Genomic DNA, 57,671 nt, shown 5'->3' with positions numbered 1-57,671 from the left:
GATGGTGGTGAGGCTGTAGCCCAGCAGATCGTGCAGATCGCGGGAGAAGCGGATCCGCTCGCGGTCGACCGCCATCCGGATCAGCTCGCCGCGGGCGATCTGCACGTCGTGCATCAGGGTCGCGAGCCGGCTGAGTCCGTAGACCACCAGGGCGGTGAGCAGGGTGGCCACGGCGTTGTAACCCACCTCGTGCCGCCCGAAGCCCACGGCGAACTGGATGGCGACCACCGAGGCCACGACGGCCCCGCAGAGCAGCATCCTGGCCGGGCCGCGCAACAGCAGCAGGACCGAGCCGGCGAGGAAACCCGGTATCCCCATCCACGCGGCACCGAACACGGTGAACGGCGCGTAGGTCAGCACCGCCTGGATGCCCAGCGTCCGCCAGCCCCGGTACGGGGTGGCCCACGGCACGAGCGCCGGAAACGAATGGTTCAGCTGGAGGCCGAGCAGCGCGAGCAGCAGCACGAAGGAGCCGACCAGGTCCCACGTGGTGTGCGGAGCACGCAGAACGTAGGTGACGGCGACCACGAAGACACAGAGGATCACGACGATGGTGATGACGGCCGCGACGCGGGGTGCGAGATCCGACTCGTGGACGGGACTGCGACGGGACTGCTGCGGGATGGAGCCGGGCATACGCATACGCCACATGGGCATCACCTCACCAGCGAATTGGCCAAGTGTGCGGAGTCTACGGCCAGAACATGTCACTCAGTGGGCAGTTGGCCGTACATCGCCGTGCTGTCCGGTGTGCGCGCTCCACAGTTCCAGAATGCGACGGCAGCGTTCCTGCCAGCCGGTCCCGTTGTCCGGCGCGCTGCTCTCGTCCGCCGGCAGCGTGCCGAGCACGAACTCGCCGATGCTGGATTCGGTGGACCAGTCGAGCCCGAGCGCCCGCGCCGCCAGATCGCTGTCGCCGATGGCCAGCGCGCACGGCGCGAGCCCCATCGCCGTGCACACCAGGTACAGGGTCTGCTGCAGGACGCCGACGTCCTTGAGGAGCCCGCTGTACGCCAGGCCGCCGAACCGTCCCATGGCGCGGCGGAAGCGCGCCGTCATCACCACGAGGACGGGCGGATCGGCTGAGAGCCCGCCGGTTTCCCGCGCCTGCCCGAGCAGTTCACCGACCAACGCCGCATCGGTGTCGAGGGGCCCGAGCGCGTGTCCGACGGGATCGTAGTGATAGGCGCCCGGCGCGAGATCTTCGCAGTTGCTCACCAGAAGGTAGAGCTCAAGCGCGTAGGAACGGCCGATACTCGGATACGGGCGGCTGCTCCGCGGATCCTCCGATCCGACGGCGGCCATCGTGCGCACCCGGGCCGACCGGTAGAGAAGCTCGGCCAACTGCGCCAGCGTCACCGGCCGCGCGCCGTACGAGCGTACCGACCTGCGGGTCTCCAGGGCCGCGGTGAGCGGTGGGTCCTTCCTGAGGATCTCGTCGAGCTCCGGGTGCGGCAGGGCGATCGGCTTGTGCTCGTTCGCGGCGGACGCCGTCGCGGCGGCGGACTCCCGCGGCTGCTCGCCTGCCGCTCCCACAAGCCTGTCGTCGCGGCCGAGCCGGCTGCGCGCGTGCATCATCAGATCGACCGGCGACCACGGGGCGAGCGCGGGATCGTGATCCTCCGCGAACGTGACATCGCCCCGGGACACGTCACCCCGCACGACCGCCCCGGCCCCCTCCAGGTAGCCCAGCGCGGCGTCCACCACGTCCCAGGGCAGTTCGAGGCGCGCGGCCAGCTGCGCGACCGTCGCGGGGTGGGGCAACAAGCACAGCAGCGAGGCGGACTCGAAACGGTGCAGCACCACACGGTGCTTGCACAGCGGGGACTCGACATAGAGATCCTTGGTGTCGCTGCGCACCACGGCGTAACGGGACAGCCGCAGCACCGAGTCCGCCTGCGGGCGCGTCGGGCGGAAGTGCGCGTCCGAGGCGAGGGGCACCACGGACAGGAGAGGGCTGCTGCCGCCGGCGGACAGCGAGCGCACCGTCACGTTGTGCAGTCTCTCCAGCGTCCCGTCGAGCAGGGCGCGCTCCCTGCGCGCGTCCTCCGTGGCGGCGGCGGGCACCAGGTTCCGCAGGGCCACGGGGCCGTACGACATGCGCTCCAAGGCGGAGCACAGAACCGGTGTCGCCGCCGGCAGCGGCACCTCGCCCCATCGTGTGGTCAGCACCAGGGTGCCTTCGTCCGTGTCGGGGAGCTCGACGAGCGTGTCCTCGCGTAACGACCACAGCTCGATCACGTCCGATACGGGCTGTGCGTTCGGTACTGCGGGAGGCGTGGACACGAGGGGCCTTTCATCGGGAGTTCGCACAGCGGCCTACGCCGGAACAGCGGTTCGGTCCCAGGGGGCCGGAGCGATCGATTTCACAGAAACAGCGGAGTCTGGTTCAACTCCTCCAAGCGCCTGGGTCTTTCGAGCCGCCCGAGCCGGACGGGAACATCGTAGAGACGTCCGGGTCCGAAGCGCGTCCAGAAGGTGCGCAGGCCTGGAACGATCACCTTCACGACCGCTGCATCGATGTCCGGCCGGGTCTGGTCGAGCACCAGGAGCTCCATCCCGTGCCGGTGCACCAGCGCCTCGATGTACTTCAGGTCGTCGAGCAGATCGGGACGTCGCTCGTACGGGAAGTCCACAGGAGTGCGGGCCCGCCGGCCGCCTTCGGGCACGAGGTAGGAGTGCTCCTTCGTGGTGGCCTCGCGCCACCAGCGCAGCGTCGCCGGTTCGCCGCACCCGTAGCCCGATCCGTCGGCCCGCGCGTTCACCACGGGCGGGAGCATCTGGTTGAGCTCGGACAGGGCCCGGCGCAGCGCGGTCCGCGGGTCGAAGTGGGCGCCGAATCCGAGCGTGATGTCCTCGGCGGGCTTGTCCGTGCGCCGGGACACCGCGGCGAACACCGGGATGCCGAGATCGCTGGTGACGTCGAGGACCCAGAGCTCACGCCCGAGCCCGCGGTGCGCCGAATGCACCCCGGACACCCAGGAGTCGTCGAAGGCGTCGAGGTCGACGGCCGGCTGCCGGGTGCGGTTGTACCACCACAGGCCGACGGCGTCGCGCTCGACGAGCTCGAGGAATCCCTGCACCGTGGCGTCCTCCACGCAGGTGCCCGCGGCCGAACCGTTGGAGTGCGCGACACAGGAGCCGCCGCCGGGCGACGAGGGCGCGTTGTAGTAGAGCAGGGAGGTAGGCAGCAGCCGTTGTCTGCGCTCGCTCAGGGACCACACCGGGGTCCAGTCCAGTGGCGTGTTCTCGTCGAAGCGCTCGGGGACGTGGTGCGCGGGGGAGTGCTCGGCGTTCCAGCGCTCCCTGTCCGCGTACTGCCGCGGATGGAACAACTGGACGAGATCAGGGTGGACCGCGGTGTCCGCGACCTGCGCGAAGGTGGCCCGCACCGTCGGCTCGTCGCCCTGGAAGTACCCGCTGTGCCGTTCGATCGCCTCGCACAGCGCACTGACCCGGGCGTGCTGCTCCGTGGTGCCCTTGCCGGAGCTGTGGCTGCGCAGCCCACGGCGCACCGAGCGCAGTCCGGAGGGGTTGGTCACCGGATTGTGGCCCGCCTGGAAGCAGTTGAGGAAGCGCGGCCCCCGGGTGTCCCGGCGGATCTCCTTGACCACTCCCGTCAGCGGATCGACGAGATGTCCCAGCCGCTGCTCCATCTCCGACGGCGTCAGCCAGCGGTCGCCGTCGCTGTCCTGCGCCGCCTTGGGCCGGCTTCGGAGCTCCAGCGGCGCGCTCACCCGCCGGGCCACGAGGCCGGGGTCGCCGCAGGCGGGGCACTGAGGGCGGCGGCGCACCGCATGGTGCCGCCCGGCGAGCTGGAGGCTGTCGAGTGTCCAGATCGCTTCCTGCCCCGGATACCGGTAGCCGGCCAGCCACTTGGCGGCTTCCAGCGCGGCCAGCCGCAGGCCCGTGCTGTGGCCGGCGGTGAGGCAGGAGCGCGGGGCGGACACCGGACGGCCGAGCAGTTGCCCGACGTACGTCTCGGCCTGGCGGTTGCGGCGCAGGTGCTCCGCGAGGCACTGCCAGCACGGGCCGTCGCCCGGCTGCAGGAACGGCCCGATCCAGGGCTGGTTGCCGTGCAGCCGCACCAGCAGCCAGGGCCGTCCCGCGGCCCGGTGCTCCGCGTCGACCTCGCGCAGAGCGGGGTCGAGATAGTCCTTGCACAGGACGACGGTGAGTGCTGTCTCCTCCGCCGTGCCGCCGGGCGCGTCGCTCATCCGCAGACCGGCCTCGCACAGTGCCGTGCGCAGCCCCCGGCCGTCGGCCGAGCCGACCGCCAGGGAGGCGACCCGGCTCTCGCGGACCCGGCGTACGGCCAGGTCCCCGTCCAGACCCGCGAGTTCCCAGTAGGCACGGTCGGTCGCCTCACCCTCCGCCGGCGCGTCGGCGGTGCGCAGCAGGCCCGCGTCGCTCAGCAGCGAGACCAGCCGGCCCGCGTGTTCGCCGGGGACCGCGGGGGAGGCGTCCCGCTTCAGTTGCTCCAGGTCGCGGGTGCCGTCGAGGAGCGGTACGAGCGTGGCGACGCCCTTGCCGTGCAAGGCGGTCACCCCTTGTTCGGACACCAGGTAGGCGCCGTGGCCGGGAGCCGTCTCGGGCTTGAGATGCGGTTTGAACGCCAGTCCGTGAGCAGTGTTCCGCGAGCTGTCCAAGGGTTCGTTCCTTTGTTCATCTCTGGCGGATATCGCGTGTGCGGCGCGGAGCCGAGGCCGTGCGCGAGGGGGAGACGAGGAAGGTCGGGGCGCGGAGGTCAGGCGGCCTGTCCGTCGGCTGCCGGCGTCCAGCAGATACACGTACCGGGCTGGAACTCCTCGGCGGACAGCTGCGTGAGGTTCTCGATGACCAGATCGTCGGCAGCCGCGGCCGGAGTGGTGAGAGCGGTGGAACCGGCGGTGAGGTTCATGGCGGGATCCTGTCTGTCGTCACGTACGTGGGTGGCGCCGGACCGCCTCGGTCGGCGATGTCCGGAAGCCTTTCGCGGACGGGCCCGCCGGGCCAGTGCCTGCCGCATACGGCGGATGTGCATTTCTCACATGCTCCATGTGTGACTCGAGCGGCACTTGAGGAGGGCTGCACTGGTCCTGGAGGTCCGTCGGGTGAGAGCTTCGGTACTGCTCGGTTCCAGGGCGTGACAGCTCACCCCGCGTAGGAGGTCGTCCATGGACATCAGGATGCTCGGACAGCTGAGTGCTCGGACCGAACGGGCATCATTCGCGCCGACAGCCGGCAAGCCCCGCCAGATCCTGGCCATGCTCGCCGTGTGCCCGAACCAGGTGGTCCCCGTCGGCACGCTGATGGACGAGCTCTGGGGCACGCGGGTCACCCGCAGTTCGCAGACCACCCTGCAGACGTACATCGTGCAGCTGCGCAGGCTGCTCGCCGAGGCGCTCGCTGACGAGGCCCGGGACCCGAAGGACATCCTGGTGACCCGGCAGGGCGGCTATCTCCTCCAGGTGCCGCGCGACGCCGTGGACGTGCAGGTCTTCGAGGATCTGGCCGCGCAGGGGAGGGCCGCCTTCGGACGGGGTGACAACGTGCGCGCCGCGGAGCTGCTCGGACGTGCGGTGGGGATGTGGCGCGGACCCGCCCTGGTGGACGTGCCGCGCGGGGCGGTGCTCGAGATCGAGGAGATGCGGCTCGCGGAGAGCAGGCTGGGCACGCTGGAGCTGCGGATCGAAGCCGACCTGAGGCTGGGGCTGGAAGCCGAACTCCTCACTGAGCTGACGGCGTTGACGGCCCGGCATCCTCTGCACGAAGGGCTGCACTCGCAGGCGATGGTCGCGCTGTACCGGTGCGGTCGCCAGGCGCAGGCCATCGAGGTCTACCGCGCCCTGCGCGCCCGTCTCGTCGGTGAACTCGGCGTGGAGCCGTCGGCGCGGATGCAGCGGCTGCACCAGGCGGTGCTCTGCGCGGACCCGGCGCTCGACTCGCCCAACGGTCACGGCCCGATGTCCGTCCATCGTCTCTTCGCGGCTTGAACCTCGGAGAACGCGCCGGCCGCTCCGGCGGATGAGCGGCTGACGCCATGAACTTCAGCCGTATGGATGCGGAGGGCTTCGGCCGCATGGGCACCGGCCCCCGTGGTGCTTCGAGCCGCCTCGTGCCGCGTCGGCCGAAGACCCTCGTGGTGAGCGATGAGGAGAAGGCGTCGTAAGAGGCGGCGGGCGGGACCTCCTGTGCGCCGGGGCCGTCCGGCCCCCGGTTCAGTCCGATGACGCGGAACACCAGACTCCGGCGCGGGCCGCCAGGGCGGCGCTGCGGGCGGCCTCGTCCGCGTCCTTCCCGGTCAGCGGGCGGCCGGTGTTGAGGAGGGCGTAGTAGAGGGGGGCGGAGACGGCGGCGATGACCGCGTGGGGGTCGGTGCCGGCGGGGAGTTCGCCGCGGGCGATGGCGTCGGTGACGCAGCCGGTCCATTCGGCGATGCGGATGTCGTAGAAGCGGTGGAGCGCTTCGGCGGCCTGGCCGTCGCTGAGGGAGGCGGCGATCAGGGCTTTGAAGAGGGGGCCCTGGCGGGGATCGGTAAGGGCTTTGACGACGAGGCGGGCGTTGGCGGTGAGGTCGCCGTCGAGCGTCCCGGTGTCGGCGCGGGGCAGGGAGGTGGCGGCCATGTCGGCGAGGAGATCGGCGGCCAGCGCTCCGGGGGTGCCCCAGCGGCGGTAGACGGTGGTCCTGCCGACGTCGGCGCGGCGGGCGATCTCGGCGAGGTCGAGGGCCGCGAATCCCTCGGTGGCGAGCGCGTCGCCGGCCGCCTTGAGGACGGCTTCGCGGACGCGGGCGGTACGTCCGCCGGGCCGGATGCTGCCGACGGGGGCCGTGGGGGCGGCCTCGGCGGCGGCCGGGGCGGGGCGCCTGCCGGTGGCCGGGGAGAGGGGGGATGGGGACATCTGGGGCTCCTTCCAGGGGCTCCTCGCGGTACCGCGACCACCTTAACGGTATCAGGGTTCCCTTTACTCGGCGAGGGTGCTACCTTCATGGCCGTAACGGAACCGCGATCCCGTTAGGTGGAGGGGTTCCGGAGTGCGTCCCGACCCTCCTCGCCCGCCCCGCCGCCCCGGCGGGTGCCGGGCGTGAAAGGAATTTCTGTCATGCCCACGACTGATATGCGAGTGAAGGCCGGCTCGAAGTCCGGCACCGGCCCCAGGAACGCCCCCGCGCGGACGCACCCGCGGCGGTCCGTTCCCCCGGGCGGCCCCCAGCGGCTGACCGGCCGGCTGAAGCTCGTCCTGGCCGTGCTCCTGGTCGCCCAGTTCATGCTGGCCGTCGATTTCTCGATCCTGAACGTCGCGCTCCCCGCGATCGGCGACGGCCTCGGTTTCTCCCTGTCCGACCTGCAGTGGATCGCGACGGCCTTCGCGCTCTCGGCGGCCGGGTTCACGCTCTTCCTCGGCCGGATCGGCGACTTGATCGGCCGTAAGAAGATCTTCATCGGCAGCCTCGTGCTCCTCGGGGTCTCCTCCCTGGCCGGCGGGCTCGCCACCACCCCGGAGATCCTGCTGATCGCCCGCGTCGCGCAGGGTCTGGCCACCGCGGCCGCCACCCCGGCCGGACTCGCCCTGCTCACCACCGCCTTTCCCGAGGGCCCGCTGCGGCAGAAGGCACTCGGCATCAACGGTGCCCTGATGTCAGCCGGGTTCACCGCCGGTGCGATCCTCGGCGGCGTCCTGACCGACCTGCTCTCCTGGCGCTGGGCGTTCTTCGTCAACGTGCCCGTCGCGCTGGCCGTCGTCCTCATCGCCCCGGCCGTGATCAAGGAGTCCAGGCCCGCCGTACGCCCGAAGCTCGACCTGCCCGGGGCGCTCACCGTCACCCTCGGCCTGCTCGGCCTGGTCTACGGCCTCACCCAGGCCGGCGAGCACGGCTGGACCAGCGGCCACGCTCTCACAGGTCTGATTGCCGGCGCCGTCCTCCTGGCGGCCTTCCTCCTGATCGAGCGCAAGGTAGCCGAGCCCCTCGTCCCGCTGAAGACGCTCGGCCGCCGCAACGTGGCCTGGGGCAACGCGCTGGGCGCACTCGCCTTCATCACCGAGACGTCCCTGGTCTACCTCCTCACCCTCTATCTGCAGAAGACCCTCGGCTTCTCCCCGCTGACCGCCGGCATCTCCTTCGGCGTCCTCGGCATCGGCACCGTCGTCGGCGGACTGGTCGCCCCCAAGGTCATCGCCCGGACCTCCACCCGTACCGCCCTGATCGCGGGCGGTGTCATCCAGACCGTCTTCACCGCAGCCCTCCTCTTCCTGGGGACGACCACCGGCGCGGCCATGGCGCTGCTGCTGCCCGCGACCTTCTTCGGCGGCATCGGCAACATGATCGTCATCGTCGGCTTCATGGTCACCGCCACCAGTGGGCTCCCGGACGAGGAACAGGGCCTGGCCACCGGCCTCGCCTCGATGTCCCAGCAGATCGGCATCACCATGGGTACACCGGTCATGTCCGCCGTGGTCACCGCGAGCACGGCCGGTGCGGTGAGCGCGTCCGCCGTCCACCACGGCATCACCGTCGCCATCGCGGTCAACGCGGCCCTGGTCCTCCTCGGGGTCGTCATCGCGACCGCCTTCCTCCGCACCAAGAACACCGGCAGCGACGTAGTGGCGCAGGGGACCGGCGTACCGTCACGGGCCTGACCGGCCCCGCGACCGCCGCCGGGGCCGACACCGAAGGCGTGCCGGCCGCCGGCGGCGGCAGCGCCGGTGGCACCCTCGCCGCGGCCGTGGCTCTCGCCGTACGCGGCCAGGACCGGCGCCTTCCGGTGAGGGCGCGCCCACGGCCGCTCGGCTCCTCGCGTATCCGCCCCTCGGCCCGGTCGTCGGAGCTCAGGTGACGGTCAGCACGATCTTGCCGGTGGTGCGGCCCGTCTCGCCCAGGGCATGGGCCTCGGCCGCGTCGGCGAGGGGGAAGACGGCCTCGACACGGGCCCGCAGGGCGCCGGAGGCGACCAGGCCGGCAATGGCGTTCATGCCGGCGTGGTCGGCTTCGACGAGGAGGGTCTCGACGCGGACCCCGCGGGCCGCGGCCTTCGCGGCCTCGTCGGGGTCGGTGCCCGGCAGGAGCGAGACGAGGATGCCGCCGGGGCGCAGGACGTCGAGGGAGCGGGCGCGGGTGTCACCGGAGAGCGGGTCGAGGACCATGTCGACGTCCTGGACGGCGTCGCGGAAGTCGGTGGCGCGGTAGTCGATGACCTCGTCGGCACCGAGGGAGCGGAGGAAGTCGTGCTTGGGGGCGCTGGCGGTGCCGATGACGTACGCGCCGCGGGACTTGGCGATCTGGACGGCGAGGTGGCCGACGCCGCCGGCGGCCGCGTGGATCAGGACGCGTTGTCCGGCGCGGACCGCGGCGGTGTCGACGATCGCCTGGTAGGCGGTGAGGGCGGCGAGCGGCAGGGCGCCGGCCTGGACGTGGTCGATACCGGCGGGCTTGTGCGCGAAGGCGCGGGCGGGGCCGGTCACGTACTCGGCGTGGGAGCCGGCACCGTGCGGGTAGGGCAGCATCCCGAAGACCTCGTCGCCGGGCTTGAAGAGGGTGACGCCGAAGCCGACGGCCTCGACGACGCCGGACACGTCCCAGCCGAGGACCAGCGGCAGACGGTTCAGGAAGAGGCCGGCGGCGCGGTGCTTCCAGTCGGTCGGGTTCACCCCGGCGGCGCGCACGGCGACGAGGATCTGGCCCGGAGCGGGCACGGGCCGCGGCAGTACGGCCTCCTTCAGCACGTCGGGGGTGCCGTGGGTGTCCTGGCTGATGGCGCGCATGGTGGCGTGGTTCGTCATGGGCACCAGCCTCGCCGGAGGCGCTTCCCCGTACCATGGCATGAATGCCAACTTACAACGGGATCGTGCCATGACCGCTGTCCATCGTGTCGCCGTCCTCGCCCTGGAGGGGGTGTACCCCTTCGAACTCGGCATCCCGAGCCGGATCTTCGGCGCGCTCCAGGACCGCTACGAGGTCCGGACCTGTTCCGTCGACGGCGGGCCCGTCGCCACGAACGCGGACTTCTCGGTGACGGTGGGGCACGGCCCCGAGATTCTCGCGGCGGCGGACACGGTGCTGCTGCCGCCCTTCGACCTCTCCCGGATCTCGCGCGAGCTGCCGCCGGGGGTGGCGGAGGCCCTCGCGACGGTCCGGCCCGGGACCCGGATCGTGTCGATCTGTACGGGGGCGTTCGTGCTGGCGGCGGCCGGGCTGCTCGACGGCCGGCCCGCCACCACCCACTGGGCCGTCGCCGGCGTCTTCCGGTCCTGGTACCCGACGGTCGCGCTCGACCCCGACGTGCTGTTCGTGGACGACGGCGATGTGCTCACCTCGGCGGGCGCCGCCTCCGGGGTCGACGTCTGCCTCCACCTGGTACGGCGGGATCACGGCGCGGCCGTCGCCAACCATGTGGCGCGGGTCTGTGTCGTGCCGCCGTGGCGGGACGGGGGCCAGGCCCAGTACATCGAGCACCCCGTGCCGCCGCCGTCCGCGAACGGCACCTCGGCCACCCGCCAGTGGGTGCTGGAGAACCTGCACGAGCCGCTGACGCTGGTACGGCTCGCCGGGCACGCCCGGATGAGCCTGCGCACCTTCATCCGCCGGTTCAACGAGGAGGTCGGGACGAGCCCGGGACGCTGGCTGATCCAGCAGCGCGTGTCCCGGGCCCAGCACCTCCTGGAGACCACCGACCTGCCCGTCGACGACATCGCCGGACGGGTCGGCTTCGCCACCGGGACCTCGCTGCGCGAGCACCTGCACGCCGCGATCGGCGTCTCACCGATGGCCTACCGCCGCACCTTCCGGGGCGTCGCCGCTCCGGCGGGGTGAGCCCGCCCGGCGGTGTGGGGACGGGCCGAAGGAGAGGCCGGTGACCGTCTCGGGGCGCGGGGGCGGTGCGGACGTGGCCGCAGGCCGGGCGCCTGGGTGATGCAGGGGCCCGGCCCGGCTGTCAACGTACGCCGTATCCGTCGATGACGTGCTGCTGCACCGAGCCGCCGTTCTCGGTGGTCAGGTCCACGAGCAGGGAGACGTCCTTGCCGCTCGCTCCGGTGTGGTCGATCTCCGCGAACCAGGCGCCGTTCTCGTGGACGACCTCGGCGTTGATCCAGGCCGGAGTGAGCACGGGGCCCTCATACGAGTACTTGACGGTCGCCCCGGTGATCTCCCCAGGTGCGTAGTCGGCGTGACCGGTGGCCGAAAGGCGGATGCGGACCTTGCCCGCCTCGACCTTGTTCCGGCCGTCCACCGGTACGTCGTAGCCGGGGAAGACGAGGGGCAGCGTCTGCGAGGCCACGTCGGGCTTCTCGGCGGACCGGAAGCGGAAGCTGGTGATCGTGGCGAAGGGATAGCTGACCGTGCGGTTCCCGTAGGACCGCAGGGCGAACTGCTCCAGTACGTAGTCGGCGGGCTCGGAGGGCACCGGGAACACTCCGTAGGGCCAGGCGTGGTCGAACAGTTTCGTGCCGTTCCGGTAGAGGGACAGGCTGCCGCCGTCCTTGAAGCCCGGGCTGTACATGAAGTGCCCGTCGGCGTCGCTGAACAGCGCGCTCTGGAAACCGATCAGGTTGCCCTGTCGTTCGCCGGCGAGGAGCCGGTCGCCCGCCCTGTTCAGTGCGGCGGTGGGCCGCATGATGCCCTTGTACCAGCTCTCTTCGTCACGCTCGCCGGGCTGGAAGGCGCGGGCGGCGCCGCGCATCACCTCGTTGGTGCTGGTGCCCGACTCCGCCCAGGTGCCGGAGCCGTCGCCCGCGGAGAAGTACTGGGTCCGCGTGAAGGGGACGGTCACGGGCTGGAGGACGCTGCCGCCCACGGCCGACAGCGGGTTCCAGGGACGGAAGTTGTCGATGGTGTCGCTGAACGTGGTCGCCGTGCCGATGGAGTGCCATCGCTGTTCGACGGCGGCGAGATCGCTGTCGGACACCTCGCTGTGCCGGCCCGGAACGATCACGTCGGTGTCCACGACACCCAGGTTGTAGACGTACGGGCTGGCGCTTCCCGTGCCCGGCTTCACCGCGCGGAACCAGGCGGCCGCCTCGAAGCCGCCGCGGTGTGCCGCGCCGTGCCCCCAGGTGTTGATGTGCGTGACGCCGTTGTAGCTGACCGATCCGCTGTGCACCCAGGAGGATCCGCCGCCGTCCCACCAGCGGCCGTACGACAGGCCGGCGACGGACGTCTCGGAGGGCTGCTCGGTGGCGTAGGTGACCTCGCGCGCCTTCCGGGCGTCCAGGACCAGCACCGTGTCCTTCGTCATCTTCAGCTCGGGATAGGCGAGTTCGTTCACCGTGTCCACGACGCCGGCGGCGTTCCGGGTCGGCAGCACACCGTTGACGAAGTACGTCCCGGCCCGCAGGCGCATCTTCTGCTCACCGGTCGAGGGGTGGTAGCTGCCGCCCGAGGCGTCGTCGAGGCCGATGACGTCGAGGGTCGCGGAGGGCGTCTGCGGCTGTCCGTCCCTCCCGATCAGCTTGACCGTCAGGTCCACCGACCTCGGCTCCAGGTGGAAGCCGAAGGGAACCGTGACGGTGGTGCCGTCGGAGGCGGCGGCTTCGATCCGGCCGCCGAAGTCACCGTACTGGGCGTCCTTGATGCCGACGGCCGGGTCGATGGTCAGGGGTACGTCGGCTGTGCCGCCGGCCGGCACCGTGAGCGTGGACGTGCTCAGCCGGGCCAGGGCGGTGGGGGTGCGGGTGCCGTCGTTCCCCAGGACGTGACCGACCTTGAGCGCCAGGGTGACCGGGGCGTCCGTGGTGTTGGTGTACGTCACCGGCACGGTCTTCACGTCGGCCGCCGTCTGCGGCCAGGCGAAGGTGCCCGCGGACACGGCGCCGGGGCCGACGACCGTCTGCTTCATCGCCTTCGGCACGTCCAGCCGCCCCGCGCCGGTCTCCTGGACCGTGCCGGGGATGCCGCTGTCGGCGGCGGAGATCAGCGCCGCCTTGAGGCGGGCCGCGTCCCATTCCGGGTGACGCTGTTTCAGCAGGGCGGCGGCGCCCGCCACGTGCGGGGTGGCCATCGAGGTGCCGGACATCCGCTGGTAGGCGTTGACGCCGTTGTGGACCCCGGCGTTCGCCGCCAGGATGTTCACCCCCGGTGCGGCGATCTCCGGCTTGACGGTGTGCGCGTTCTGCACGGTGCCCCGGGAGGAGAAGGCGGCCGTCTCGTCGTCGCCGTCGACGGCGCCGACCGTCAGGGCGCCGGGGGCGCACCCGGGTGAGGTGATCGACTCCGAACGGCCGACGTTGCCGGCGGCGATGACGAACAGCGCCTTGTTCTGGGCGGCCAGGGACTCGGCGGCCTGGGAGATGGGGTCGGTGCAGTCGCTCGGGCCGGCGGTGCCGATCGACATGGAGACGATGTCGGCCCCGGAATCGACGGCCCACTGCATACCCGAAATGATCATCGACGCGGAGCCGGACCCCGCGTCGTCGAGGACCTTGCCGATGAGCAGCCGGGCGTCGGGGGCCACCCCCCGTTCCCTGCCGGCGCTCGCCGCTCCGGTGCCCGCCACGGTCGATGCGGTGTGCGTGCCGTGGCCCCGCTTGTCGTCGGTGCCGTACCTGGAACCGGTGAAGTCCTTCGAGTCGGCTATCCGTCCGGCGAAGTCCGGGTGGGCGGCGTCGATGCCGGTGTCCAGGACGGCGACCTTCACGCCCTTGCCGGTGACGCCCGCCGCCCAGGCCGACTCGGTGCCGATCTGCGCGTTCGACTCGGCCATCGTGGACTCGACCTTGGCGTCGAGCCAGACCTTGGTGACGTGGCCGGTGGCGCGCGCCTCGCGCGAGGCCAGATCCCTCCAGGTGTCCTTGGCCTTGTCCTTGGCCACCTTCAGAGCGGCCCCGCGCACCGTCGGCAGCGTGCGGACCAGCCGCGTTCCCCCGGGCAGTGTGCCCGGGGAGGCGGTGCGCGCAACGGCCGAGGCGTTCGCGTACTGGGTGATCAGAGGGAGCGATCCGGTGTGCGCGTCGTCGTAGCCCTGCTCGATCAGACCGGTGACGTTGAACAGCTCCTTGTCGAGCCAGCCGTCCTGGATGCCGGCGAGCGCGGCAGCCGGGATGACGTACCGGTTGCCGTCGTGTTCCTCGGTCACCGCGTCGACGGCGCGGCCGGCGGTGTCCGGACGCAGATGAGCACTGGTACGGCCGTCGGCGTCCGTGGTGACGACCACGGTGTCACCGGTGATCAGGGTGACGGCGGCGGCGGTCCCGGCGGCGGGGGCGGAACTCCCGGTGAGAGGTCTGCTGTCGGCAGCCGGGGTGACGGGGTTGCCGGCTGCCGGGAGCGCGACGGCGGCGGCCAGGACGGTGGCGGCCGCCGCCGTCGTAGCTGCACGGAGTGTCGAACGCATCGTGCTGAACTCCAATTCGGCCTGAAGCGATGGGAGTTCAAGGTGACAGAGGCGGTGTCGTCGGGAGGAGTCGCGTCGTGGCGAGAAGTCGACGTGTCCGGAGGTCGCCACATCTCCGCGGGGCGGCCGCGTGCGCCCTGAGCCGAAGCGTCCGCGCTCTCGGCACCGGGTCGGGGACCGGGCGCCGGAACTCGCCCCTCGCGCCGAGAAGGCGTCACACCGCCGGGCCGGTTCGGGGGACGCGGAACGCTCACCGCGCTCCGCCCTGCCGAGGTGCCCCTTGTCGTGGTCGAGCGCTGCGGACGAGGCGCCCGGGAACGGGTTGGCCGGCCATGTCCTCGCCGGCCATGTCCTCGCCGGGCCGGGCCTCGTCAGCCCCGCGCCCCCGCCCCGCGCAGAAACGTCTCCACCACCCGCGCCGCCAGCGCGTCCGGGTCGGTCAGGGTGTCGGCCGGGTCGCCGTGCAGCGTCTCGCCGAGGAGGGCGTAGTAGACGCGCTGGAGCCAGTGGAGGTCGGCCGACTCGTCGATGAGGCGGTCCGCGCGGGCGCGTTCCAGGACGGTGACGCAGCGGTGGGCCATGTCCTCGTGGAGGGTGGCCGCCTCGCTGCCGGGGGTGGCCGGGAGGCTCAGGGCGAAGGCCCAGGCGCCCTTGACCTCCAGGACGTTGGCGGTGATGCGGTGCAACGCCACCAGGGGCGGGGCGGTGGCGGGGCGGCCGTCGTCCACGGCCTGGGCGAGCTGGCGGGCGGCCGACAGGGCCAGGGCGTCGATCAGTGCCTGGCGGTGCGCGAAGCGGCGGTGGATCGTCGTCCGGGACACCCCCGCCTCGGCCGCGATCTGCTCCATCGAGGCGCCGGGGTCCTGGGAGAGCAGGCGTTCGGCCGCCTCCAGGATCATGCGCACGCTGCGCTCCGCGTCCGCCCGCAACGGCCTCGCCGCCGTCTCTCCCATGGTGCCTCCCGCTTCGGCCCTTGACTCCTCGAAACGATACATGGGTGCGTCATCTCTGGGTTAAATGAAACTACTCTGTTGCAGATAGCCAAAGAACCTGTACGGTGTTGTCTCAGTTGCTCTGTCGGTCACACGCAGTGAAGGGACCTCTCATGCAGACCACCGCCCTCGTCACCGGTGCCTCGTCCGGGCTCGGCGCGGAGTTCGCCGCCCAGCTCGCCGCCCGCGGCCACGACCTCGTCCTGGTCGCCCGCTCCGGGGACCGGCTCACCGCCCTCGCCGAGCGCCTGGAGGCCGCGCACGGAGTGCGGGCCCACGTCCTGGTCCAGGACCTCGCCGAGCCGGGTGCGGCCCGCGCGGTCGCCGGCCGGCTCGACGCGCTCGGCCTGCGGATCGGGCTGCTGGTCAACAACGCCGGGTTCGGGACCTGCGGCCGCTTCGAGGACATCGACGCCGGCCGGGACCACGACCAGCTGATGGTCAACGTCGTCGCGCTCGTCGGCCTCACCCACGCGCTGCTCCCCGGCATGCTGGAGCGCGGGGCGGGCGCGGTCGTGAACGTCGCCTCCACCGCCGCCTTCCAGCCCGCCCCGTACTTCGCGGTCTACGGCTCGGCCAAGGCCTTCGTGCTGAACTTCGGGCTTTCCCTGCGGCAGGAGTGCCGGGGCCGGGGCGTGCGTGTGCTCACCCTGTGCCCCGGGCCCGTCGACACCCCGTTCTTCGAGGCCATCGGCACCCGCGAGGCGGCCGTCAACGGTTCGATGGGCACGCCGGAGCCGGTGGTGCGCGCCGCGCTGGCCGCGCTCGACCGGGACCGCGCCTACGTCACGCCCGGGTTCGGCAACGCGCTGGCGGCGCACCTGTTGCCGCGCCGCCCGCGCGCCCTGGTCGCGGCGTTCGCCGAGCGCGTCACGCGCAAGGTCCTGGCCTCCTCGGACGGTGCCCGGTCCGCGTCGTACGTGGCGTGAGCCCGGCACCCGCCGCCGGGCCCGCGCCGCGCCCGTACCGCTCCGCGGGGCGGAACCCCCGCGAAGCGGCCGTGTCCGTTACGCGTCAGCAGGCGCCCAGGTCCTCCCACACGCCCCACTCGCCGGTCGTCCCCGGCTGCTCGCCCTGGACCCACCACTTGGCGCGCCAGGTGTGGCCGTTGTGCGAGACGGTGTCGCCGCCGTTGTAGACGCGGCCGGCCTCCCAGGCCGACGCGGTGCAGTCGCCCGGGTCCCCGTCGCCGTCACCGGGGTTGCCGCCCCCGCCGATCTGGACGTCGATGCAGGCGTAGAACGCGTTGGCCGTGTCCGCGATGTTCCAGACGGCGAGCACCTTCTGGCGGCCGGAGTAGCCGCCGAAGCCGACGTGGTGGGTCTTGGTGGCGCCGGGCTGGGCGCCGTTGTCGTTGAACTCCGCGATCTTCGAGCCGCCGATGTAGTACTGCCAGGTGCTCGTCGCGTGCCGGGCCGTCAGCGTCCAGGAGAAGTCGGCCGAGTTGCCGACCGGGGTGGCCTTCCAGCCCTTGCCGTCGTTGTCCAGCTCGGCGAACTGGGCGTTCCCGCCGCTGCAGCTCCTGAGGCCCTTGGGGCCCTCCACGCTCTGCGGCTCGTACGTGATCTGGCCGCAGTCGACGACGCCCGCGGCGCACTGGGCCTGGCGGCTCGGCGGCGAGGAGACGTATCCGTGCGCGCTGGCCGTGGTGGCCGGCAGGACCACTGCGAGCAGGGGGGCGACTTCCGCACCGAGCACGAGGGCCAGTTTCCGCTTCGCGTTCATGCCAACTCCTTCGCTGGGGACTGCCGCGGGGTGACGGCAGCGGTCGGACGCGCCCGCACCCGCTGCGGCCTCGACAGGGGGGTGTCGGCCAGGGTGGGGGCGCGGTACGGCCGGTGGCGAGGGGGCGCCGCCCGCAGTCCCTTCGCACGCCGTCGGTCGCCGGGCGACCGCGGCTCACCTGGGACCCGTCCGGCGGATCGGGGTGGGACGGCTCCTAGGTCTAGACCATACTCGTGGGCGTGTACTCGTCAATAGCGCCGGGCCGCACGTGCCGTGACGCGGCGTCACCTCGACGGGGGGAGAGGGCGCAGGCGGCGGATGAAGGCGGGTTCTTCGGCCTGTGGGGCCGGGGGTTATCGGTCTGGACCAAGCGCGATCGAGAGTGTGGTGAAGGCGGTTCGAGGGGTTCTTTGCCGGCGCGGGCGGAGTATGCGCAGGTCCGCTCAATGTCATCACTTCGAGTGAAACTGTGGCCTGCGCTTGCGGATCGGAACCCACGGTTGCGACGCTGTCGCAGTCCGTCAACCTCTTGGGGAGTGGCCTGTGGCTTTCGGTGAGCAGCCCGCCTATCTGCGCGTGGCGAGCGATCTGAGGGAGAAGATCGTCAATGGTTTGCTGCCGCCGCATACGCGCCTGCCTTCGCAGGCGCGCATCCGCGAGGAGTACGGCGTCTCGGACACCGTCGCGCTGGAGGCGCGCAAGGTCCTGATGGCCGAGGGCCTGGTCGAGGGCCGGTCCGGCTCCGGCACGTACGTGCGCGAGCGGCCGGTCCCCCGGATGGTCGAGCGCTCCGGCTTCCGGCTCGACGCGGGCGCGGGCCCGTTCCGGCAGGAGCAGGCGGCGGACGGGGCGCGGGGGACCTGGGAGTCGCGCAGCGAGCAGGAGGAGGCGAGCGCGGAGATCGCCGGGCGGCTCGGCGTCGAGCCGGGCGACCGCGTGATGCGTACGCATTACGTGTTCAGGGAAGCGGGCGAGCCGGTGATGCTCTCCACCTCCTGGGAGCCCCTCGCGATCACGGGGCGCACGCCGGTGATGCTGCCCGAGGAGGGCCCGCTGGGCGGCTGCGGGGTGGTCGAGCGGATGGCCGCGATCGACGTGGTCGTGGACAACGTGGCCGAACAGGTCGGCGCGCGCCCGGGGCTGGCGGAGGAGCTCCTGGCGCTCGGCGGGGTGCCGGGGCACGTGGTGATGGTGATCGAGCGGACCTTCTTCGCCTCGGGCCGGCCCGTCGAGACCGCCGACGTGGTGGTGCCCGCCGACCGCTACCGGGTCGGCTACCGGCTTCCGGTGAGGTGACCGCGACCGGTCCGGTGTCCTTTCGGCCCTCATGGCCCGATGCCGGTACCGGGACGCGGGGCGGCATCCGGCGGCGACGGATGCCCCGCAACGCCCTGGGGGCGCATTCACATGAATGCGCCCCCAGGGCGTTGGTCGTTCCTGGCCGGATCGGTACCTCTTTGTGCAAAGACGTATTCGTTGCGTGAAGGTCAGGCGTAGGGTCGGGCATATGCGGACTGGGGTTTCCTGGAGTTCCTTAGAAGCGTGCACGTCGTTCAGGGGAGGGGCGCGATGCTCGGGAGAAACACGATGAGCAGCGACAGCGGGGCCGCGCTCTCCTGGCTGGTGGTACGGCAGGACGACAACGGCAGCCGCTACCGCGTGGGCAGGTACGCCACGCAGGGCGAGGCCCAGCGGGCCGCCGACAAGTTGCAGGACCGGGGGCACAAACAGCTGTACTGGGTGGAGCGTATCGGGCAGGCCGCCCGGCCGTAGGGGGTCTGGGGGCGCACTGCGCCAAGGGCTCTGCCCGCCGGGCGGGCCCTTGTGCGCCGGTGCGCCCCCGGGCCGCACGCCCGGCTCGGGCGCCCCGAAGGCGCCGACACCACCGACGGGCGGCGCTTCTTCGCGTCGCCCGCGTTCCCCCGCCGCCTCCGAACCCTGGCCGCCGCGGCACTAGGGTCCTGCTGACACGGGACGCGGACGGTGAAGGCGGAGTGATGTCGGTGCTGATCGACACGGTGGCATGGGTGCGCATCGAGGGCGGCAGGATTCTGTGCGCGCGTCCGCGCGGGAAGGACGTCTTCTACATCCCGGGCGGCAAGCGGGAGGGCGCCGAGAGCGACCTCGACACACTCGTGCGGGAGATCCAGGAGGAGCTGACGGTCCTGATCGACGCGGAATCCGTCGCGCACGTGGGGACCTACGAGGCCGGCGGCCCCGGCCTCCCGGGCGGCGCGGTGGTCCGGATGGCCTGCTACACCGCCGAGTTCACGGGCAGGCTGAGGGCCAGCAGCGAGATCGAGGACGTCGCGTGGTTCTCGTATGCCGACCGGGACCGGGTGCCGCCGGTCGACCAGCTGCTCTTCGACGACCTCAGGGCGTGGGGCGACCTGGTGTGACGGGCGCGGGTGACGGCCCGGCGGGCGGCCCCGGCCGAGTCGGGCGCCGGCCCTTCCGGCGGCGCACGCCCTCGGGCGGGCGACCGCGGTGCGGCGCGCGGCGCCGGGGGTGTGCGCCCCCGCTTCCCGGGCACCCGTATGTGCGCACTGCCGTACACCCGTACGCCCCGCGTGTCGAGCTCGGCGGTATTTAGACCTGAATATCGGGTATGGGCTGTTTGGTCCCGCATACAGGACGTCACCGTTGCCGGCTCTTGGGAGTGATCGGCGTGACCGATACCGAAGGCGACCGCGCCGAGTGGAGCTTCCCGGCTGTCCCCGGTGCCGTACGCGTCGCCCGGCACGCCGTCCACGACGCGCTGCGCCACTGGGGGCTCGACTCGGCCGTCGGTGACGAGGCCGTTCTGCTGGTCAGCGAGCTGGTGACCAATTCCATGCGCTACACACCGGGCCCCATCGGGGTGCGGCTGCTGCGCCCTCACCCGAACGGGGACCGGTCCGCCGCCCGCCCCGGTCTGCTGGTGGAAGTCTCCGATCCGATTCCGGATCCGCCCACCGAACGTACGGCGGGACCCGACGACGAGAGCGGCAGAGGACTGCAGCTCGTGGCCCGTGCGGCCCGCCGCTGGGGGACCAGGCGATCGAAGAGCGGCAAGACGGTGTGGTTCGAGCTGGCTCTGCCTGGTTAGGAGTGAGGTGGGATGCACAGCGATCACCGGAGGTCGGGAAGAACCTGGCTGAAAGGGACCGAGACCGTGCTGTGATCGTGAACGCCGTGCCGGACGGGGCCGTAGTGCTGAATACTGCGGGCATGACCGGTCCGGTGTGTGAGCTGGAGGGGACGGTCGCGTGAGCGAAATACCTGGGACAGCGGGCGACGTCGTGTGGCAGAGCAGTCCGCCCGGCTCGATCTACGACTACATCAGAGTCGCCTCCTTCTCGATCGGGCCCGACGGGCTGATCGAGCAGTGGAGCCGCCGGGCCGCCGGTCTCTTCGGCGTGGCCGCGCACGAGGCGGTGGGGAAGGACCCGGTCGAGACGTTCCTGCCGGGCGAGGCCCGCCGCGAGGGCCGTCGCAGGGTCGGCGAGGTGCTCGACGGCAAGGAGTGGACGGGCCTCGTCCCCTTCCGGATGCCCGGCGAGGACGGTGTGCACGGGCTCGCGGAGATCTATGTGATGCCCAGTGAGACGGCCACCGGCGAACGGGCGGCGGTCTGCATCGTCGTGGACGTCCGCGCCCTGCGCCGCATCGAGACGGATCTCGCCGCCTCGCAGGCGATATTCGGCCAATCTCCCTTCGGGTTCGTCCTGTTCGGTACCGACCTCACCGTCGTCCGGGCCAACGAGCGCTTCGCCACCGTCTTCGGCGGCCGGCCCGACGACCACCGGGGCCGCACCGTCGACGACTACCTCACCGGCACCGAGGCCGACCGCCTGACCGCCACCCTCGAACGGGTCCTGGAGACGGGCAGCTCCGTCACCGACCTCCAGCTCGTCGGCACGGCCCCCGGTGACACCGAGCGCCGCCACTGGTCGATGAACCTCTACCGGGTGCACAGCGGATCGGGCCGCCCCATCGGCATCGCCGGCCTCGCCACCGACGTGACCCGGCGTCACACCGCCGCCCGCGAGGCCGCCAGCGCCCGCCGCAACCTCGCCCTGCTCAACGAGGCGAGCGCCCGCATCGGCAACTCCCTGGACCTGGAGACCACCGCCCGCGAACTCCTCGACGTCGCCGTCCCGGTCTTCTGCGACCTGGCGTCCGTCGACCTCTACCAGGCCCTGCTCACCGGCGAGGAGGCGGCGCCCGGCAGCTGGAGCGCCCTCCCCCGGGACGCGGCCGGCGGCTCCGCGGAACTGCGCCGCGTCGCCTTCGCCAGTGCCGTCTCGGACGCCCTGCCCCACCCCGCGTCCGAGGCCGGCCCGCCGGGCGGGGCCGCCGATCCCCCCGAGCTCGGCGCCGTCCACCGCTACCCCTTCGGCTCGCCCTGCGCCTTCGCCCTGCGCACCGGCCGCGTGGCGGACGTGCCGGGCGACGACCGGGGCTTCGTGCAGTCCACGCTCGCCGTCCCGATGGTCGCCCACGACACCGTGGTGGGCCTCGTCCGGTTCTCCCGTACGAAGGGCAGCGAGCCGTTCGACGACCGGGACCGGGCCCTGGCCACCGAGCTGGCCGCCCGCGCCGCCGTCTGTATCGACAACGCCCGCCTCTACCGCCGCGAACACGAACGCGCCCTGATCCTCCAGCGCAGCCTGCTGCCCCCCGGCGCCCCGGAGGCCGCCGGACTCGACATCGCCTGCCGCTACCTGCCGGGCAACACCGCCAACGAGATCGGCGGCGACTGGTTCGACGTGATCGAGCTGCCCGGACACCGCACCGCCCTCGTCGTCGGCGACGTGATGGGGCGCGGCCTGCGCGCCGCCGTGGCCATGGGCGAACTGCGCACCGCCGTGCGCACGCTGGCCCTGCTCGACCTGGAACCCGCCGAGGTGCTCTCCGCGCTCGACGAGGTCGCCCGCGGGCTCGGCGCCCCCTCCGCGTCCGGCGGCGGGGGTGCCCAGTGGCCCGCGCGCGCCGCGCACAAGTCCCGCGAGGCGGACCTCTCCGAGGTGTACCTCGCGACCTGCGTCTACGCGGTGTACGACCCGGTCACCCGGCGCTGCACCTTCGCCAACGCGGGCCACCTGCCGCCGGTCGTGGTCGAACCGGGCGAGGCCGCGCTGCTCCTCGACGTGCCGCCCGGCATGCCGCTCGGCGTCGGCGGCGAACCCTTCGAGGAGGTCGAGGTCGAGCTGAAGGAGGGCGCCCTCCTCGCCCTCTACACCGACGGGCTCGTCGAATCGCGCGACCACCCGCTGGACGAGGGCCTCGCCGCGCTCCGCAAGGCCCTCGTCGAACCCGCCCAGCCGCTGGAGGACGTCTGCGACCGGGTGCTCGGCTCGCTGCACACGCGGCACGGCGAGGACGACATCGCCCTGCTGATGGCCCGTATCCAGGGCCTGCCCACCGAGGCGGTGGGCGACTGGCGGCTCCCCCGCGAGCCCCGCTCGGTCGCCCGCGCCCGCGAACTGGCCCGCGGCCAGCTGACCGCGTGGGACCTGGACGACCTGGTGGACACCACGGAACTCCTGGTCAGCGAGCTGGTCACCAACGCCCTGCGTTACGGCGAGGGCGAGATCCGGCTCCGGCTGCTGCGCGACCGCACCCTGGTCTGCGAGGTCTGGGACGCCGGTCTCGTCCAGCCGAGGCGCCGGCGCGCCCGGGACACGGACGAGGGCGGCCGGGGCCTCCAGCTGGTGGGGCTCCTCAGCGCGGCCTGGGGGGCGAGGCGGACCCCGCGCGGCAAGACCGTCTGGTTCGAACTGCCGCTGCCCGACGGCCGGCCGGCCGCCGAGCGCTCGGTGGAGGAACTGCTCAGCATGTTCTGAGCCCGGCCGGGGCGGAGTTCACGGAGGCGGCCTGACCCGGGAATCCCCGTCTCTTCGGGACGGGGAGGATGTCAGTTCGTGGTCTTCAGCGCGGCGAGGCGGGCCTCCACCTCGGCGCTGTCGCCCAGCGCGTCCAGCTGCTCGAACTGCGCGTCCAGCGAGGAGGCGGCCAGCTCCTGCTTGCCCAGGGCCCGCGCCTCCTCGCGCCGGACCTTGTCCTCGAACCGGCTCAGCTCGCTGGTCGGGTCCAGGACGTCGATGCTCCCGACCGCGTCCATCATCCGGTTCTGCGCCTGCGCCGACTCGGCCCGCGCCACCAGTTCGTCCCGCTTGGCCTTCAGCTCCGACAGCTTCGCCTTCATCTGGTCCAGGCCCGCCTTGAGCTTGTCGACCACCTCGGTCTGCGCGGCGATGGTCGGCTCGGCGGTCCCGGCCTCCTTCTCCGACTGGAGCTGGCGGCCGAGCGCGACCTTGGCCAGGTTGTCGAACCTGTCCGCCTCGGGACCCGAGCCACCCGCCCGCAGCTCGTCGGCCTTGCGACTGGCGGCGAGCGCCTTGCCGCCCCACTCGCGCGCCGCCTCGACGTCCACCAGGTGGTCCTGCTCCATCAGGCGCAGATTGCCGATGGTGGCGGCCACGGCCTGCTCGGCCTCCGCGATGTTGGCCGTGTAGTCGCGGATCAGCTGGTCCAGCATCTTCTGCGGGTCCTCGGCCTGGTCGAGCAGGGCGTTGATGTTGGCCTTCGCCAGCTGGGTGACGCGTCCGAGAATGGTCTGCTTGCTCATGGCACCTCTCCTGTGTGTCCGGTCCTGCTGCTGGGGTACGACGACGGCGTACGGGAACGGTCCCGCGCCCCGTTTCAGAAGCGGCCGCCACCGCCGCGCCGGCCCCGGGTGCCCCCGCCGCCGAAGCTGCCGGGCCCGCCGCCCCCGCCGAATCCCCCGCCCCCGCCGAATCCGCCCCGGCCGCCGCCCCCGCCCAGGAGGCCGCCGAGGATGATGCCGCCGAGGACCGCGCCGCCCGTGCCCCCGCCGCCCCCACCCGCCAGGCCGCCGGGGCCGCCGTATCCGTACCCGCGTACGTCCTGCTCGGCCGAGGCCCGCGCCTCGCCGGCCAGCGCGTCCGCCCGGTGCGCCTCGGCCAGCGCGGCCTGCGTGTCGCCGGTGCCCGCCAGCGCGGCCGCCCGCTCCAGCCGGCGCTGCGCCTCCGCCAGCCGGGTCCGGGCCACGCTGCCCACCGCACCCCGGTTCGTCGTGACGAAGCCGGCCGCGGCGGCGACCGAGGAGCGCGCGGTGAGCATCGCCCCGTCGAGCAGCGAGCGGGCCCGCGCGTCGCCCTGTTCCCGCTCACGCGCACCGGCCAGCGCCTCGTCGAGTGCCGCGTCGGCCTCCGCCACCCGGCGCAGCGCGTCGATCGGGTCGTACCGGCCGGCGACCTGCTCCTCGCGCACATCACCGGCCACCGACCGGGCGCGGGCGATCCGGCCCCGCAGGTCCGCGGTGGACGCCCCCCGCGCCACGCCCTCCAGCAGCCCGCCCGCGTCCGCGAGGTCCGTCTCCAGCTCGGTGAGCGCGGCCGGCAGCCGGTCCGCCGCCCCGTCGAGCTCCCGCGCGCGCCGGTCCACGCCGTCGACCAGGGTGCCCGCCTGCCCGATCGCGCCCTCGGCGGCCCGGACGTGGACGGCCGCCGCCGCGTGGTCGCCGCCGTCCACCGCCTGGCGGGCCCGGTTGAGCGAGGAGGTGGCGAAGACCAGCCGGTCCTTGGCCTGTTCGGCGTCACCGGCGACGGGGGCGGAGGCCTGCTCCGCGTACCGTTCGCGCATCGAGGCGAGCGTGGACTCGGCGGCCGGGACGCGGCCGGTCAGCTCGCGGAACGCGGTCTCGGCGGCGGCCAGGGCCTGCGGCGCGTCGCGTTCCAGCTCGCGCAGCCGGTCGAAGTCCTCGGCGACCGCGTCGAGGCGGCCGTCCGCGTCCGCGCAGCGGCTGATGATCTCGTCCAGCATCCGCCGACGGGTCGCGTCGTCCTCCGGGAAGGCGTCGTCGAGCTGCTGGCGCAGCCGGAACGCGGCCGTCAGCTCGCCCTTGGCGTACGTCACCGCCTCGGCGAACGGCGCGGCGGCCTCTTCCCCGAACTGGGCGGTGGCAAAACCCAGTTCCTCCTCGCTGGTGCGGACCGCGTCGTCGGTGGCGACGAGCGTCTCCTTGGCCCGGGCGTCGAGCTCCGGCAGCGGGGTGGGCGGCGGCGCGGCAGCGCCCCGGCCGGGTCCCGCCGGGCCCCAGCCCGTCGCGCCGGGCGTGGTGCGGGTGGCGGCGCGCCGCTTGCGCCGGAGGAAGGCGTACGCGGCGACGGCCGCGACCACACAGAGCAGGACGGCCGGCAGCAGGAGGTCGCCGGTGCTCGTGCCTCCCGAGCCGGCGCCCGGGTCGGCGGCGCCCGGGGTGATCGCCGGGGTGGGCACGGGCTCGCCGGCCAGGACGGCGGTACAGCCGTCGGCGGCGCCGATCGCGGCGCCCGCCCAGTCGTTCGCCCGGAGCGCCGGTTCGACGGCGGTGCTCGCCACGTCCTGGAGCTGGGCGTCGGTGAGGGGCGAGTCCTGGTCGACGGAGTAGGCGTACTGCCGGGCGTGGGTGGCGACGGCCAGCAGGACGTCGTCGCGGCCGAGACCGTTGCGGCCGGCCGTCTCGTCGGCCCAGTCCTGCGGGGAACGGCCGGAGAAGTCGCGTACGTACGCCACGAAGAGCTGGACGCGCCGCTCGTCGTAGAGCCGGTCGAGCGCCGTCACCACCTGGGGCCTGCGGTCGCCGAGCGCGCCCACCCTGTCGGTGATCTGCCCGTCGCGGGAGAGCGTGATCGGGTCGTCGGCACGTGCGGTCGGCGCGGGGGCCGGGGCCAGCCAGCACACCGTCAGGAGTACGGCGAGCAGCGCCCGGCCCGGTATGAGGATCCGGGTTCGGCTCACAGGCGGTGTCACGTTTGTGAGGCTATGTCCACGTCTGGGGAGTCGCGACACGAGGCGTCCGCGTGCACGGCCCGCTCGGTGTGCGGCGGCGCGCCGGGAAACGAACGGCGTGGTTCCGGTATGGGGGCGGAGGGGTGATGATCGGGAGGGCGGTCGAGCGGAACGACAGGCCGCCTTGCAAGGTGCCCTGTCGTTCTCGTACGGTGAATGTATGACGCAAGTACCTGGGGGCGCGCCCGGCCCCTCCGCCGAAGAGGTGGCGGACCAACTGGCCTCCGTGGTCGGCCGGCTGCTGCGGCGGCTGCGCTCCTCGTCGTCGGAGTCGCTGCTGACGCCCACCCAGCGCTCGGTGCTGGCCCGGCTCGACGACGGGGGCGCCGCCACCACCGCGGAGCTGGCCCGCGCGGAGTTCGTGCGCCCCCAGTCCATGCGGCTGACCCTGGGCGCGCTGGAGGAGCAGGGGCTCGTCGAGCGGGCGCCGGACCCGGCGGACGGCCGCAAGTCCGTCATGTCGGTCACGGATGCCGGACGCGCCACCCTCGCCCAGGTCAGGGCCGCCAAGCGGAACTGGCTCGCCGAGGCCGTCGCCGCCGAGCTCGACGGGCACGAGCGGCGCACGGTCGCCGAAGCCGCCACCCTCATCGAACGCCTGGTCGGTTCGTGACCGGTCGCGAACTGCTTCCCGGAGCGGTACGCGCGGCGGTCCGCCCGCACCGGACGGCACCCGATACCGGGTTCAGCGCCCGCCTCACCGCCCCGCTGCTGCTCGGCTCGCTGCTCAACCCGCTCAACACCACCATGATCTCCACCGCGCTGGTGGCGATCGGGCACCACTTCTCCGTCGGCGCCGCCGACACCGCCTGGCTGATCTCCGTCCTCTACCTCGCCAGCGCCGTCGCCCAGCCCGTCCTGGGCCGGCTCGCCGACGTCCTCGGGCCGCGCCGGGTGTTCCTCGCGGGGCTCCTCGTCGTCGTCGCCTCGGGCCTGGTCGGCACCTTCGCGCAGGGCTTCGGCCAGCTGATCGTGTCGCGGCTGCTGCTCGGCATCGGCACGTCGGCGGCCTACCCGGCCGCGATGGCGGTGCTGCGCGACGAATCGGCCCGGATCGGCCGGGTCACCCCGCGCCCCGTGCTCGCCCGGCTCTCCTTCGCCGCGCTCGGCAGCGCGGCGGTCGGGCCCACGCTCGGCGGACTGCTGGTCATGACGGCCGGCTGGCGCGCCGTCTTCGCCGTCAACGTGCCCGTCGCGCTGATCGCCCTCGGCGCGGCCGCGCTCTGGATCCCCGCCGACCCGCCCCGCGCCCGCACGGCGGGCGCCCCGGCGCCCGGGCTCGGCCTCGATCCCCTCGGCATCGGCCTGTTCGCCACCGCGCTGACCGTGCTCGTCTTCTTCCTGCTCGACCTGGCCCACCCGGTCTGGTGGCTGCTGGCGCCGTTCGCCGCGCTGAGCGGCGCCTTCGTGCGGTGGCAGCTGCGCGCCCCCGCACCCTTCATCGACCTGCGGACGCTCGCGGGCAACGGCGCGCTCTCACGTACGTACCTGCGGCACGGCCTCGGCTACCTGCTGATCTACTGCGTCATGTACGGATACACCCAGTGGCTGGAGGAGGCCCGCGGCTATTCCTCCGGGCACACCGGTCTGCTGATGCTGCCGATGTCCGTCGCCGCACTGGTCTGCTCGCTGCTCGGCGCCCGCACGAAGGGCATCCGCGGCCCGCTCGTCCTGGCCTGCGTCCTGCTCACCGCCGGGGCCGGGCTGCTGTTCCTGCTCTCCGGCGACGCGCCGGTCGCCGTCCTGCTGCTGGCCGGGGCCTGCTTCGGCATCCCGCAGGGGCTGATCGGCACCAGCAACCAGGCGGCCGTCCAGGCCTACGCGCCGCCCGAATCGGTCGGCTCCGCGGCCGGCCTCCAGCGCACCGCCCAGTACATAGGGGCGATCACCGCCTCCAGCCTCATCGCCCTGGCCTGCGGGCAGTCGGCCGGCGACCGGGGTCTGCACCTCATGGCCGCCGTCGCCGCCGTCCTGGGCGTCCTGCTCATCGTCCTCACCGTCACCGACCGCGCCCTGCGCGGCCGTACCTGATCCCCCCTCGAACACCACCCCCACAAGGAGCACCACCATGACCGCCACCGTCCTCGACCCGAACACCGCGCTGATCGTCGTCGACCTCCAGAAGGGCATCACCGCCCTGCCCGTCGCCCACCCCTCCGCCGACGTCGTCGCGAACGCCGCGACCCTCGCCGACGCCTTCCGGGCCAAGGGGCTCCCCGTCGTCCTCGTCCGCGTCACCGGCGGCGCCCCCGGCCGCACCGAGGGCCCGGCGCGGGGCGGGGAGCCGGCCGCCGACTGGGCGGAGATCGTGCCCGAGATGGGCCCGCGCGAGAGCGACATCGTCGTCACCAAGCAGCAGTGGGGCGCCTTCTACGGCACCGACCTCGACCTTCAGCTGCGCCGCCGGGGCGTCACCCAGGTCGTGGTGGCCGGCATCGCGACCAGCATCGGCGTCGAGTCCACCGCCCGCTCCGCGCACGAGCACGGCTACCACGTCACCCTCGTCACGGACGCCATGACCGACATGAGCGGCGAGGCCCACGACAACAGCGTGCAGCGGATCTTCCCGCGCCTCGGCGAGACCGGCACGACCGACGAGATCGTCAAGCTGCTGGGCTGACCGCACCCGGACGGGACGGAGCGCCGCGGCCCACCGGGCCGCGGCGCTCCGCCGCACGGGTGAGATTTCGGGCGGCCTCGCCGTGTCGGCGCCGCCTTCCCGCGCGAGGGCGTTTTCAGTGGAGGGGCGGAACCAGTGTGATCAACTGCAAATTCCACCCAAACGCCCCATCCGGACCGTTCTCGACGCGGGCCGGGCCGTCCCCGGAGGTATCAGCCATGTCCCACGACGGCGTCCCGCGCGGGACGGCCCGAAAGCGCCGCCTGGGCTGCGTCCTCACCGCAGGCGTGCTCACCCTCCCCGTGCTGGCCGGGTGCAGCTCGGACGGGGACGAGACGGCGGCCGTCGCCGTCGTGCCGCAGGACGTGGCCCGCGCCGACCGGGACCAGGTCACCGACGGCGGCAAGGTCACCTGGGCGATCGACGCGATGCCCGCCACCCTCAACGCCTTCCAGGCGGACGCCGACAGCGCCACCACCCGGATCACCGAGGCCTTGCTGCCGACCCTCTTCCCGCTGGACGCCAAGGGCCGGCCGCAGCTCAACCCGGACTATCTGGAATCCGCGGAGGTGACCGGGACCGAGCCCCGCCAGGTCGTCGTCTACCGCCTCAACCAGCAGGCGGTCTGGAGCGACGGCCGCGAGATCGGGGCGCCGGACTTCGTCGCCCAGTGGCGGGCGCTGAGCGGGCGGGACTCCGCGTTCTGGACCGCCCGCAACGCCGGCTACGAGCGCATCGAGAAGATCGAGCGCGGCGCCGACGACCTGGAGGTCAAGGTCACCTTCGCCAAGCCGTACGCGGACTGGCGCTCGCTGTTCTCCCCGCTGTACCCGAAGCAGGTGACGGGCTCCCCGGACGCCTTCAACGAGGGCGCGCGCACCACCGTCGAGGCGACGGCAGGGCCGTTCCGGCTGCGCGAGGCGGACAAGCGGACCGGGTCCGTCACGCTGACCCGCGACCCCCGCTGGTGGGGCAGCCCCGCCAAGCTCGACTCACTGGTCTTCAAGGCCGTCGATCCCGAGGACCGCGCCGAGGCGCTGGCCGAGGGCACCGTCGACATCGCCGACATCGACCCCACCACCGCTCACCGCATCGCGCAGGCCGCCCGCGAGGGCGCGGCGGGCGCACCCCCGGCCCACGGCCCCGGCGCCGAGCTCACCCCGGCGGCGGCCCTGCGCTCCTGGGCGGTGGCGCACGGGACCGACGAGGAGGCGGCCGAGGAGGAGCAGGAGGCCAGGGACGACAAGGCCCGGGCCGCCGAGGCGTACGCCACCGAGCAGAGCGGGCTGCGCGCCTACGCCGTCCGCAAGGCGCTGGAGCCCGCCTACACCCAGCTCGCGCTGAACGGCGAGACCGGGCCGCTCGCCGACGACCGGGTGCGCCGGGCCGTGGCCCGCGCCCTGGACCGCCAGGAACTCGCCGACACCGTACTGAAGCCGCTCGGCCTGCCCGCGCGGCCGCTCGGCAGCCACCTGGCCCTCGCCGGGCAGCCCGCGTACAAGGACGGCAGCGAGGCGCTCGGCAAGCAGGACACCGAGAAGGCCCAGGCGCTGCTGGCCGACGCGGGCTGGACGCGCGAGGGCGCCCTCGACAGGAACGACGGCACCAAGGCCGGCAGCGAGAGCGAGCAGCGGAAGAAGGACGCGGACACGACGGCCGGCGAGGAGAAGCCCGAGGAGGAGAAGGGGAGCGCGGGGGAGGACACCGCCGGCGACGCCGGCGAGGCGGACCACGCCGCCCCGGGCGAGCCCTCCGACGACGACGGCCTCTACATCGTCGGCGACGACAAGCCCGGCGGGACCGCCGACGGCGTGCACGTCATCGCACCCGCGCCCGCCGCCGCGGCCCAGAGCGCCGCCCTGCTGCGCCAGGCCGGTCACCTCGGCTCCACCGGCACCTCCGAGGACGCCCGAGACGTCCAGGACGTCCGGGCCCAGGACCGGCAGCCGGGAGGAGCCACCGGCGCCTACGCCCCGGCCGGCACCGCGGCCCCGGCCCCGGGGGCCGACACGGCCCGCGGTCCGCTCGGCAAGAACGGCAAGCCGCTGAGCCTGCGCTTCGTCCTGCCGTCCGGACCCGACTCGGCCGCCCTGCGCAGCGTCGGGGAGAGGATCGCCGCGATGCTCGACACGATCGGCATCCGCACGGTGATCACCAAGGTCCCCGACGACAGCTACTTCCGCGACCACGTGGCGTCCGGCGACTACGACATGGCCCTGTACTCCTGGCCCGCCACCGCCTACCCGGCCACGGACGGCCGCCCGATCTTCGCCAAGCCGGTCCCGGCCACCGACGGCTCGCTGCTCGTCGAGCAGAACTACACCCGCGTCGGGACGGACCACATCGACCAGCTCTTCGACCAGGCGGTCTCGGAGCTGGACGAGAAGGCCGCCCAGAAGCTCGTGCGGCAGGCGGACGCCCGGATCTGGGCCGCCGCAGGATCGATTCCGCTCTTCCAGCGCCCCCAGCTCGTCGCCACCGACAAGAAGCTCGTGAACGTCGGCGCCTTCGGTTTCGGGGCGCCGCACTACCAGGACATCGGCTACAAGGCCCCGCAGGCCGCGGGCGCCCCGGCCCACCGCGGCAAGTAGCGCCGACGACCTCAGAAGCAGCTCGGAAGCCCTGCCCGCCGGTCCGCCGGCGGGCAGGGCCGTACCCACCCGAGGGCTCTCGTCCGGATCGGGCCTGACCCGGGAAACTTGCCGGGGGAGCCGCAGTCGCGGCCGCCCCGTACCATGGGAGTAGCCGTGGCGCGTCCGCCCGGCGGGCGTACGAGGACTCAAGACCGACCCAGGCGCCTGAATCCCCGATCCGAGAGAAGCGCAAGCCACCCATGCCCACGCGCCACGACATCCGTAACGTAGCCATCGTCGCCCACGTCGACCACGGCAAGACGACCATCGTCGACGCCATGCTCAAGCAGGCCGGCTCGTTCGCCGCGCACGCCGCCGAGTCGCTCGACGACCGCATGATGGACTCGAACGACCTGGAGCGTGAGAAGGGCATCACGATCCTGGCCAAGAACACGGCAGTCAAGTACCACCCGAAGGATGGCGGCGACGTCATCACGATCAACATCATCGACACCCCGGGCCACGCCGACTTCGGCGGCGAGGTCGAGCGCGGCCTGTCGATGGTCGACGCGGTGGTCCTGCTCGTGGACGCCTCCGAGGGCCCGCTCCCGCAGACCCGCTTCGTGCTGCGCAAGGCTCTCCAGCAGCGCCTGCCCGTCATCCTGTGCATCAACAAGACGGACCGCCCCGACTCGCGCATCGACGAGGTCGTCAACGAGACGTACGACCTCTTCCTCGACCTGGACGCGGACGAGGAGCAGATCGAGTTCCCGATCGTCTACGCGTGCGGCCGTGACGGCATCGCCTCGCTGACCAAGCCGGAGGACGGCACGGTCCCGGCGGACTCCACCAACCTGGAGCCGTTCTTCTCCGCGATCCTGGAGCACGTCCCGGCTCCGACGTACGAGGACGGCGCGCCGCTCCAGGCCCACGTCACCAACCTCGACGCCGACAACTTCCTCGGCCGTATCGCGCTGCTCCGCGTCGAGCAGGGCGAGCTGCGCAAGGGCCAGACGGTCGCCTGGATCAAGCGCGACGGCTCGATCCAGAACGTGCGCATCACCGAGCTGATGATGACCGAGGCGCTCACCCGCAAGCCCGCCGAGATGGCCGGCCCCGGTGACATCTGCGCCGTCGCCGGTATCCCGGAGATCATGATCGGCGAGACGCTGGCCGACCCGGAGAACCCGGTCGCGCTGCCGCTGATCACGGTCGACGAGCCCGCGATCTCGATGACGATCGGCACCAACACCTCGCCGCTGGTCGGCCGCGGCGGCACGGGCAAGGGCGCGGACGCCAAGGCCGCGGTCAAGGACCGCAAGGTCACCGCCCGCCAGGTCAAGGACCGCCTGGACCGCGAGCTGATCGGTAACGTGTCGCTGCGCGTCCTGGACACCGAGCGCCCCGACGCCTGGGAGGTGCAGGGCCGCGGTGAGCTGGCGCTGGCCATCCTGGTCGAGCAGATGCGCCGCGAGGGCTTCGAGATGACCATCGGCAAGCCGCAGGTGGTCACCAAGCAGGTCGAGGGCAAGACCTACGAGCCGGTCGAGCGCATGACGATCGACGTGCCCGAGGAGCACATGGGCGCCGTCACGCAGCTCATGGGCGTCCGCAAGGGCCGCATGGACAACATGTCGAACCACGGCTCCGGCTGGGTCCGCATGGAGTTCGTCGTGCCGTCGCGCGGCCTCATCGGCTTCCGTACCGAGTTCCTGACGAACACCCGCGGTACGGGTATCGCGCACTCCATCCACGAGGGCCACGAGCCCTGGTTCGGCACCCTGACGACCCGTAACAACGGCTCGCTGGTCGCCGACCGCGCCGGTGCCGTCACCGCCTTCGCGATGACGAACCTCCAGGAGCGCGGCGTGCTGTTCACCGACCCCGGCACCGAGGTGTACGAGGGCATGATCGTCGGCGAGAACTCGCGCGCCGACGACATGGACGTGAACATCACCAAGGAGAAGAAGCTCACGAACATGCGGTCCTCGTCGGCCGACTCGTTCGAGGCGATCGTCCCGCCGCGCAAGCTCTCCCTGGAGCAGTCCCTGGAGTTCTGCCGCGACGACGAGTGCGTCGAGGTGACCCCGGAGGCCGTCCGCATCCGCAAGGTCGTCCTCGACCAGAAGGAGCGCGGCCGCACCGCCTCGCGCGCCAAGCACGGCTGAGCAGGCACCGGTAGGCCGTTTCGGCCGATGACCCGCCGGCACCAGGCATTGCCAAGCCCAGGGCCCCCACGGACACTGTGGGGGCCCTGGGCTTTGGTCAACCCGTTTTACGGACGCCCGTCCAGCATTTGAGAGGCAAGCGTCCGGTTATCGGAGGTTGCTCTCCGAAACATGTGTTAACAGTCCGTTTCGGGGGTGTCTGTCTGGGATCACTTTGTCCGGATTTTGGTCCATGCGAGTGACGGATGTTGTCAAACCGAGACCCTTTAAGTGTGGTTTACAGCCCAGACGTACTTAATAGTTGGCTCATTGAGCTCGGGTCAATGGGTCACGCGCTGTGGGGAGTGCGCCGACTCACGAGCACACTAAGGGCACTGAAACGATCACCGTCAGGGGTGTCGGTGAATCGACCCAGTGCCCTTCTTGTAGTCAAAAGTGGACTCATGAGGAGGAAACCCATGCGTGGTGCCAAGAGCGCCAAGTGGGTCGCGGGAGCGGCCATCATCGCCCTGGCTGCGACTGCCTGTGGCGGCGGCGACGGTGACGACGGCGGCAACGCCGCCTCGAAGGAGAAGGGCAAGCCCGCCGGCTACGTCTCCGTCGACGTCGGCGAGCCGCAGAAGCCGCTGATCCCGGCCGACACCAACGAGCAGCTGGGCAGCTACGTCATCCAGGCCCTGTTCACCCAGCTCCTCGAGTTCGACCACAAGGGCAACATCGTCTACACCAACGCGGAGTCCGTGAAGTCGGACGACAACAAGACGTGGACGGTGAAGCTCAAGGCCGGCTGGAAGTTCCACGACGGCACCCCGGTCACCGCCGCTTCCTACGTCAAGGCGTGGAACTGGTACGCCAACATCAAGAACAACCAGCAGAACGCCTTCTGGTTCGAGGACATCAAGGGCTACGCGGACGTCCACCCGGAGAAGGGCGACCCCAAGGGCACGGAGATGTCCGGCCTGAAGGCCGTGGACGACAACACGTTCACGATCGAGCTGACCAAGCCGGTCCCGTACTTCGAGTACAAGCTGGGCTACTACACCTTCGCCCCGCTGCCCGAGACGTTCTACAAGGACCCCAAGGCGTTCGGTCAGGCGCCGGTCGGCAACGGCCCCTACATCTTCGAGAAGTGGGACCACAAGAAGCTGATCCGCGTCAAGGCCAACCCTGACTACCAGGGCCCGAACAAGGCCAAGAACAAGGGCATCCTCTTCAAGAACTACGCGACCGTCGAGGCCGCGTACCAGGACCTGCTGTCCGGCAACCTGGACATGATCCGCCAGGTCGGCCCGAAGGACCTGCCGAAGTACAAGCAGGACCTCGGTGACCGCACGGTCGACGAGCCGTACGCGGCCGTCCAGTCGCTGGTCCCGGCGTTCTACGCGAAGCCCTTCAAGGACGTCGACCCGAAGGTCATCCAGGGCCTGTCCATGGGCATCGACCGTGACACGATCACCAAGACCGTGCTCAACGGCACCCGTGAGCCCGCCACCAGCTTCACGCCCCCGGGCGTCGCCGGTAACCAGCACCTGGACACCGACGCGTTCAAGTTCGACCCGGCCCAGGCGAAGAAGCTCATCAAGGACGGCGGCGGCGTTCCGGGCAACAAGGTCTGGATCCAGTACAACGCCGACGGCGGGCACAAGGAGTGGGTGACCGCGGTCTGCGAGTCCATCCGCAACTCGACCGGGGTCGACTGCATCCCGGACGCGAAGCCGGACTTCCAGACCGACCTGGAGGCTCGTGACAACGACCAGGTCAAGGGCATGTACCGCGGCGGCTGGGTGGCCGACTACCCGCTGAACGTCAACTTCATGCGCGAGCTCTACAGCACGACCGCCGAGGCCAACAACGGCCGGTTCTCGGACAAGGAGGTCGACGCCGAGTTCAAGAAGGGCGACAACGCGGCCACCCTGGACGAATCGATCAAGGCGTACCAGGAGGCGGAGAAGCTCATCCTGAAGAAGATGCCGGCGATCCCGCTCTGGAACTACAAGATCAACGGCGGTTACGGCAAGAGCGTCGACAACGTGTCGATCGACTTCCGCGGTGACTACGTCATGACGGACGTCACGGTCAAGTAACCACGCCTGAGGGCCTACTCGGCCGTCAGCACGCCCATACAGGCAGTAGGTCCCGGGGGCCGCGCTCCGCTATCCGGAGCGCGGTCCCCTGGGCTGCATTCCCCCCAATCGGAGGCAAACATGGGGCGTTACGTCGCGCGGCGACTGCTCCAGATGATCCCGGTCTTCCTCGGGTCGACCTTGCTGGTCTTCGCCATGATGTACGCGCTGCCCGGCGATCCCGTGCGCGCACTCGCAGGTGAGCAGACCGTCGACCCCGCGCAGATCGCGGCGATGAAGAAGGACCTCGGTCTCGACCTGCCACTCTGGCACCAGTACTGGAACTACCTCGTAGGGCTCTTCCAGGGCGACTTCGGCACCCAGATCGCCAGTGGGCGACCGGTGGCCGACATCATCTCGGAATCCTTCCCGATCACGATCCGGCTGGCCCTGTTTGCCTTCCTGTTCACGGTCCTCGTCGGGATCTCCATCGGTGTCTTCGCCGGCCTGAAGGCCGACACCTTCCGCGACCGCGTACTGCTCGTCCTGACTCTCCTGCTCATCTCGGTGCCCTCCTTCGTGCTGGGCTTCCTCGGGCAGTACTTCTTCGCCTTCCAGCTCGGCTGGGTCGATCCCAACGTCAGTCTGGAAGCGAACTCGAGCGAGCTGTTCCTCCCGGCGGTCGTGCTCGGTTCGCTGTCCCTCGCCTACGTGGCGCGGCTGACCCGCACCTCCATCGCGGAGAACCTGCGCTCCGACTACATGCGTACCGCCGTCGCCAAGGGGCTGCCGCGCCGTCGCGTCATCGGCGTCCACCTGATGCGCAACTCGATGATCCCGGTGGTCACCTTCCTCGGTACCGACCTCGGCGCCCTGCTCGGCGGAGCCGTCGTCACCGAGGGCATCTTCAACGTCAAGGGCGTCGGCTCCGCAGTCTTCGACGCCCTCCGCCACCGCGAAGGGGCCACGGTCGTCGGCATCGTCACGCTGATCGTGCTCGTCTACCTCGCCGCCAGTCTGATAGTCGACCTGCTCTACGCGGTCCTGGACCCGAGGATCCGGTATGCCTGAGACGCTCAAGGAAACCTCCGCGGACGCCTCCGCACCCATCGCCGCCGTCCCGGCTCCCACCGCGGAGGTCGCCAAGGCCCGCAGCCTCTGGACGGACGCCTGGTACGACCTGCGGCGCAGCCCGCTCTTCGTGGTCTCGGCCGTCCTGATCATCTTCCTGCTGGTCATGGCGATATTCCCCGGCCTGTTCACCGGCGCCGACCCGCGCTACGCGGACCTGGCCCACCACTACCTGCAGCGGCCCAAGTGGGGCCACTTCTTCCAGGCCGACTGGTTCGGTTACGACATCCAGGGCCGCTCGATCTACGCCCGCGTGGTCTACGGCGCCCGCGCCTCGATCACCGTCGCCGTGGTCGTCACCGCGCTGGTGACGATCCTGGGCACCGTCGTCGGGATGCTCGCCGGATACTTCGGCGGCTGGATCGACACCATCCTGTCCCGGGTCACCGACATCTTCTTCGGCGTCCCCTTCATCCTCGGCGCGATGGTCGTCCTGACCTCGTTCGAGGAGCGCCACATCTGGGTCGTCATCCTGGCCCTGGCCTTCCTCGGCTGGACCCAGATCGCCCGTGTGGCGCGCGGCTCGGTGATGACCATCAAGCAGGCCGACTACGTGATGGCGGCGAAGGCGCTCGGCGCCTCGACCACCCGCATCCTGCTGAAGCACATCATGCCCAACGCGATCGCCCCGGTGATCGTCGTCGCGACCATCGCGCTCGGCGGCTACATCTCGGCCGAGGCCACCCTGTCCTTCCTGGGCATCGGTCTCGCCGAACCGACCGTGTCCTGGGGTGTCGACATCTCGTCCGGCCAGGAGCAGCTGCGTAACGCCGCTTACGTGCTGATCATCCCGTCGGTCATGGTGTCGATCACCGTGCTCGCGTTCATCATGCTCGGCGATGCGGTGCGCAACGCCCTCGATCCCAAGCTGCGCTGAGGGAGGCGTACATGACCACCATCGACAAGACGGCGGCTGTTCCTGCTCCGCGCGGGTCCGGCGACGAGAGCGGTCCCCTGCTCGAAGTCCGTGACCTGCACGTGGAGTTCCACACCCGCGACGGTGTGGCCAAGGCGGTCAACGGAGTCAACTACAGCGTGGACGCCGGCGAGACCCTCGCCGTCCTCGGTGAGTCCGGCTCCGGCAAGTCCGTGACGGCGCAGGCCATCATGGGCATCCTCGACATGCCGCCCGGGAAGATCCCGCAGGGCGAGATCCTCTTCCGCGGCCAGGACATGCTCAAGATGTCCAACGAGGAGCGGCGGAAGATCCGCGGCCAGAAGATCGCCATGATCTTCCAGGACGCGCTGTCCTCGCTGAACCCGGTCCTCACCGTCGGCTACCAGCTCGGCGAGATGTTCCGGGTCCACCAGGGCCTGTCCAAGAAGGAAGCCCGCGCCAAGTCCATCGAGCTGATGGACCAGGTGAAGATCCCGGCCGCCGCGGCCCGGATCTCGGACTACCCGCACCAGTTCTCCGGCGGTATGCGCCAGCGCATCATGATCGCCATGGCGCTCGCCCTGGAGCCGGACCTGATCATCGCGGACGAGCCGACCACCGCGCTCGACGTGACCGTCCAGGCCCAGGTGATGGACCTGCTCGCGGAGCTCCAGCGCGAGTACAACATGGGCCTGATCCTGATCACCCACGACCTGGGCGTCGTCGCGGACGTCGCCGACAAGATCGCGGTGATGTACGCGGGCCGGATCGTCGAGACCGCCCCGGTGCACGAGATCTACAAGCGCCCCGCGCACCCGTACACCAAGGGTCTGCTGGCCTCGATCCCGCGCCTGGACCAGAAGGGCCAGGAGCTCTTCGCGATCAAGGGCCTGCCGCCCAACCTGCTGCACGTGCCGTCGGGCTGCGCCTTCAACCCGCGCTGCACCATGGCCCAGGACATCTGCCGTTCGGACATCCCGCCGCTCCACGCGGTGACCGAGCAGGACGGCACCGAGCTGACCGGCCGTCGCAGCGCCTGTCACTTCTGGAAGGAGACGATCCATGGCTGACATCTCGAAGAAGTCCGTGGACGCCACCCCCAACGTCTCCGACGTGGAGACCGTCGACGCGGCGACCGAGGCGGAGGCCGTGGCCGCCATCGACGCGCCGGTGTCGCAGGGGGAGCCGATCCTCCAGGTGCGCAACCTCGTCAAGCACTTCCCGCTGACGCAGGGCATCCTGTTCCAGAAGCAGGTCGGCGCGGTCAAGGCCGTCGACGGCATCTCGTTCGACCTGTACGCGGGCGAGACGCTGGGCATCGTCGGCGAGTCCGGCTGCGGCAAGTCCACCGTCGCCAAGCTGCTGATGTCCCTGGAGCGAGCCACCGCGGGCGAGGTCTTCTACAAGGGCCAGGACATCACCAAGCTGTCCGGCCGCGCGCTCAAGGCCGTGCGCCGCAACATCCAGATGGTGTTCCAGGACCCGTACACCTCGCTCAACCCCCGTATGACGGTGGGCGACATCATCGGCGAGACGTACGAGATCCACCCGGAGGTGGCCCCCAAGGGCGACCGGCGGCGCAGGGTCCAGGAGCTCCTGGACGTCGTCGGCCTCAACCCGGAGTACATCAACCGCTACCCGCACCAGTTCTCCGGCGGTCAGCGCCAGCGCATCGGCATCGCCCGCGGCCTCGCGCTCAACCCGGAGATCATCATCTGCGACGAGCCGGTCTCCGCGCTCGACGTGTCGGTGCAGGCGCAGGTCATCAACCTGATGGAGAAGCTCCAGGACGAGTTCAACCTGTCCTACCTCTTCATCGCGCACGACCTGTCGATCGTCCGGCACATCTCGGACCGGGTCGGCGTCATGTACCTCGGCAAGATGGCCGAGATCGGTACGGACACCCAGATCTACGACCACCCGACGCACCCCTACACCCAGGCGCTGCTGTCGGCGGTCCCGGTCCCCGACCCGGACTCCCGCGACGGCCGCGAGCGGATCATCCTCTCCGGTGACGTCCCGTCGCCGGCCAACCCGCCCTCGGGCTGCCGCTTCCGCACCCGCTGCTGGAAGGCCCAGGACAAGTGCGCCACCGAGGTGCCGCTCCTCGCGGTCCCCGAGCGCTTCAAGGACGTGAAGACGCCGGCCGCCCACGAGTCGGCCTGCCACTTCGCGGAGGAGAAGGACGTGGTGCACGCGGCCTCGTAACCCGCCGCGCGCGACGAAAGGCGCCCCGGAACCGATCGGTTCCGGGGCGCCTTTCCTCATGAGGAGGTGCGGCTCCCGGCCGGCCCGTCCTCCCCGGCGGTGCCGCTGTCGGAATGCTCTCCTCCGCTCCGAAGCGTGCTGATTGCAGCCGCAAATAATTTCGTGGTGCCCTTGGGGTTCGGGTTCCGCCGTATGGCGGGTGTGTGCATGCATAAGTGTAGTTATGGGGTGATATTTGTCCTCACGTAAGCCTGAGCACGATGAGGAGGCACTCCATGCGCGGAGCCACACACGTCAAGTGGGCCGCATGCGCGGCGGCCGTCGCCCTGGCGGCGACGGCCTGCGGCGGGGGCGACAGCGGTGGCGGAGGTGGCGCCGACGGGATCGTCAGCTCTTCCTGGGGTGACCCGCAGAACCCCCTGGAGCCCGCCAACACCAACGAGGTGCAGGGCGGCAAGGTGCTCGACATGATCTTCCGGGGTCTGAAGAAGTACGACCCGAAGACCGGCGAGGCCACGAACATGCTCGCCGAGAAGATCGAGACCAAGGACAACCAGAACTTCACCGTCACGGTGAAGGACGGCTGGACCTTCAGCAACGGCGAGAAGATCACCGCCAAGTCCTTCGTGGACGCCTGGAACTACGGTGCCCTCCTGAAGAACAACCAGAAGAACGCCTACTTCTTCGGCTACATCGACGGTTACGACAAGGTCCACCCCGAGTCCGGCAAGGCGAGCGCCACCACCATGTCCGGCCTCAAGGTCGTCGACGGCAAGACCTTCACCGTCAAACTGTCGCAGAAGTTCTCGCTGTGGCCCGACACCCTCGGCTACCCGGCTTTCGCCCCGCTCCCCAAGACCTTCTACACCGACCACGCCGGCTGGCTCTCCAAGCCCGTCGGCAACGGCCCGTACACCATCGAGAAGTACAGCAAGGGCTCCTCGATGAGCCTGCGCAAGTGGGACGACTACCCCGGGGACGACAAGGCGGAGAACGGCGGCATCGACCTCAAGGTCTACACCGACAACAACACCGCCTACACCGACCTGACGGCCGGCAACCTCGACCTCGTCGACGACGTGCCCGCCTCCCAGCTCAAGAACGTCGAGTCGGACCTCGGCGACCGCTACATCAACACCCCGGCCGGCATCATCCAGACGCTCACCTTCCCCTTCTACGACAAGCAGTGGAACACCCCCGGCGCGGTCAAGGTGCGCCAGGGCCTGTCGATGGCGATCAACCGGCAGCAGATCACCGACCAGATCTTCCAGAAGACCCGCACCCCCGCCTCCGACTGGACCTCCCCGGTCCTCGGCGAGGACGGCGGCTTCAAGAAGGGCCTCTGCGGCAAGGAGTGCACGTACAACGCCGCCGAGGCCAAGAAGATGATCGAGGACGGCGGCGGCATCCCCGGCGGCCAGCTCAAGATCTCGTACAACGCGGACACCGGCTCGCACAAGGAATGGGTCGACGCCGTCTGCAACAGCATCAACAAGGTCATGGGCAACAACAGGGCGTGCGTGGGCGCCCCCGTCGGCACCTTCGCCGACTTCCGCAGCCAGGTCTCCGAGCAGAAGCTGAGCGGCGCCTGGCGCGCGGGCTGGCAGATGGACTACCCGCTCATCCAGAACTTCCTGCAGCCCGTGTACTACACCGACGCCTCGTCCAACGACGGCAAGTGGAGCAACAAGCAGTTCGACGACCTCATCGACAAGGCCAACGCCGAATCCGACAGGGCCGAGGCCGTCTCCATCTTCCAGGACTCCGAGAAGGTCCTGGTCCAGCAGATGCCCGTCATCCCCCTCTGGTACCAGAACGGCAGCGCCGGCTACTCGGAGGACGTCACCGATGTCTCGCTGAACCAGTTCAGCGTCCCGGTGTACGAGCAGATCAAGGTCAAGTAAGGGACGGAGCCGGGCGCCCCGTGCGGTGACGCACCGGCGGCCCGGCTTCCCCGTCCCCCCGACTCCTCAGCCTCCGTCCCCCGCGACCCCCGGAGCCCTTCATGGGACGTTATGTGATCCGGCGGCTGCTGCAGATGATCCCGGTCTTCTTCGGCACCACGCTGTTGATCTTCCTGATGGTGAACGTGATGGGTGACCCCATCGCGGGTCTCTGCGGCGACCGCCAGTGCGACCCGGCGACCGCCGCCCAACTCCGCACGGAATTCGGCCTCGACAAGCCGGTCTGGCAGCAATACCTCACCTACATGGGCAACGTCTTCACCGGCGACTTCGGCACCGCGTTCAACGGGCAGAAGGTCACCGAGCTGATGGCCACCGCCTTCCCCATCACCATCCGCCTCACCCTCGTGGCGATCGTCTTCGAGATCGTCATCGGCATCAGCCTCGGCGTCGTCACCGGCCTGCGCCGCGGCCGGCCCATCGACACCACCGTGCTGATCCTGACGCTGGTCGTGATCTCCATCCCGACCTTCGTCACCGGCCTGCTGCTCCAGCTGCTGCTCGGCGTCCAGTGGGGCGTCATCAAACCGTCCGTCTCCTCCGAGGCCCCGCTGAACGAACTGATCATCCCGGGCCTGGTGGTCGCCTCCGTCTCGCTGGCGTACGTCACCCGGCTCACCCGGACCTCGATCGCCGAGAACGCCCGCGCCGACTACGTCCGCACCGCGACCGCCAAGGGCCTGCCCCGGCGGCGCGTGATCGTCCGGCACCTGCTGCGCAACTCGCTGATCCCCGTCGTCACCTTCATCGGCACGGACGTGGGAGCCCTGATGGGCGGGGCGATCGTCACCGAGCGGATCTTCAACATCCACGGCGTCGGCTACCAGCTCTACCAGGGCATCCTGCGACAGAACTCGCAGACCGTGGTCGGCTTCGTCACCATCCTGGTGCTCGTCTTCCTGGCGGCCAACCTGATCGTCGACCTCCTCTACGCCGTACTCGACCCGAGGATCCGCTATGCCTGAGCAGACACCGGACGAGGCGATCTCCGCGGGCGGCGCCGGCGCGCCGACGGACCTCGCGCTCGCGGAGGGCGACAGCCTGGAGAAGACCCCCGGCGGCCCCGAGGGGACGGGACCCGGCACCAAACCGCAGAGCCTCTGGTCCGACGCCTGGCACGACCTGCGCCGCAACCCGGTCTTCATCGTCTCGGCCCTGATCATCCTGTTCCTGGTGGTCATCTCGATCTGGCCGCAGCTCATCGCGTCCGGCGACCCGCTCGACTGCGACCTCGGGAAGGCCCAGGAGGGTTCCCAGTCGGGCCACCCCTTCGGCTACGACGGACAGGGCTGCGACGTCTACACCCGCGTCGTCTACGGCGCCCGCAACTCCGTCACCGTCGGCATCTGCTCCACCCTCGGCGTGTCCCTCATCGGCAGCGTCCTCGGCGGTCTGGCGGGCTTCTTCGGCGGCTGGTGGGACGCGATCCTCTCCCGCCTCACCGACATCTTCTTCGGCATCCCCGTCGTCCTCGGCGGCCTGGTCTTCCTGTCCGTGGTGACCAGCTCCACCATCTGGCCGGTGATCGGCTTCATCGTGCTGCTCGGCTGGCCGCAGATCGCCCGCATCGCCCGCGGCTCCGTCATCACCGCCAAGCACAACGACTACGTCCAGGCCGCCCGGGCCCTCGGCGCCTCCAACGGACGGATGATGCTGCGGCACATCGCGCCGAACGCCGTCGCCCCGGTCATCGTCGTCGCGACCATCGCGCTCGGCACGTACATCTCCCTGGAGGCGACCCTGTCGTTCCTCGGCGTGGGCCTGAAGCCGCCCGCCGTCTCCTGGGGCATCGACATCTCCGCCGCCTCCCAGTACATCCGCAACGCCCCGCACATGCTCCTCTGGCCCGCCGGCGCGCTGGCCGTCACGGTGCTGGCCTTCATCATGCTCGGCGACGCGGTGCGCGACGCCCTCGACCCCAAGCTGCGCTGAGGAGTCCGCTGCCATGTTGCTCGAAGTGCGCGATCTGCACGTGGAGTTCCACACCCGGGACGGGGTCGTCAAAGCCGTCAACGGGGTCAACTACTCGGTGGCCGAGGGCGAGACGCTCGCGGTGCTCGGCGAATCGGGCTCCGGCAAGTCGGTCACCGCACAGGCGGTCATGGGCATCCTCGACATGCCCCCGGGCAGGATCAGCGGCGGCGAGATCCTGTTCAAGGACCGGGACCTGCTGAAGATGAGGAAGGAGGAGCGCCGGAGGATCCGCGGCCAGGAGATGGCCATGATCTTCCAGGACGCCCTCTCCTCCCTCAACCCCGTCCTGACCGTGGGCGAGCAGCTCGGCGAGATGTACGTCGTGCACCGCGGCATGTCCCGCAAGGACGCGAGGACCAAGGCCGTCGAGCTGATGGACCGGGTCCGCATCCCCGCCGCCAAGGACCGGGTGGGCAACTACCCGCACCAGTTCTCCGGCGGCATGCGCCAGCGCATCATGATCGCCATGGCGCTGGCCCTCGAACCCTCCCTGATCATCGCCGACGAACCCACCACCGCCCTCGACGTCACCGTCCAGGCCCAGGTCATGGACCTCCTCGCGGAACTCCAGCGGGAGCTGAACATGGGCCTGATCCTCATCACCCACGACCTGGGGGTGGTGGCGGACGTCGCCGACAAGATCGCGGTGATGTACGCGGGCCGGATCGTCGAGACCTCGCCCGTGCACGACATCTACCAGGCGCCCGCCCACCCGTACACCAAGGGTCTGCTGGCCTCGATCCCGCGCCTGGACCAGAAGGGCCAGGAGCTGTACGCGATCAAGGGCCTGCCGCCCAACCTGCTGCACATCCCGCCCGGCTGCGCCTTCAACCCGCGCTGCCCGATGGCCCAGGACGTCTGCCGCACCGACGTGCCGCCGCTGTACGACGTGGCCGAGCACCGACAGAGCGCCTGCCACTTCTGGAAGGAGACGCTCGATGCACGCTGACCACTCGGGGCGCGAGGAGGACGAGACGGCGCGCGCCCTCCTGTCCACCTCGCGGCAGGAGAAGGCGTACGCGGGAGGCGAACCGATCCTGGAGGTGCGCGACCTCGTCAAGCACTACCCGCTGACCCAGGGCATCCTGTTCAAGAAGCAGGTCGGCGCGGTCAAGGCGGTCGACGGGGTCTCCTTCGACCTCGGGGCCGGCGAGACGCTCGGTGTGGTGGGGGAGTCCGGCTGCGGCAAGTCGACGGTCGCCCGGCTGCTGGTGCACCTGGAGCAGCCGACGGCCGGCTCCATCCGGTACAAGGGCGAGGACGTCACCAAGCTGTCCGGCCGCGCGCTGAAGGCCGTGCGCCGCAACATCCAGATGGTGTTCCAGGACCCGTACACCTCGCTCAACCCCCGTATGACGGTGGGCGACATCATCGGGGAGCCGTACGAGATCCACCCGGAGGTGGCCCCGAAGGGCAGCCGGCGGCGCAGGGTCCAGGACCTGCTGGACGTCGTGGGCCTCAACCCGGAGTACATCAACCGCTATCCGCACCAGTTCTCCGGCGGCCAGCGCCAGCGCATCGGCATCGCCCGCGGCCTCGCGCTCAACCCGGAGATCATCGTCGCCGACGAACCGGTCTCCGCGCTCGACGTCTCCGTCCAGGCGCAGGTCGTCAACCTGCTGGACCGGCTCCAGGCGGAGTTCAGCCTCTCCTACGTCTTCATCGCGCACGACCTCTCGATCGTCCGGCACATCTCGGACCGGGTCGGCGTCATGTACCTGGGCCGGTTCGTCGAGATCGGCACGGACGCGGAGATCTACGACCACCCCACGCACCCCTACACGCAGGCCCTGCTCTCCGCCGTGCCCGTGCCGGACCCCATGGCACGGGAGTTCCGCGAGCGGATCATCCTGCACGGCGACGTGCCCTCGCCCGCCAACCCGCCCTCCGGCTGCCGCTTCCGCACCCGCTGCTGGAAGGCGCAGAAACGGTGCGAGCTGGAGGTGCCGCTGCTGGCCGTCCCGGCCGCCTTCCGCGACACGGACAGCCCGGCCCGGCACGACTCGGCCTGCCACTTCGCGGAGGAGAAGCGCGTGGTCCCGCCGGAGGGGACGCTGGAGTCGGTGCCGGGGGAGGGCGGCCAGGAGGAGGCGGCCGAGCGGGCGGCGGAGAAGGCGGAGGCCATGGAGGCGGCGGAGGCCGAGGGCCGGGGGGAGGGGCCGGCCCCCGAGGAACCGGCCGGGGGCGAAGCGGGCCCGCAGCCGCCGGGGGAGGACAGCCCGGCGCCCACCGGGACCGAGGGCCCGCCGCCGTCGGGGAGCGACGAGGGCCCGCCGCCCTCCGGAAGCACCCGGGTGAGCTGACCCGCCGTTAACACGCGGGCAACTTCCCCGATATACGGACGCGGCACCATGAACAACGTACGGCCGTGCGGGTGCCGTGGACCGGCCGGCGGGGCGTGACGCCCCCCGGCCGGTTGCCGTTCAACCGCCGCAGGCCCTCTTGTCCGGAGGGCGGGCGCGCGGAAGTATCCCTGGTGTGATACTCACCCGCGGAGCGAGAGCCACCGGTGCCGTCCTGTCCGCCGTGCTCGCGGTGATCGTCGCGTGCTGGCTCGTACGGGATGCCAGGGCGACGGATTTCGGCCAACTGTGGCGGTACTGGGCGGGGTTCCAGGAAGCCCGTCCGCAGGCCGCGCCCGCGACCTCGTCCATGGATGTCGTCCTGTTCGTGGTGTACGTGGCCGTCGCCGTGGCCGCGCTGCGCACCACGGCCGGCGCCCCCGCGCTCGTCGTCGCCGGGGTGGTCACACTCGGCGTCCGGCTGCCCGGGCTCTGGACCATCGGCAACCGGCGGATGGAGTCCGCGTACTCCGACGACCTGCGCTCACGGGCGCTGATCTGCGCCTTCGTCGCCCTCGCCGCAGGCGCCGCGATGATCATCACCGCCGGTGCGGGCCGCAGGCCCCCGGCCGACTCCTACGAGCCGACGCCCGTCGGGCCGGGGCCCGGCGCGGGCCTCCTGGCGTTCCTGGCGCTGGGCGCGGCCGGGGCCGTCCTGATCGCGTGGGAGATCCGCCAGGTCGTGCGGTACCCGGAGATCTTCCCCGACTGGTACGTGGGCGGTGACCGGATCGGGCAGCAGCTGACCGGCCCGCCGCAGGGCTGGGCCACCGTGGTGCTGGCCCTGCTGTGCGGGCTCGCCGGAGTCAGCGCGGTGGCCCGGGCCCGGCACGCGCGTCCGTTCGGCCTGGTGGCCGCCGCGCTGCTGCTGCCCGGCGGGGTGCTCGGGGTGACGCGGATCGTGCACTACGACATGTTCGACCACTTCGGTTCGCTGCAGGCCGAGACCCGGCTCGTGCTGCTCAGCTGGATCTTCCAGGGGCTCGCCGCCCTGGCCGCGCTGCTCGCCCTCGCCGTGCCGGGGCAGGCCGGTGCGCCGGGCCACGACCCCTGGTCGGGCGGGCCGGGACGGGGGCCCGCCCCGTGGCCCGGCCCGGCCGGGCCCCCGTACCCCGGGCAGCGGCCGCCCGGCTACGGCTACCCGCAGGGCGGCAGCGGCGGCTTCGGCCCGCCCCCGCCGCCCTCCCAGCCGCCGCCCGGCTGGTAGGGGCGGCCCGAGAGCCGCTCAGACCCCCAGCGACCGCTTCAGGAAGTCCACCTGGAGCAGCAGCAGGTTCTCGGCCACCTTCTCCTGCGGGGTCATGTGGGTCACCCCGCTCAGCGGCAGCACCTCGTGCGGCCGGCCGGCGGCGAGCAGCGCCGAGGACAGCCGCAGGCTGTGCGCGACGACCACGTTGTCGTCCGCCAGACCGTGGACGATCATCATCGGCCGCACCTGCTCGGCCGCGTGCGACAGGCCCTCGTCGGTGACCAGCGAGTTGTACGCGTACACCTCCGGCTGCTTCACCGGGTCGCCGAGATACCGCTCGGTGTAATGCGTGTCGTAGAGCCGCAGGTCGGTCACCGGGGCGCCGACGACCGCCGCGTGGAAGACGTCCGGCCGCCGCAGCGCCGCCATCCCGGCCAGGAAACCGCCGTACGACCAGCCCCGGATGCCCACCCGGCCGAGATCCAGCGGGAAGCGCTCCGCGAGCGCGTGCAGGGCCTCCACCTGGTCGTCGAGGCTGAGCGCCAGATCGTGCTTGACCGCCTTCTCCCAGGCCGGTGAACGGCCCGGTGTGCCGCGCCCGTCCGCGACGACCACGGCGAAGCCCTGGTCCGCGAACCACTGCGAGGTGAGGTGCGGATTGTGGGCGGCGACGACCCGCCGGCCGTGCGGCCCGCCGTACGGGTCCATGAGCACCGGAAGCGGACCGTCCGACTCCGAGTAGCCGGCGGGGAGCAGCACGGCGCACGGAATCCGCCGTGCGCCCCCTTCGACGAGCGCCGGCCGCGCCGTCAGCACAGGCCGCTCGGCGTGGCTCGCGACGACGGCGACCTCCTTGCCGTCGCGCAGCACCCGCGCCGTCGCCCCGGGCCGCTCCGGCGTGGCCGAGACCAGCACCGTCACCCGGCCCGAGCGGACCGCCGTATGCACACCGACGCCCTCCGAGACCCGTTCGACGCCCAGCTCGTTGACCCGGTACACATGGCTCTCGCCGGTCTCCGGCGCGGTCGCCCCCTCACCCGCCGACGCCGTCACCAGGACGTCCGAGTCCCCGATGTCCAGCACCGCCTGGAGGTGCAGCTGCGCCCCGGTCAGCGGCCGGTCACCGACCGTGAGGACCCGCGCCCCGCCCTCGTCCGCGATCCGCACGAGCCGCCCGTCCGGCGCCCACGCGGGCACCCCGGGGAACAGCTCCAGCCACACCGGGTCCTCGTCCGCGTGCACGGTCCGGGTCGCCCCGGTCTCCGGGTCCACCGCCAGGCACAGCTGGCTCTGCTGGTCCCGGGCCTGGACGAGGAGCAGCGGAGCCCCGTACGAGGACCAGTGCACCCGCGCCAGATAGGGGAACCGGGCCCGGTCCCACTCCACTTCGGTGCGCCGGCCGTCCAGGCCCACGACGTGGAGCCCGACCACGGCGTTGGGCGTGCCGGCCGCCGGGTACGCGATCTCGGCGGGCCTGCGGCCGGGGTGCGCGGGGTCGGCGATCCACCACCGCTGGACGGGGCTGTCGTCGACCCGGGCCACGAGCAGCCGGTCCGAGTCCGGCGACCACCAGAAGCCCCGCGAGCGGCTCATCTCCTCGGCCGCGATGAACTCCGCGAGCCCGTACGTGACATGGGCGTCCTCCGGCTCCGCGAGCACCCGGTCGGCCTCGCCGTCGGTGCCGACGACGCGCAACGCGCCCTTGGACACATAGGCGACGTGTCGCCCGTCCGGGGAGGGGCGCGGGTCGATCACCGGGCCGGGCACGGGCAGCGCACGCGCCGTTCCCCCGACCAGATCGGCGACGTACACCTTCCCCGACAGCGCGAACGCGGCCAACTCCGCGGCCGCGTCCACCGCGTAGCCCACGATCCCGGACGAACCCTCCCGGCTGCGCTCCCGCCGGGCGCGCTCCTGCGCCGACAGGCGCTCCGCCGAACCGCCCAGCAGCGCCGCCGGATCGGCCACCAGCCGCTCGCGCGGGGCGGCGCCCTCGGTCACGTCCAGGACCCAGAGCCGGCCCGAACGGTCGGTGCCGGAACCCGAGCGCAGGTAGACCACGCGTCCACCGTCGGGTGAAACCGTGAACGAGCGCGGCACCCCAAGGGTGAATCTCATGGTCCGGGCCAACTGGAGCGGAAACGTGATCTCTGACGAAGTCATGCGCCGAACCTATCGGCCGCGCACATCCGTGCGCCCCTCGTGCTGCTGTGACCCGGACAATGCGGTGCCACGGATAGTTATGATCCGTAGCGCTCGGTGGGTATGAACCCGCTGGCTCCATGTGTGCTGCCCGTCCCGACCGTACCGATGGAGGTGAACCGCCGTGGCGCTCTCGATTTCGGCGGTGGTGCTGCTGGCGATCATCGTCTTCCTGCTGATCCGGAAATCCGGACTGAAGGGAGGACATGCGGTCGTCTGCGCGCTGCTCGGTTTCTATCTCGCCAGTTCGTCCATCGCACCCACCATCTCGGAGCTGACCACGAACGTGGCCGGCATGATCGGGGGCATCAAGTTCTGACGCGGCCGTCGCCTGCCGGCGGTCCGGCGCCGTCCCGCGCCCGGCCGCCGTCGGCCATGGGGGCCGCCGGCTCGTAGGGTGGTCCCCATGACGGACCTCCCCGCCCGCCGGCTGCTCCTGGTGCACGCGCACCCGGACGACGAGTCGATCAACAACGGCGCCACCATGGCCAGGTACGCGGCCGAAGGCGCCCTGGTCACGCTGGTGACCTGCACCCTCGGTGAGGAGGGCGAGGTCATCCCGCCCGCCCTCGCCCATCTCGCCGCGGCCCGGGACGACACCCTGGGCCCCCACCGCCGCGGCGAACTGGCGGCGGCCATGAAGGAGCTGGGCGTCACCGACCACCGCTTCCTCGGCGGCGCCGGCCGCTACCGGGACTCCGGGATGATGGGCGCCGAGCAGAACCACCGCCCCAACGCCTTCTGGTCGGCCGACCTGGACGAGGCCGCCGGCCACCTCGTCGAGGTGATTCGCGAGGTGCGCCCCCAGGTCCTGGTGACGTACGACCCCGACGGGGGCTACGGACACCCCGACCACATCCAGGCCCACCGGGTCGCCACCCGCGCCGCGGAGCTGGCCGCCGACGCCGCTCACCGCCCCGGCGCGGGCGCCCCGCACACCATCGCCAAGATCTACTGGAACCGGGTGCCGCGCTCGGTCGCCGAGGAGGGGTTCGCCGCTCTGCGGGCCGAGGACCCCGAGGTGTTCCCGGCGATCGCCGGGATCGGCGACGTGCCGGGCGTGGTGGACGACGACCTGGTCACCACCGTCATCGACGGCACGGGCCACGAGGACGCGAAGACCGCGGCGATGCGGGCGCACGTCACCCAGATCGCCCTCCAGGGGCCCTACTTCGCCCTGTCGAACGACCTGGGGCAGCCCGTGTTCACCACGGAGTACTACGAGTTGGCCGCCGGAACCCCGGGAGCCCCGGCGGGCGAACGCGAACGCGATCTCTTCGCGGGCGTGCCGGGAGCCGGGCGATGAGTGGCAGCAGCCGGGCGCGGGCCGGAGGCGGCCGGAGCGATGCGGAGAAGAAGGACATTCCGGCCACCGGCCTGGCCGCACCCCTCAACCCGGGCCGGATCGCCGCCCTGTTCGGCCTCGCGGTCCTCGGGGCCGTCGTGGGCATCGCCGGGGTGCTCGTCCAGCCCGCCTGGTTCCCCGGCGGGCTGCTGCTCGCCCTGGCGGCGGCGGCCGGTCTCTTCCACGGCGGGCGCACGCTCACGGGCACCCAGCCGGGCGCCGTGGCGCCGGCGGCGGGATGGCTGATTTCAGTCGTTGTTCTGCTCAACGGGCGGCCCGAAGGGGACTATGTCTTCGGTGACGCGCTCGGCCTCGGGCTCTTCATGCTGGGCGGCACGGCCATCGCTGTGATCTGCGCCACCATGTCGCGATCGCCCCGGCAGCGGGCCGACAGCGGCCGACCTGCCAAGTAATGTGCTCCGTCCGGTCCCGTAATGCCCCCTGTCCGTCCGGGGGGTGCGCAGTCGTTTCCCCCGGTCGCGGGGTGTGCGCCGGCGGCGGCCAGTATGGTGGTCCGCGCGCCCGGGCTGCGGCACGGGGGAAGTACGGGCGGCGGAGCCAATCGGGAGAACCTGCTTTGAGTCGTGAAACTGACAGTTCGTCCTCCGGGCCCCAGGGTCGCGGAGGAGCCGCGTACCCCTCGGGTACGCCGCCGTACGGATCCCGCCAGTATCCGTCGCTGCACCCGTCGCAGGACGCCCCGGAAGGGGCCCCGGAACCTGCCGGTCCGGACCGGCCCGAAGAGCCGAAGACCGAGACGACCCTGACGACGCGCATCCGGATCAACATCCCCGGCTCGCGCCCCATCCCGCCGGTTGTCATGCGTACGCCGATGAGCGACGCGGACGGCGGCGGCGAGCGCACCGGCTCGGCGCCGCGGCCGGGCGGCACACCGCAGACGCCCCAGGGTCCGGCCGCGGAGACCGGCGAGGACGCGACCCCGGCGGAATCCGCCGAGACGCCGGCCAAGGAGAAGAGCGGCAGCGACTGGTTCGCCCCGCGCAAGTCCCCGGCGCCCGGGAAGCCCTCGACGGACGGACGGCCCGGCGGCGACACGGAAGGTGCGGGATTCCCGGTACCGGGCGGCCCCGGTCCCGCGGGCGGCCCGGGTGCGCCCGCGGGCCCCGGTGCGCCCGCGGGTGCCGGTGGTCCCGGCTCCCGGCCCGGCGGTTCCGTGCCCGGTGGCCCCGGTGCAGGCCGGGTGTCCCCGCCCTCGGGGCCCCGTACCGACCTGCCGTACTTCTCGGACGGACCGCAGCGCGACTTCCCGGCGGGGCCGGGCGGCCCCGGCGAAGGACCGGGCGGCCCGCGCTCCACTCCCGACCTCGGCGTCCGCACCCCGGGCCCGGCCGGCCCCACCACGGGCCCGGCCGCCGGCACCTCGGCGCTCACCCCGAACCTCGACGGCCCCGGCCCCTTCCCGCCGGGCCCCGGTCCGCGGAACCCGGGCGGCCCCGGGCCCGGCGGTGCGCCGCCGCGCATGTCCGACGACACCGCCGTGCTCACCCCGCAGTTCGCGCCGCCCCCGGGCGGCCCCGGCGACAACGTCTCGGGTGACACGCTGAACAGCGGCATCCCCGTCGTGCCCGGCGACCGGAACGTCCCGGGCGGCCCGACGGGCACCGGACCCGCCGGACCCGGTGGCGTCGCGCCGACGCCCCCCGCGCCCGTTCCCGCGGCCCGGACCGCACCGAAGCCCGCGCCCGCCAAGAAGGGCCGCTCGAAGCTGGTCCTGCTCGGTGCCGCGGCCGTCACCCTGCTCGGTGTCGCGTACGGCGCCGGACTGCTGATGAACCACTCCGACGTGCCCAAGGGCACCACCGTCCTCGGCGTCGACATCGGCGGCGGTACGAAGGAGGACGGCGTCGAGAAGCTGGACGCCGCGCTCGCCAAGCGCGCCGCGACCCCGCTCAAGCTGACCGTGGACGGCAAGGAGACGCAGCTCGCGCCGGACAGGGCCGGGCTCTCCCTGGACAGCCAGGCCACCGTGCGCGCCGCGGCGGGCGGCGACTACAACCCGGTCTCCGTCATCGGCTCGCTCTTCAGCGGCGAGCGGACCGTCGAGCCGGTGTTCCCGGTCGACGAGGAGAAGCTCGGCGTCGCGCTGCAGGACCTGGCCGGCGCCTCGGGCACCGCGAAGGACGGCACGATCAAGTTCGAGCCGGGCAAGGCCGTCGCCGTACCGGGCAAGGCCGGCAAGTCGCTCGACGTGAACAAGTCGATGGTCTCCGTCCGGGACGCCTACCGCGCCCAGGTCGAGACCGGCCGCACGACGAGCGTCGAACTGCCCGTCGTCACCAGGGAACCCACCATCACCCAGGCCGAACTGGACCGGGCGATGAAGGAGTTCGCGGAGCCCGCGATGTCCGGCCTGGTCGTCATCAGGGCCGGCGGGAAGCAGATCCCGTTCGGCCCGGCCAAGTCGCTGCCGCAGATCCTGTCGATGAAGGCGATCGACGGCAAGCTCGTCGACTACTACGACAAGAAGGCCATCGACCGGCTCTGCGCCGGTGTCTTCGACGGCATCATGATCACCAAGGGCGACGGCAAGAAGCACCAGCTCAGCGCGGACGACGTGGCCTTCGCCATGAAGACCGCGCTGCTCGGGAAGACCCCGGCCGAGCGCACCGTCACGATCGACCTCGACGGCAACGGCTGACCTGCCCGCACTCCGCGTACCCGCCCCCGACCGGACCCCCGGCCGGGGGCGGCGGCGTAACGGCAGCCGACGCGACCGTCCACGCCGGCTACGGCCTCGGCCTTTACCCGCGCGAGCTGGAAGTCGCCGCACACGGGGACGCGGGCCGCCCGGTCACGATGATCGTCCACTTCGGGTTCTCCGTCCTCGGCGGCCTGTGGATGCCCGGCGCGCCCTTCCCGCAGTGGCTGCAGAACATTTCCGAGTGGCTTCCCACGCACGCGTACGCTGCACTCGGCCAGGCCGTCGAGACGGGCGGCGCGCCGCACGCCAGGGACGTCGCCGTCCTCTGCGTCCGCTTCCTGCTCTTCGCGGGCGGCGCGGCCTGGCCCTACCGGAAGGAGGCGTTGAAGGCGTGAACGACGACGAGACACCGGCGGGCCCGGAGCGGCCGCCCGCGGCCGCCCGCCAGGCCGGGATCAAGCTGCTGTGGATCGGCATCTGGCTCGCCTTCATGAGCGCGCCGGTCAAGGACCTCGCCGCCGGCCACCACACCCCGTGGGCGACCGCGCTCGGCGTCCTCGGGCTGCTGGTCTTCGTCGGCGCCTACCTGATCCTGGTCTTCCGGCACACGTCGAAGGCGCTCGACCCCTTCCGGGTCCGCGCCTCCCTCGCCTTCCTCGGGGCGCTCGCCGTGCTGCTGTCGCTGACGTTCGGCACGCCCTGGCTGGTCCTCTTCGTGTACGTGGCCGTCTCGGTGGGCGCCACGCTCCCGCTGCGGACCGCGCGCTGGCTGATCCCCGTCGTCACCGCGGTCATGGCGGGCGTCGGCGCGACCCTGGAGGACGCGCGCGACACCCTCGTCGCCCTGGTCTTCCCCGCCCTGCTCGGCGGCTTCGCGATGACGGGCGTACGGCAGTTGGTCCGCACCACGATCGAACTGCGCGCGGCCCGGGCCACCGTCGCGCAGCTCGCCGCCAACGAGGAACGCCTGCGCCTCGCCCGCGACCTGCACGACCTGCTCGGCCACTCCCTCTCCCTGATCACCCTGAAGAGCGAGCTGGCCGGCCGGATGCTCCCCGACCGGCCCGAGCTGGCCGCCGCCCAGGTCGCGGACATCGAACAGGTCAGCCGCCAGGCGCTGGCGGACGTACGCAGCGCCGTCACCGGTTACCGCCGGCCGACCCTCCCCGGCGAACTGGCCGGGGCCCGCACCGCCCTGGCCGCCGCCGGAGTCACCGCCGAGGTGCCCGCCGACGCCCCCGACGGCCTGCCCGAGAAGGCGGAGGAGGTGCTCGCCTGGGGGCTGCGGGAAGCCGTCACCAACGTCGTACGCCACAGCGGCGCGCACCGCTGCACGGTCACGCTCGCCCCGCGCCAGGCGCTCGACGGACGGGTCCTCGAACTCACCGTCGCCGACGACGGCCGCGGCGCCACCGGCACCGCGCCGGGCAACGGCCTCACCGGTCTCGCCGAACGCCTAGCCACCGTGGACGGCACCCTCATCACCCGGGCCACGCACCCCCGTTCGGGCAAAGGCTTCACCATGGTCCTCAGCGTTCCGTTCGAATCCGGCCTAGGATCCGCGGAATGAGCATGATCAGACTTCTCCTCGCGGAGGACCAGTCCATGGTGCGCGAGGCGCTGGCGGCGCTCCTCGGCCTGGAACCCGACATCGAGGTGGTCGCCCAGGTCGCCCGCGGCGACGAGGTCCTGGCGGCGGCCCGGGAGCACGGCATCGACGTCGCCCTCCTGGACATCGAGATGCCCGGCATGACGGGCATCGACGCGACGGCCCAGCTGCGCGCGGCCCTCCCGGACGTCAAGGTCGTCGTCGTCACCACGTTCGGCCGGCCCGGCTATCTGCGCCGCGCCATGGAGGCGGGCGCGGACGCCTTCCTGGTCAAGGACGCACCGGCGTCCCAGCTCGCCGAGGCGGTACGCAAGGTGCTCGCCGGGGAACGCGTCATCGACCCCGGTCTCGCGGCCGCCGCCCTCGCCGACGGGGCGAACCCGCTGACCGACCGGGAGCGCGAGGTCCTGCGCACCGCGGCGGACGGGTCGACCAACGCGGAGATCGCCGCCGCGCTGCACCTGTCCCAGGGCACCGTCCGCAACTACCTCTCCATGGCGATCCAGAAACTGGCCGCCCGCAACCGCGCGGAGGCCGTCCGGACGGCCCGGGAGAAGGGCTGGCTGTAGCCGGACGCGGTACGGGCCGCCGCCGCGCCCTCACGCCCCCGGCGTGCCGAAGTAGTGGCCCTGGTCCAGGTCCTCGACGAGCCCCGGCCCGGCCGGCTTCCAGTCGAACCGTTCGCGGGTCAGCGCGCTGGAGGAGGGCGAGTCGAGGCTCACCATGCCGGTCAGCCAGCCGAAGTGGCCGGCCGCGTCCTCGGGCGCGACGGAGACCGCGGGGAGGCCGAGCCGGCGGCCGATGACCTCGGCGACGGCCCGCAGCCCGACGCCCTCCTCGGCCGCCGCGTGCAGCGTGGAGCCGGCGGGAGCGTTCTCCAGGGCCAGCCGGAACAGCCGGGCGGCGTCCGCGCGGTGCACGGCCGGCCAGCGCTGGGAGCCGTCACCGACGTAGCCGGAGACGCCCTTCTCGCGGGCGGTGGCGATGAGCGCGGCCACGAAGCCCCGGTCCCCGTCGCCGTGGACCGTCGGAGGCAGCCGGACGACGGAGGAGCGGACGTTCCGGGAGGCGAGGGCGATCGTTGCCCGCCCGTTGTCCTGCCGGCCGTCCGGGCCCCCGGCGGGCGCCTCCGGCTCGGCCCTCCGGCCGTCCCGCTCGGTCGCGACCCGGCCCGGGGCGAGCCCGAGCAGCCCGGACGCGATGACGAACGGCTTGCCGGAGCCGGCGAGCACGTCCCCGAAGGCGTCGATGGCCAGGCGGTCCGCGTCGGTGGCGCCCTGGAAGTCCCCGGAGAACGCGATGTCGTGCTTGAACGCGAGGTGGAGCACCCCGTCCGCGTCGGCGGCCGCCTCGCGCAGCACGTCCAGGTCGTCCAGCGACCCGCGCCGCACCTCGGCCCCCGCGGCGGCCAGCGCCTCGGCCGACGTCTCCGATCGGGCGAGCCCGACGACCTGGTGACCTGCCTCGATGAGCTCGGGAACGACGGCGGAACCGATCCAGCCGGACGCGCCGGTGACGAACACACGCATGGGAAACCTCCTGGAACAGGCTGACGTTCGGGCGGCGGGAAACACCGCCGGCCCTTCGATGTCAGCGACTGACATCAACCTACCTCTGATGTCAGTGACTGTCATCCCATAGACTCGCCGTATGGGTCGATGGGAGCCGAACGCACGCGGCAGGCTGGAGCAGGCCGCCATGGAGCTCTACGGCGAGCGGGGTTACGAACAGACGACCGTCACCGAGATCGCCAAGCGGGCCGGGCTCACGGAGCGCACGTTCTTCCGGCACTACGCGGACAAGCGCGAGGTGCTGTTCGCGGGCTCCGCCCTGCTCCGGGAACGGCTGGTGAGCGGCCTCGCCGGGGCTCCCCCGGCCGCGCCCCCGATCGACGCGGTGGCGGAGGCGCTGCAGGCGGCCGCGGCCGTGTTCGACGAGCGGCGCGAGCTGGCCCGGCAGCGGCAGCGGATCATCGCGGCCAACGCGGAGCTCCAGGAGCGGGAGCTGGTTAAGCTGGCCTCGCTCGCCGCGGCGATGGGGGAGGCCCTGCGGGCGCGCGGCGTCAGTGAACCGGCGGCGAGTCTGGCGGCCGAGGCTGGGATCGCCGTCTTCAAGGTCGCCTTCGAGCGCTGGATCGACACCGTCGGGGTGCGCGGTCTGGGCGCGTTCGTCCTGGAGGGGCTCGCCGGCCTCGAATCCCTGATGGCGGGCGGCCGGCCCTGACACGACGGCGCCCGCCCCGTCGGGAAGGACGGGACGGGCGGTCCTGCGGAAGGACTCCGGCGACCGGAGCCCCGTATCTGCTCACTGTCTACGGGAAGGACACCACCTGCGACGGCACGGTCTCCGTCCCCGAGGTGGGTGCTCCGGTGTTGTTGATGACGTGGTTGTACTGGCCCTGGCCGCCGAGGGAGACGACGAGCAGGTCGTGGAACTTCACGCCGGGTTTGACGGGGGCCTGGAAGCCGTGGTCCTGGCGGATGGTGGGGTCGACGTTGTAGTAGCAGTAGCTGCCCAGTCCCCAGCCCTCGTGGGTGGTGACGGTGTCGTCGACCTTGTAGGCGGCGTAGCCCTTGGTGGCGCCGTTCTGGATGGCGGCCTGGTTGGGTGCGTCGTAGGCCTTCTCGTTCTGGAAGAAGATCGTTTTGCCGTTCTCGCCGGTCCAGCGGACGTCGTACTTGTTGAAGTGTTCGACGAACAGGCCGGTGGCCAGGACGTTGTCGCCGTTGACCTGGAGACCGTAGTCGGCGCGGTTGGTGTCCCAGCCGATGCCCTCGCCGTGGTCGGCGCGCCACAGCCAGGTGTGGTCGATGATCGTGTCGTTGCTGTTGATCACCATGCCGGTGGTGGCCTTGCCGGCGCCCGCGCCGCCGACCCGGACGAA

45 protein-coding genes and 2 pseudogenes (1 of these 47 running past the window's edge) are annotated in these 57,671 nt (G+C 71.8%); 33 read left to right on the top strand and 14 right to left on the bottom strand.

Annotated elements, in window-relative coordinates; translation table 11 throughout:
• From ABZ564_RS05890 to ABZ564_RS05875, 4 genes are all read right to left on the bottom strand, one after another.
• A protein-coding gene (locus tag ABZ564_RS05890) for a histidine kinase (RefSeq protein ID WP_360850073.1) crosses the window boundary here: on the bottom strand, positions 1–651 show its 5' portion. 612 nt of this gene lie to the left of the window's left edge; the window shows 651 of its 1,263 coding nt (coding positions 1–651); it begins with the start codon at positions 649–651; its stop codon lies off the left edge, out of view.
• A 60-nt stretch (positions 652–711) separates the two neighbouring features.
• Positions 712–2,286 carry a SagB family peptide dehydrogenase gene (locus ABZ564_RS05885; RefSeq protein ID WP_360850070.1) on the bottom strand — a complete coding sequence of 525 codons (1,575 nt, stop codon included), beginning with the start codon at positions 2,284–2,286 and terminating at the stop codon, positions 712–714.
• Between the two features lie 80 nt (positions 2,287–2,366).
• Positions 2,367–4,649, bottom strand: coding sequence for a TOMM precursor leader peptide-binding protein (locus ABZ564_RS05880; protein WP_360850067.1), 2,283 nt, complete (start codon positions 4,647–4,649; stop codon positions 2,367–2,369).
• Between the two features lie 98 nt (positions 4,650–4,747).
• On the bottom strand, positions 4,748–4,900 hold the full coding sequence (locus ABZ564_RS05875) for a hypothetical protein (protein WP_360850064.1): 153 nt from the start codon (positions 4,898–4,900) through the stop codon (positions 4,748–4,750).
• A 256-nt stretch (positions 4,901–5,156) separates the two neighbouring features.
• Between ABZ564_RS05875 and ABZ564_RS05870 the strand changes: the two genes are divergently transcribed.
• A complete protein-coding gene (locus ABZ564_RS05870) occupies positions 5,157–5,975 on the top strand; it encodes an AfsR/SARP family transcriptional regulator (protein WP_360850061.1) in 819 nt (272 codons plus the stop codon).
• Positions 5,976–6,200: 225 nt separating this feature from the next.
• Here the strand turns inward: ABZ564_RS05870 and ABZ564_RS05865 are convergent, their stop codons facing one another.
• Positions 6,201–6,881: a TetR/AcrR family transcriptional regulator gene (locus tag ABZ564_RS05865; RefSeq protein ID WP_360850058.1), complete on the bottom strand. Its 681-nt coding sequence runs from the start codon at positions 6,879–6,881 to the stop codon at positions 6,201–6,203.
• Between the two features lie 201 nt (positions 6,882–7,082).
• On the opposite strand from ABZ564_RS05865, the gene ABZ564_RS05860 reads away from it, so the two are divergent.
• Positions 7,083–8,618 (top strand): MFS transporter, encoded by a 1,536-nt coding sequence (locus ABZ564_RS05860; RefSeq protein ID WP_360850055.1) that lies wholly within the window; start codon positions 7,083–7,085, stop codon positions 8,616–8,618.
• A 189-nt stretch (positions 8,619–8,807) separates the two neighbouring features.
• Here the strand turns inward: ABZ564_RS05860 and ABZ564_RS05855 are convergent, their stop codons facing one another.
• On the bottom strand, positions 8,808–9,740 hold the full coding sequence (locus ABZ564_RS05855) for an NADP-dependent oxidoreductase (protein WP_360850391.1): 933 nt from the start codon (positions 9,738–9,740) through the stop codon (positions 8,808–8,810).
• Between the two features lie 88 nt (positions 9,741–9,828).
• Between ABZ564_RS05855 and ABZ564_RS05850 the strand changes: the two genes are divergently transcribed.
• Positions 9,829–10,788, top strand: coding sequence for a helix-turn-helix domain-containing protein (locus ABZ564_RS05850; protein WP_360850052.1), 960 nt, complete (start codon positions 9,829–9,831; stop codon positions 10,786–10,788).
• Between the two features lie 121 nt (positions 10,789–10,909).
• Here the strand turns inward: ABZ564_RS05850 and ABZ564_RS05845 are convergent, their stop codons facing one another.
• Both ABZ564_RS05845 and ABZ564_RS05840 read right to left on the bottom strand, forming a co-directional pair.
• A complete protein-coding gene (locus ABZ564_RS05845; RefSeq protein WP_360850049.1) occupies positions 10,910–14,305 on the bottom strand; it encodes a S8 family serine peptidase in 3,396 nt (1,131 codons plus the stop codon).
• A gap of 371 nt (positions 14,306–14,676) precedes the next feature.
• Entirely contained in the window at positions 14,677–15,258 is a 582-nt protein-coding gene (locus tag ABZ564_RS05840) for a helix-turn-helix domain-containing protein (RefSeq protein ID WP_360850046.1), read from the bottom strand.
• Positions 15,259–15,410: 152 nt separating this feature from the next.
• On the opposite strand from ABZ564_RS05840, the gene ABZ564_RS05835 reads away from it, so the two are divergent.
• The gene (locus tag ABZ564_RS05835) at positions 15,411–16,226 is read left to right on the top strand and encodes an SDR family oxidoreductase (RefSeq protein ID WP_360850043.1); all 816 of its coding nucleotides are present in this window, start codon (positions 15,411–15,413) and stop codon (positions 16,224–16,226) included.
• A gap of 85 nt (positions 16,227–16,311) precedes the next feature.
• Here ABZ564_RS05835 and ABZ564_RS05830 read toward each other — a convergent pair whose 3' ends face one another.
• Complete coding sequence (locus ABZ564_RS05830) at positions 16,312–17,022, bottom strand: lytic polysaccharide monooxygenase (protein ID WP_360850040.1); 711 nt, start codon at positions 17,020–17,022, stop codon at positions 16,312–16,314.
• 543 nt (positions 17,023–17,565) lie between these two features.
• On the opposite strand from ABZ564_RS05830, the gene ABZ564_RS05825 reads away from it, so the two are divergent.
• The 5 genes from ABZ564_RS05825 to ABZ564_RS05805 all read left to right on the top strand — a co-directional run bounded on the left by ABZ564_RS05825 (position 17,566) and on the right by ABZ564_RS05805 (position 22,850).
• Positions 17,566–18,318 carry a GntR family transcriptional regulator gene (locus tag ABZ564_RS05825; protein ID WP_360850037.1) on the top strand — a complete coding sequence of 251 codons (753 nt, stop codon included), beginning with the start codon at positions 17,566–17,568 and terminating at the stop codon, positions 18,316–18,318.
• Between the two features lie 291 nt (positions 18,319–18,609).
• Complete coding sequence (locus ABZ564_RS05820) at positions 18,610–18,795, top strand: SPOR domain-containing protein (RefSeq protein WP_360850035.1); 186 nt, start codon at positions 18,610–18,612, stop codon at positions 18,793–18,795.
• A 224-nt stretch (positions 18,796–19,019) separates the two neighbouring features.
• A complete protein-coding gene (locus ABZ564_RS05815) occupies positions 19,020–19,421 on the top strand; it encodes an NUDIX domain-containing protein (protein ID WP_360850032.1) in 402 nt (133 codons plus the stop codon).
• Between the two features lie 260 nt (positions 19,422–19,681).
• Positions 19,682–20,110 (top strand): ATP-binding protein, encoded by a 429-nt coding sequence (locus ABZ564_RS05810; RefSeq protein WP_360850029.1) that lies wholly within the window; start codon positions 19,682–19,684, stop codon positions 20,108–20,110.
• Between the two features lie 193 nt (positions 20,111–20,303).
• Positions 20,304–22,850 carry a SpoIIE family protein phosphatase gene (locus ABZ564_RS05805; RefSeq protein ID WP_360850388.1) on the top strand — a complete coding sequence of 849 codons (2,547 nt, stop codon included), beginning with the start codon at positions 20,304–20,306 and terminating at the stop codon, positions 22,848–22,850.
• Positions 22,851–22,921: 71 nt separating this feature from the next.
• On the opposite strand, the gene ABZ564_RS05800 is transcribed toward ABZ564_RS05805, so the two are convergent.
• Positions 22,922–23,635 carry a PspA/IM30 family protein gene (locus ABZ564_RS05800; RefSeq protein WP_360850026.1) on the bottom strand — a complete coding sequence of 238 codons (714 nt, stop codon included), beginning with the start codon at positions 23,633–23,635 and terminating at the stop codon, positions 22,922–22,924.
• A 74-nt stretch (positions 23,636–23,709) separates the two neighbouring features.
• Positions 23,710–25,809, bottom strand: a complete 2,100-nt coding sequence (locus tag ABZ564_RS05795) for a TPM domain-containing protein (RefSeq protein WP_360850385.1) — start codon at positions 25,807–25,809, stop codon at positions 23,710–23,712.
• A 211-nt stretch (positions 25,810–26,020) separates the two neighbouring features.
• On the opposite strand from ABZ564_RS05795, the gene ABZ564_RS05790 reads away from it, so the two are divergent.
• From ABZ564_RS05790 to ABZ564_RS05715, 16 genes are all read left to right on the top strand, one after another.
• Positions 26,021–26,473 carry a MarR family transcriptional regulator gene (locus ABZ564_RS05790; RefSeq protein ID WP_360850023.1) on the top strand — a complete coding sequence of 151 codons (453 nt, stop codon included), beginning with the start codon at positions 26,021–26,023 and terminating at the stop codon, positions 26,471–26,473.
• Between the two features lie 11 nt (positions 26,474–26,484).
• Positions 26,485–27,891: an MFS transporter gene (locus ABZ564_RS05785; RefSeq protein ID WP_360850382.1), complete on the top strand. Its 1,407-nt coding sequence runs from the start codon at positions 26,485–26,487 to the stop codon at positions 27,889–27,891.
• Positions 27,892–27,928: 37 nt separating this feature from the next.
• Positions 27,929–28,480 carry an isochorismatase family protein gene (locus tag ABZ564_RS05780; protein WP_360850020.1) on the top strand — a complete coding sequence of 184 codons (552 nt, stop codon included), beginning with the start codon at positions 27,929–27,931 and terminating at the stop codon, positions 28,478–28,480.
• A gap of 218 nt (positions 28,481–28,698) precedes the next feature.
• Positions 28,699–31,071 (top strand): ABC transporter family substrate-binding protein, encoded by a 2,373-nt coding sequence (locus tag ABZ564_RS05775; RefSeq protein WP_360850017.1) that lies wholly within the window; start codon positions 28,699–28,701, stop codon positions 31,069–31,071.
• Between the two features lie 242 nt (positions 31,072–31,313).
• Positions 31,314–33,221, top strand: coding sequence for a translational GTPase TypA (gene typA / locus ABZ564_RS05770; RefSeq protein ID WP_360850014.1), 1,908 nt, complete (start codon positions 31,314–31,316; stop codon positions 33,219–33,221).
• Positions 33,222–33,679: 458 nt separating this feature from the next.
• On the top strand, positions 33,680–35,305 hold the full coding sequence (locus ABZ564_RS05765) for an ABC transporter substrate-binding protein (protein WP_360850011.1): 1,626 nt from the start codon (positions 33,680–33,682) through the stop codon (positions 35,303–35,305).
• A gap of 120 nt (positions 35,306–35,425) precedes the next feature.
• The gene (locus ABZ564_RS05760; RefSeq protein ID WP_360850008.1) at positions 35,426–36,355 is read left to right on the top strand and encodes an ABC transporter permease; all 930 of its coding nucleotides are present in this window, start codon (positions 35,426–35,428) and stop codon (positions 36,353–36,355) included.
• Positions 36,348–37,292: an ABC transporter permease gene (locus ABZ564_RS05755; RefSeq protein WP_360850005.1), complete on the top strand. Its 945-nt coding sequence runs from the start codon at positions 36,348–36,350 to the stop codon at positions 37,290–37,292. Before ABZ564_RS05760 ends, ABZ564_RS05755 begins: the two co-directional genes overlap by 8 nt.
• Before the next feature lie 11 nt (positions 37,293–37,303).
• Entirely contained in the window at positions 37,304–38,362 is a 1,059-nt protein-coding gene (locus ABZ564_RS05750) for an ABC transporter ATP-binding protein (RefSeq protein ID WP_360850002.1), read from the top strand.
• Positions 38,355–39,500, top strand: a complete 1,146-nt coding sequence (locus ABZ564_RS05745; protein WP_360849999.1) for a dipeptide ABC transporter ATP-binding protein — start codon at positions 38,355–38,357, stop codon at positions 39,498–39,500. Before ABZ564_RS05750 ends, ABZ564_RS05745 begins: the two co-directional genes overlap by 8 nt.
• Before the next feature lie 275 nt (positions 39,501–39,775).
• Complete coding sequence (locus ABZ564_RS05740) at positions 39,776–41,404, top strand: ABC transporter substrate-binding protein (protein WP_360849996.1); 1,629 nt, start codon at positions 39,776–39,778, stop codon at positions 41,402–41,404.
• 101 nt (positions 41,405–41,505) lie between these two features.
• Complete coding sequence (locus ABZ564_RS05735; RefSeq protein WP_360849993.1) at positions 41,506–42,429, top strand: ABC transporter permease; 924 nt, start codon at positions 41,506–41,508, stop codon at positions 42,427–42,429.
• Positions 42,422–43,396 carry an ABC transporter permease gene (locus tag ABZ564_RS05730; RefSeq protein WP_360849990.1) on the top strand — a complete coding sequence of 325 codons (975 nt, stop codon included), beginning with the start codon at positions 42,422–42,424 and terminating at the stop codon, positions 43,394–43,396. Before ABZ564_RS05735 ends, ABZ564_RS05730 begins: the two co-directional genes overlap by 8 nt.
• 13 nt (positions 43,397–43,409) lie before the next feature.
• Positions 43,410–44,387 carry an ABC transporter ATP-binding protein gene (locus ABZ564_RS05725; RefSeq protein WP_360849987.1) on the top strand — a complete coding sequence of 326 codons (978 nt, stop codon included), beginning with the start codon at positions 43,410–43,412 and terminating at the stop codon, positions 44,385–44,387.
• Positions 44,377–45,741 (top strand): dipeptide ABC transporter ATP-binding protein, encoded by a 1,365-nt coding sequence (locus ABZ564_RS05720; RefSeq protein ID WP_360849984.1) that lies wholly within the window; start codon positions 44,377–44,379, stop codon positions 45,739–45,741. The genes ABZ564_RS05725 and ABZ564_RS05720 overlap by 11 nt, the downstream gene beginning before the upstream one ends.
• A 175-nt stretch (positions 45,742–45,916) precedes the next feature.
• The gene (locus ABZ564_RS05715; protein WP_360849981.1) at positions 45,917–46,987 is read left to right on the top strand and encodes a hypothetical protein; all 1,071 of its coding nucleotides are present in this window, start codon (positions 45,917–45,919) and stop codon (positions 46,985–46,987) included.
• Between the two features lie 18 nt (positions 46,988–47,005).
• Here the strand turns inward: ABZ564_RS05715 and ABZ564_RS05710 are convergent, their stop codons facing one another.
• Positions 47,006–49,132 carry a prolyl oligopeptidase family serine peptidase gene (locus ABZ564_RS05710; protein WP_360849978.1) on the bottom strand — a complete coding sequence of 709 codons (2,127 nt, stop codon included), beginning with the start codon at positions 49,130–49,132 and terminating at the stop codon, positions 47,006–47,008.
• A 163-nt stretch (positions 49,133–49,295) separates the two neighbouring features.
• On the opposite strand from ABZ564_RS05710, the gene ABZ564_RS05705 reads away from it, so the two are divergent.
• From ABZ564_RS05705 to ABZ564_RS05675, 7 genes and pseudogenes are all read left to right on the top strand, one after another.
• On the top strand, positions 49,296–49,490 hold the full coding sequence (locus ABZ564_RS05705) for a hypothetical protein (RefSeq protein ID WP_018100847.1): 195 nt from the start codon (positions 49,296–49,298) through the stop codon (positions 49,488–49,490).
• Positions 49,491–49,577: 87 nt separating this feature from the next.
• Positions 49,578–50,477, top strand: coding sequence for an N-acetyl-1-D-myo-inositol-2-amino-2-deoxy-alpha-D-glucopyranoside deacetylase (mshB, locus tag ABZ564_RS05700; protein ID WP_360849975.1), 900 nt, complete (start codon positions 49,578–49,580; stop codon positions 50,475–50,477).
• Positions 50,474–50,929, top strand: coding sequence for a DUF6113 family protein (locus ABZ564_RS05695; protein WP_360849972.1), 456 nt, complete (start codon positions 50,474–50,476; stop codon positions 50,927–50,929). The genes mshB and ABZ564_RS05695 overlap by 4 nt, the downstream gene beginning before the upstream one ends.
• Positions 50,930–51,348: 419 nt before the next feature.
• On the top strand, positions 51,349–53,175 hold the full coding sequence (locus ABZ564_RS05690) for a hypothetical protein (RefSeq protein ID WP_360849969.1): 1,827 nt from the start codon (positions 51,349–51,351) through the stop codon (positions 53,173–53,175).
• A gap of 128 nt (positions 53,176–53,303) precedes the next feature.
• Positions 53,304–53,573 (top strand): annotated as a pseudogene (locus tag ABZ564_RS05685) (ABC transporter permease); the annotation flags it as partial.
• Positions 53,570–54,748 carry a sensor histidine kinase gene (locus ABZ564_RS05680; RefSeq protein ID WP_360849966.1) on the top strand — a complete coding sequence of 393 codons (1,179 nt, stop codon included), beginning with the start codon at positions 53,570–53,572 and terminating at the stop codon, positions 54,746–54,748. The pseudogene ABZ564_RS05685 and the gene ABZ564_RS05680, both read left to right, overlap by 4 nt.
• Positions 54,745–55,356, top strand: a complete 612-nt coding sequence (locus ABZ564_RS05675; protein ID WP_360849963.1) for a response regulator transcription factor — start codon at positions 54,745–54,747, stop codon at positions 55,354–55,356. The genes ABZ564_RS05680 and ABZ564_RS05675 overlap by 4 nt, the downstream gene beginning before the upstream one ends.
• A 30-nt stretch (positions 55,357–55,386) precedes the next feature.
• Here the strand turns inward: ABZ564_RS05675 and ABZ564_RS05670 are convergent, their stop codons facing one another.
• A complete protein-coding gene (locus ABZ564_RS05670) occupies positions 55,387–56,316 on the bottom strand; it encodes an SDR family oxidoreductase (RefSeq protein ID WP_360849960.1) in 930 nt (309 codons plus the stop codon).
• 121 nt (positions 56,317–56,437) lie between these two features.
• Between ABZ564_RS05670 and ABZ564_RS05665 the strand changes: the two genes are divergently transcribed.
• A complete protein-coding gene (locus ABZ564_RS05665) occupies positions 56,438–57,010 on the top strand; it encodes a helix-turn-helix domain-containing protein (RefSeq protein WP_360849957.1) in 573 nt (190 codons plus the stop codon).
• Between the two features lie 88 nt (positions 57,011–57,098).
• Here ABZ564_RS05665 and ABZ564_RS05660 read toward each other — a convergent pair.
• Positions 57,099–57,671: pseudogene (locus ABZ564_RS05660) on the bottom strand (coagulation factor 5/8 type domain-containing protein); the annotation flags it as partial.

The organism is Streptomyces sp. NPDC019224, from assembly GCF_040632605.1.
Classification (GTDB): Bacteria; Actinomycetota; Actinomycetes; order Streptomycetales; family Streptomycetaceae; genus Streptomyces.
This window is presented reverse-complemented; position numbering and strand designations above follow the sequence as displayed.

Excerpts from the sequence above, each read along its gene's own strand:
- ABZ564_RS05675 (WP_360849963.1), top strand. The coding sequence starts at position 54,745 with ATGAGCATGATCAGACTTCTCCTCGCGGAGGACCAGTCCATGGTGCGC.
- ABZ564_RS05765 (WP_360850011.1), top strand. The coding sequence starts at position 33,680 with ATGCGTGGTGCCAAGAGCGCCAAGTGGGTCGCGGGAGCGGCCATCATC.
- ABZ564_RS05740 (WP_360849996.1), top strand. The coding sequence starts at position 39,776 with ATGCGCGGAGCCACACACGTCAAGTGGGCCGCATGCGCGGCGGCCGTC.
- ABZ564_RS05820 (WP_360850035.1), top strand. The coding sequence starts at position 18,610 with ATGAGCAGCGACAGCGGGGCCGCGCTCTCCTGGCTGGTGGTACGGCAG.
- ABZ564_RS05755 (WP_360850005.1), top strand. The coding sequence starts at position 36,348 with ATGCCTGAGACGCTCAAGGAAACCTCCGCGGACGCCTCCGCACCCATC.
- ABZ564_RS05800 (WP_360850026.1), bottom strand. The coding sequence starts at position 23,635 with ATGAGCAAGCAGACCATTCTCGGACGCGTCACCCAGCTGGCGAAGGCC.
- ABZ564_RS05875 (WP_360850064.1), bottom strand. The coding sequence starts at position 4,900 with ATGAACCTCACCGCCGGTTCCACCGCTCTCACCACTCCGGCCGCGGCT.
- ABZ564_RS05665 (WP_360849957.1), top strand. The coding sequence starts at position 56,438 with ATGGGTCGATGGGAGCCGAACGCACGCGGCAGGCTGGAGCAGGCCGCC.
- ABZ564_RS05780 (WP_360850020.1), top strand. The coding sequence starts at position 27,929 with ATGACCGCCACCGTCCTCGACCCGAACACCGCGCTGATCGTCGTCGAC.
- ABZ564_RS05815 (WP_360850032.1), top strand. The coding sequence starts at position 19,020 with ATGTCGGTGCTGATCGACACGGTGGCATGGGTGCGCATCGAGGGCGGC.
- ABZ564_RS05790 (WP_360850023.1), top strand. The coding sequence starts at position 26,021 with ATGACGCAAGTACCTGGGGGCGCGCCCGGCCCCTCCGCCGAAGAGGTG.
- ABZ564_RS05775 (WP_360850017.1), top strand. The coding sequence starts at position 28,699 with ATGTCCCACGACGGCGTCCCGCGCGGGACGGCCCGAAAGCGCCGCCTG.
- ABZ564_RS05860 (WP_360850055.1), top strand. The coding sequence starts at position 7,083 with ATGCCCACGACTGATATGCGAGTGAAGGCCGGCTCGAAGTCCGGCACC.
- typA (WP_360850014.1), top strand. The coding sequence starts at position 31,314 with ATGCCCACGCGCCACGACATCCGTAACGTAGCCATCGTCGCCCACGTC.
- ABZ564_RS05760 (WP_360850008.1), top strand. The coding sequence starts at position 35,426 with ATGGGGCGTTACGTCGCGCGGCGACTGCTCCAGATGATCCCGGTCTTC.
- ABZ564_RS05850 (WP_360850052.1), top strand. The coding sequence starts at position 9,829 with ATGACCGCTGTCCATCGTGTCGCCGTCCTCGCCCTGGAGGGGGTGTAC.
- ABZ564_RS05695 (WP_360849972.1), top strand. The coding sequence starts at position 50,474 with ATGAGTGGCAGCAGCCGGGCGCGGGCCGGAGGCGGCCGGAGCGATGCG.
- ABZ564_RS05690 (WP_360849969.1), top strand. The coding sequence starts at position 51,349 with ATGAGCGACGCGGACGGCGGCGGCGAGCGCACCGGCTCGGCGCCGCGG.
- ABZ564_RS05840 (WP_360850046.1), bottom strand. The coding sequence starts at position 15,258 with ATGGGAGAGACGGCGGCGAGGCCGTTGCGGGCGGACGCGGAGCGCAGC.
- ABZ564_RS05870 (WP_360850061.1), top strand. The coding sequence starts at position 5,157 with ATGGACATCAGGATGCTCGGACAGCTGAGTGCTCGGACCGAACGGGCA.
- ABZ564_RS05710 (WP_360849978.1), bottom strand. The coding sequence starts at position 49,132 with ATGACTTCGTCAGAGATCACGTTTCCGCTCCAGTTGGCCCGGACCATG.
- ABZ564_RS05730 (WP_360849990.1), top strand. The coding sequence starts at position 42,422 with ATGCCTGAGCAGACACCGGACGAGGCGATCTCCGCGGGCGGCGCCGGC.
- ABZ564_RS05735 (WP_360849993.1), top strand. The coding sequence starts at position 41,506 with ATGGGACGTTATGTGATCCGGCGGCTGCTGCAGATGATCCCGGTCTTC.
- ABZ564_RS05725 (WP_360849987.1), top strand. The coding sequence starts at position 43,410 with ATGTTGCTCGAAGTGCGCGATCTGCACGTGGAGTTCCACACCCGGGAC.
- ABZ564_RS05835 (WP_360850043.1), top strand. The coding sequence starts at position 15,411 with ATGCAGACCACCGCCCTCGTCACCGGTGCCTCGTCCGGGCTCGGCGCG.
- mshB (WP_360849975.1), top strand. The coding sequence starts at position 49,578 with ATGACGGACCTCCCCGCCCGCCGGCTGCTCCTGGTGCACGCGCACCCG.
- ABZ564_RS05720 (WP_360849984.1), top strand. The coding sequence starts at position 44,377 with ATGCACGCTGACCACTCGGGGCGCGAGGAGGACGAGACGGCGCGCGCC.
- ABZ564_RS05830 (WP_360850040.1), bottom strand. The coding sequence starts at position 17,022 with ATGAACGCGAAGCGGAAACTGGCCCTCGTGCTCGGTGCGGAAGTCGCC.
- ABZ564_RS05855 (WP_360850391.1), bottom strand. The coding sequence starts at position 9,740 with ATGCGCGCCATCAGCCAGGACACCCACGGCACCCCCGACGTGCTGAAG.
- ABZ564_RS05745 (WP_360849999.1), top strand. The coding sequence starts at position 38,355 with ATGGCTGACATCTCGAAGAAGTCCGTGGACGCCACCCCCAACGTCTCC.
- ABZ564_RS05845 (WP_360850049.1), bottom strand. The coding sequence starts at position 14,305 with ATGCGTTCGACACTCCGTGCAGCTACGACGGCGGCGGCCGCCACCGTC.
- ABZ564_RS05670 (WP_360849960.1), bottom strand. The coding sequence starts at position 56,316 with ATGCGTGTGTTCGTCACCGGCGCGTCCGGCTGGATCGGTTCCGCCGTC.
- ABZ564_RS05750 (WP_360850002.1), top strand. The coding sequence starts at position 37,304 with ATGACCACCATCGACAAGACGGCGGCTGTTCCTGCTCCGCGCGGGTCC.
- ABZ564_RS05865 (WP_360850058.1), bottom strand. The coding sequence starts at position 6,881 with ATGTCCCCATCCCCCCTCTCCCCGGCCACCGGCAGGCGCCCCGCCCCG.